At 43.1% G+C, this 57,671-nt stretch carries 50 protein-coding genes and 1 other RNA gene; 26 read left to right on the top strand and 25 right to left on the bottom strand.

Annotated features, from left to right (window positions below; genetic code table 11):
* Positions 1–94 precede the first annotated feature (94 nt).
* From JMY02_RS10395 to mrdA, 8 genes are all read right to left on the bottom strand, one after another.
* A complete protein-coding gene (locus JMY02_RS10395; protein ID WP_201597821.1) occupies positions 95–931 on the bottom strand; it encodes a segregation and condensation protein A in 837 nt (278 codons plus the stop codon).
* A gap of 5 nt (positions 932–936) precedes the next feature.
* Positions 937–1,548: an O-methyltransferase gene (locus JMY02_RS10390; RefSeq protein ID WP_201597819.1), complete on the bottom strand. Its 612-nt coding sequence runs from the start codon at positions 1,546–1,548 to the stop codon at positions 937–939.
* Between the two features lie 27 nt (positions 1,549–1,575).
* On the bottom strand, positions 1,576–2,661 hold the full coding sequence (locus tag JMY02_RS10385; protein ID WP_201597817.1) for a tryptophan--tRNA ligase: 1,086 nt from the start codon (positions 2,659–2,661) through the stop codon (positions 1,576–1,578).
* A gap of 109 nt (positions 2,662–2,770) precedes the next feature.
* On the bottom strand, positions 2,771–3,871 hold the full coding sequence (locus JMY02_RS10380; protein ID WP_201597815.1) for an LpxL/LpxP family acyltransferase: 1,101 nt from the start codon (positions 3,869–3,871) through the stop codon (positions 2,771–2,773).
* Between the two features lie 502 nt (positions 3,872–4,373).
* Entirely contained in the window at positions 4,374–4,760 is a 387-nt protein-coding gene (rpsI, locus tag JMY02_RS10375) for a 30S ribosomal protein S9 (RefSeq protein WP_021813618.1), read from the bottom strand.
* A 10-nt stretch (positions 4,761–4,770) separates the two neighbouring features.
* Positions 4,771–5,199, bottom strand: a complete 429-nt coding sequence (gene rplM, locus JMY02_RS10370; RefSeq protein WP_021813619.1) for a 50S ribosomal protein L13 — start codon at positions 5,197–5,199, stop codon at positions 4,771–4,773.
* Between the two features lie 210 nt (positions 5,200–5,409).
* Positions 5,410–6,096 carry a 16S rRNA (guanine(966)-N(2))-methyltransferase RsmD gene (gene rsmD / locus JMY02_RS10365; RefSeq protein ID WP_201597813.1) on the bottom strand — a complete coding sequence of 229 codons (687 nt, stop codon included), beginning with the start codon at positions 6,094–6,096 and terminating at the stop codon, positions 5,410–5,412.
* Between the two features lie 23 nt (positions 6,097–6,119).
* The gene (gene mrdA, locus JMY02_RS10360) at positions 6,120–8,093 is read right to left on the bottom strand and encodes a penicillin-binding protein 2 (RefSeq protein ID WP_201597809.1); all 1,974 of its coding nucleotides are present in this window, start codon (positions 8,091–8,093) and stop codon (positions 6,120–6,122) included.
* 494 nt (positions 8,094–8,587) lie between these two features.
* Between mrdA and JMY02_RS10355 the strand changes: the two genes are divergently transcribed.
* The 6 genes from JMY02_RS10355 (at position 8,588) to adk (ending at position 15,544) form a co-directional block, all read left to right on the top strand.
* Positions 8,588–9,922: a hypothetical protein gene (locus JMY02_RS10355; RefSeq protein ID WP_201597808.1), complete on the top strand. Its 1,335-nt coding sequence runs from the start codon at positions 8,588–8,590 to the stop codon at positions 9,920–9,922.
* 216 nt (positions 9,923–10,138) lie between these two features.
* Positions 10,139–12,169: a heme lyase CcmF/NrfE family subunit gene (locus JMY02_RS10350; protein ID WP_201597807.1), complete on the top strand. Its 2,031-nt coding sequence runs from the start codon at positions 10,139–10,141 to the stop codon at positions 12,167–12,169.
* Between the two features lies 1 nt (position 12,170).
* Positions 12,171–12,830 carry a DsbE family thiol:disulfide interchange protein gene (locus JMY02_RS10345; protein ID WP_201597806.1) on the top strand — a complete coding sequence of 220 codons (660 nt, stop codon included), beginning with the start codon at positions 12,171–12,173 and terminating at the stop codon, positions 12,828–12,830.
* A gap of 47 nt (positions 12,831–12,877) precedes the next feature.
* Positions 12,878–13,390, top strand: a complete 513-nt coding sequence (locus tag JMY02_RS10340; protein WP_227678475.1) for a cytochrome c-type biogenesis protein — start codon at positions 12,878–12,880, stop codon at positions 13,388–13,390.
* Positions 13,387–14,667 carry a c-type cytochrome biogenesis protein CcmI gene (ccmI, locus tag JMY02_RS10335; protein ID WP_201597805.1) on the top strand — a complete coding sequence of 427 codons (1,281 nt, stop codon included), beginning with the start codon at positions 13,387–13,389 and terminating at the stop codon, positions 14,665–14,667. Before JMY02_RS10340 ends, ccmI begins: the two co-directional genes overlap by 4 nt.
* A 223-nt stretch (positions 14,668–14,890) precedes the next feature.
* Positions 14,891–15,544, top strand: coding sequence for an adenylate kinase (adk, locus tag JMY02_RS10330; protein ID WP_201597877.1), 654 nt, complete (start codon positions 14,891–14,893; stop codon positions 15,542–15,544).
* Between the two features lie 206 nt (positions 15,545–15,750).
* Here the strand turns inward: adk and secB are convergent, their stop codons facing one another.
* The 4 genes from secB to rsgA all read right to left on the bottom strand — a co-directional run bounded on the left by secB (position 15,751) and on the right by rsgA (position 18,630).
* Complete coding sequence (secB, locus tag JMY02_RS10325; RefSeq protein ID WP_201597876.1) at positions 15,751–16,206, bottom strand: protein-export chaperone SecB; 456 nt, start codon at positions 16,204–16,206, stop codon at positions 15,751–15,753.
* A 165-nt stretch (positions 16,207–16,371) separates the two neighbouring features.
* The gene (gene grxC / locus JMY02_RS10320; protein ID WP_021813631.1) at positions 16,372–16,635 is read right to left on the bottom strand and encodes a glutaredoxin 3; all 264 of its coding nucleotides are present in this window, start codon (positions 16,633–16,635) and stop codon (positions 16,372–16,374) included.
* Between the two features lie 292 nt (positions 16,636–16,927).
* Positions 16,928–17,383 carry a rhodanese-like domain-containing protein gene (locus JMY02_RS10315; protein WP_021813633.1) on the bottom strand — a complete coding sequence of 152 codons (456 nt, stop codon included), beginning with the start codon at positions 17,381–17,383 and terminating at the stop codon, positions 16,928–16,930.
* Between the two features lie 143 nt (positions 17,384–17,526).
* Positions 17,527–18,630: a ribosome small subunit-dependent GTPase A gene (rsgA, locus tag JMY02_RS10310; RefSeq protein WP_021813634.1), complete on the bottom strand. Its 1,104-nt coding sequence runs from the start codon at positions 18,628–18,630 to the stop codon at positions 17,527–17,529.
* 323 nt (positions 18,631–18,953) lie between these two features.
* On the opposite strand from rsgA, the gene orn reads away from it, so the two are divergent.
* Positions 18,954–19,541, top strand: a complete 588-nt coding sequence (gene orn / locus JMY02_RS10305; RefSeq protein ID WP_021813635.1) for an oligoribonuclease — start codon at positions 18,954–18,956, stop codon at positions 19,539–19,541.
* A gap of 74 nt (positions 19,542–19,615) precedes the next feature.
* Here the strand turns inward: orn and JMY02_RS10300 are convergent, their stop codons facing one another.
* On the bottom strand, positions 19,616–20,470 hold the full coding sequence (locus JMY02_RS10300; RefSeq protein ID WP_201597800.1) for a UDP-2,3-diacylglucosamine diphosphatase: 855 nt from the start codon (positions 20,468–20,470) through the stop codon (positions 19,616–19,618).
* Between the two features lie 78 nt (positions 20,471–20,548).
* Positions 20,549–21,064: a peptidylprolyl isomerase gene (locus JMY02_RS10295; RefSeq protein WP_131656968.1), complete on the bottom strand. Its 516-nt coding sequence runs from the start codon at positions 21,062–21,064 to the stop codon at positions 20,549–20,551.
* 282 nt (positions 21,065–21,346) lie between these two features.
* Here JMY02_RS10295 and JMY02_RS10290 point away from each other — a divergent pair, with 282 nt between their 5' ends.
* The 5 genes from JMY02_RS10290 (at position 21,347) to JMY02_RS10270 (ending at position 26,937) form a co-directional block, all read left to right on the top strand.
* On the top strand, positions 21,347–23,074 hold the full coding sequence (locus JMY02_RS10290) for a glutamine--tRNA ligase/YqeY domain fusion protein (protein WP_201597799.1): 1,728 nt from the start codon (positions 21,347–21,349) through the stop codon (positions 23,072–23,074).
* 392 nt (positions 23,075–23,466) lie between these two features.
* Complete coding sequence (locus JMY02_RS10285; protein WP_021813640.1) at positions 23,467–24,057, top strand: TFIIB-type zinc ribbon-containing protein; 591 nt, start codon at positions 23,467–23,469, stop codon at positions 24,055–24,057.
* Positions 24,058–24,246: 189 nt separating this feature from the next.
* Entirely contained in the window at positions 24,247–24,885 is a 639-nt protein-coding gene (locus tag JMY02_RS10280) for a peroxiredoxin (protein ID WP_201597798.1), read from the top strand.
* 248 nt (positions 24,886–25,133) lie between these two features.
* Positions 25,134–25,796 carry a glutathione S-transferase family protein gene (locus JMY02_RS10275; RefSeq protein ID WP_201597797.1) on the top strand — a complete coding sequence of 221 codons (663 nt, stop codon included), beginning with the start codon at positions 25,134–25,136 and terminating at the stop codon, positions 25,794–25,796.
* Positions 25,797–25,989: 193 nt separating this feature from the next.
* Positions 25,990–26,937 carry an META domain-containing protein gene (locus JMY02_RS10270; RefSeq protein WP_201597795.1) on the top strand — a complete coding sequence of 316 codons (948 nt, stop codon included), beginning with the start codon at positions 25,990–25,992 and terminating at the stop codon, positions 26,935–26,937.
* Positions 26,938–27,029: 92 nt separating this feature from the next.
* Here JMY02_RS10270 and ruvC read toward each other — a convergent pair whose 3' ends face one another.
* Complete coding sequence (ruvC, locus tag JMY02_RS10265) at positions 27,030–27,614, bottom strand: crossover junction endodeoxyribonuclease RuvC (protein WP_021813644.1); 585 nt, start codon at positions 27,612–27,614, stop codon at positions 27,030–27,032.
* A gap of 153 nt (positions 27,615–27,767) precedes the next feature.
* Here ruvC and JMY02_RS10260 point away from each other — a divergent pair, with 153 nt between their 5' ends.
* A complete protein-coding gene (locus JMY02_RS10260; protein WP_201597793.1) occupies positions 27,768–28,400 on the top strand; it encodes an FxsA family protein in 633 nt (210 codons plus the stop codon).
* Positions 28,401–28,543: 143 nt separating this feature from the next.
* On the opposite strand, the gene ssrS is transcribed toward JMY02_RS10260, so the two are convergent.
* A non-coding RNA gene (gene ssrS, locus JMY02_RS10255) (6S RNA) lies at positions 28,544–28,739 on the bottom strand.
* A gap of 245 nt (positions 28,740–28,984) precedes the next feature.
* On the opposite strand from ssrS, the gene gpmI reads away from it, so the two are divergent.
* A complete protein-coding gene (gene gpmI / locus JMY02_RS10250) occupies positions 28,985–30,643 on the top strand; it encodes a 2,3-bisphosphoglycerate-independent phosphoglycerate mutase (RefSeq protein WP_201597791.1) in 1,659 nt (552 codons plus the stop codon).
* A 108-nt stretch (positions 30,644–30,751) separates the two neighbouring features.
* Positions 30,752–32,191, top strand: a complete 1,440-nt coding sequence (locus JMY02_RS10245; RefSeq protein WP_227678473.1) for a S41 family peptidase — start codon at positions 30,752–30,754, stop codon at positions 32,189–32,191.
* Between the two features lie 217 nt (positions 32,192–32,408).
* Here the strand turns inward: JMY02_RS10245 and JMY02_RS10240 are convergent, their stop codons facing one another.
* From JMY02_RS10240 to JMY02_RS10230, 3 genes are all read right to left on the bottom strand, one after another.
* Positions 32,409–34,121, bottom strand: a complete 1,713-nt coding sequence (locus tag JMY02_RS10240) for a sigma-54-dependent transcriptional regulator (RefSeq protein ID WP_201597788.1) — start codon at positions 34,119–34,121, stop codon at positions 32,409–32,411.
* Between the two features lie 90 nt (positions 34,122–34,211).
* Positions 34,212–36,002, bottom strand: coding sequence for a sensor histidine kinase (locus JMY02_RS10235; RefSeq protein WP_201597786.1), 1,791 nt, complete (start codon positions 36,000–36,002; stop codon positions 34,212–34,214).
* Positions 36,003–36,038: 36 nt separating this feature from the next.
* Positions 36,039–36,674 carry a response regulator gene (locus tag JMY02_RS10230; RefSeq protein ID WP_021813651.1) on the bottom strand — a complete coding sequence of 212 codons (636 nt, stop codon included), beginning with the start codon at positions 36,672–36,674 and terminating at the stop codon, positions 36,039–36,041.
* A 413-nt stretch (positions 36,675–37,087) separates the two neighbouring features.
* Between JMY02_RS10230 and JMY02_RS10225 the strand changes: the two genes are divergently transcribed.
* Together JMY02_RS10225 and JMY02_RS10220 are read left to right on the top strand one after the other, a co-directional pair.
* A complete protein-coding gene (locus tag JMY02_RS10225) occupies positions 37,088–38,170 on the top strand; it encodes a serine hydrolase (RefSeq protein WP_021813652.1) in 1,083 nt (360 codons plus the stop codon).
* 115 nt (positions 38,171–38,285) lie between these two features.
* Entirely contained in the window at positions 38,286–38,954 is a 669-nt protein-coding gene (locus JMY02_RS10220) for a thiamine phosphate synthase (RefSeq protein WP_201597784.1), read from the top strand.
* Positions 38,955–39,005: 51 nt separating this feature from the next.
* On the opposite strand, the gene JMY02_RS10215 is transcribed toward JMY02_RS10220, so the two are convergent.
* Positions 39,006–39,335, bottom strand: coding sequence for a TraR/DksA C4-type zinc finger protein (locus JMY02_RS10215; protein WP_201597782.1), 330 nt, complete (start codon positions 39,333–39,335; stop codon positions 39,006–39,008).
* A gap of 696 nt (positions 39,336–40,031) precedes the next feature.
* Here JMY02_RS10215 and JMY02_RS10210 point away from each other — a divergent pair.
* From JMY02_RS10210 to ruvB, 5 genes are all read left to right on the top strand, one after another.
* Positions 40,032–41,246 carry a phosphoglycerate kinase gene (locus JMY02_RS10210; protein ID WP_201597780.1) on the top strand — a complete coding sequence of 405 codons (1,215 nt, stop codon included), beginning with the start codon at positions 40,032–40,034 and terminating at the stop codon, positions 41,244–41,246.
* A gap of 259 nt (positions 41,247–41,505) precedes the next feature.
* Complete coding sequence (locus tag JMY02_RS10205) at positions 41,506–41,892, top strand: hypothetical protein (protein WP_201597779.1); 387 nt, start codon at positions 41,506–41,508, stop codon at positions 41,890–41,892.
* Between the two features lie 437 nt (positions 41,893–42,329).
* Entirely contained in the window at positions 42,330–43,367 is a 1,038-nt protein-coding gene (fba, locus tag JMY02_RS10200; RefSeq protein WP_201597778.1) for a class II fructose-bisphosphate aldolase, read from the top strand.
* Between the two features lie 241 nt (positions 43,368–43,608).
* Positions 43,609–44,232: a Holliday junction branch migration protein RuvA gene (ruvA, locus tag JMY02_RS10195; protein WP_201597775.1), complete on the top strand. Its 624-nt coding sequence runs from the start codon at positions 43,609–43,611 to the stop codon at positions 44,230–44,232.
* Between the two features lie 158 nt (positions 44,233–44,390).
* Entirely contained in the window at positions 44,391–45,371 is a 981-nt protein-coding gene (ruvB, locus tag JMY02_RS10190; RefSeq protein WP_201597875.1) for a Holliday junction branch migration DNA helicase RuvB, read from the top strand.
* A 205-nt stretch (positions 45,372–45,576) separates the two neighbouring features.
* Here the strand turns inward: ruvB and JMY02_RS10185 are convergent, their stop codons facing one another.
* From JMY02_RS10185 to JMY02_RS10170, 4 genes are all read right to left on the bottom strand, one after another.
* Complete coding sequence (locus JMY02_RS10185) at positions 45,577–47,238, bottom strand: ABC1 kinase family protein (RefSeq protein ID WP_201597773.1); 1,662 nt, start codon at positions 47,236–47,238, stop codon at positions 45,577–45,579.
* A gap of 91 nt (positions 47,239–47,329) precedes the next feature.
* A complete protein-coding gene (locus JMY02_RS10180) occupies positions 47,330–48,025 on the bottom strand; it encodes a ubiquinone biosynthesis accessory factor UbiJ (protein WP_201597771.1) in 696 nt (231 codons plus the stop codon).
* A gap of 133 nt (positions 48,026–48,158) precedes the next feature.
* Positions 48,159–49,316 (bottom strand): bifunctional demethylmenaquinone methyltransferase/2-methoxy-6-polyprenyl-1,4-benzoquinol methylase UbiE, encoded by a 1,158-nt coding sequence (gene ubiE / locus JMY02_RS10175; protein ID WP_227678472.1) that lies wholly within the window; start codon positions 49,314–49,316, stop codon positions 48,159–48,161.
* Between the two features lie 84 nt (positions 49,317–49,400).
* Positions 49,401–50,114, bottom strand: a complete 714-nt coding sequence (locus tag JMY02_RS10170) for an FFLEELY motif protein (RefSeq protein ID WP_201597769.1) — start codon at positions 50,112–50,114, stop codon at positions 49,401–49,403.
* 250 nt (positions 50,115–50,364) lie between these two features.
* Here JMY02_RS10170 and JMY02_RS10165 point away from each other — a divergent pair, with 250 nt between their 5' ends.
* Entirely contained in the window at positions 50,365–52,059 is a 1,695-nt protein-coding gene (locus JMY02_RS10165; protein ID WP_201597857.1) for an ATPase, read from the top strand.
* Positions 52,060–52,673: 614 nt separating this feature from the next.
* The gene (locus tag JMY02_RS10160) at positions 52,674–54,281 is read left to right on the top strand and encodes an inorganic phosphate transporter (protein WP_201597767.1); all 1,608 of its coding nucleotides are present in this window, start codon (positions 52,674–52,676) and stop codon (positions 54,279–54,281) included.
* 119 nt (positions 54,282–54,400) lie between these two features.
* On the opposite strand, the gene JMY02_RS10155 is transcribed toward JMY02_RS10160, so the two are convergent.
* Entirely contained in the window at positions 54,401–56,080 is a 1,680-nt protein-coding gene (locus JMY02_RS10155; protein WP_201597765.1) for an aminotransferase class I/II-fold pyridoxal phosphate-dependent enzyme, read from the bottom strand.
* Positions 56,081–56,400: 320 nt separating this feature from the next.
* Here JMY02_RS10155 and msrB point away from each other — a divergent pair, with 320 nt between their 5' ends.
* Entirely contained in the window at positions 56,401–56,826 is a 426-nt protein-coding gene (gene msrB, locus JMY02_RS10150; protein ID WP_201597761.1) for a peptide-methionine (R)-S-oxide reductase MsrB, read from the top strand.
* Between the two features lie 163 nt (positions 56,827–56,989).
* On the top strand, positions 56,990–57,475 hold the full coding sequence (locus tag JMY02_RS10145) for a glutathione peroxidase (protein WP_201597760.1): 486 nt from the start codon (positions 56,990–56,992) through the stop codon (positions 57,473–57,475).
* The last annotated feature ends 196 nt before the right edge of the window (positions 57,476–57,671 follow it).

Below are 57,671 nucleotides of genomic sequence, written 5' to 3'. Positions count from 1 at the left end.
TCTTGTGTCATCAACATCTACCATGAGAAATGTGCTCTTTTTTAAATATTACGTTTGCAATAACGCCTAAGTTATTGAACTTATTTGGTCGTTGTTAAACCAGCCATTGTAATGTCAATGGTGGAATGTCATAGTTTGAACTGAGTTGATCTGTACCATTAGTGTCAGATGTGGTGCTGCTGTCTGCTTCAGTAGGTACCACACCAATCAGATGCCGCTTCATCAACTCAAGCACAGCAACGAAACTGACCACCACACCGATTTTGCCTTGCGCTTTGTCCAGTAGCTGATAAAAAGAGCGCGAACCAGCAGTGCTGAGCTGCCGACTGATGCTGGCGATACGATCAGCAAGTGGTACGGCATCGACGTTAATGGTATGCATCTGATAGTCTGGCTGCAGCTGCATTTTAAACAAGCTATCAAGCAATAAGTTTGGAGAGTAACTGGGCATTTCAGCACTCATAGCGTCTTGATTAGGTATACTCACCATCGCCAAAAACACATCGCGCTCTAGACGTACCAAATTGTTTAAACGTTGGCTGGCCGCTTTGATTTGTGCATATTCTTCCAAACGTTCAATTAACTCTGCCTTTGGATCGCGTTCATCGGTAGGTGTTTCTGGCTTAGGTAATAACAACTCAGTTTTGATCGCAATCAACGTTGATGCCATCAGTAAGTAATCACCTGCCAATTCAAAATGCTCTGTGTCCAGCTCGCCAATATAAGACAAGTATTGCTCAGTGATCGGCAATATCGGCATCTGTGTCAAATCAACGTTGTTTTTTTTGACCAAATACAATAAAAAATCCAATGGCCCAGCAAATTGTTCTAACCAAATCGCAAACGCTTGCGGCGGCACATAAAGATCTTCTGGCAAATGCTGTACGGGGGTTTGGTAAATGCGGATGGCAGCAGTATCAAATATATCCATAGTACTTAAGGTTCCTGACATACTGCCATAAATAAGCCTGCACCAATATCTAAAGTACGACAGATATAACGGGAATTATTTTTAAATGCTGCTAAGAACTCACGAACCTCATCATCATGAGAGAGGACATTATCTACGATAAGAACACTACCAAGGCTTAAGGCTTTATGTAACTGTTCGATATAATCGCAATAAAACTGACGCTCTGCATCTAAGAAAATCAAATCAAAAATCTCACTATTTTGATTTAAAAAATCGAATGCATCTTGTACTTTTACGTCGACCAAACTCGATAAACCCACAGCTTTTAGATGCTTCTTAGCAGTATCACTTCGACTTTTATCTATATCTAATGAGATAAAATTAATGTCAGACTGGTAACGTAAACCATAAGCAAGCCATAAGGTAGAAAATCCCGTTGAAGTACCAATTTCTAGTACTTTATTAGCGTTTCTCATTATAGCAATGCCGGCCAGAAACTCAGCAGAATCTGGCTCTACATGACGATGACGATCAAATCGATTCGTTTGTTCAGTATCGTACACTTTGTCAGTATCATACAAAGATTGACAGTAGGACAGAAAATAATCAGGTTCGAAGCTTTTGTGCGTTGTCATTAACAATATCCGCCAATACTCTTTCTATTATTTAAGTTTAGCAAGTGGACGGATACCAATAGCGCGGCGGGTCTTATCCAACTGTTTACGGCTATGGCGACGGGCTTTTTCTGCTCCCATTTGTAAGATTTCTTCCAGCTCTTTTGGATTGGCCATCAGTTCTTCATAACGTGCACGGAATGGGGCAATCTCATCATTGATTTTATCAAACAAGGCTTGCTTGGCATCTCCCCAGCCAATTCCTGACGCATATCGCGCACGCATATCCGCGATCTCTTCGGGAGTGGCAAAGGCTTTATAAATCTCAAAGAGTGCAGAGTCATCAGGATCTTTTGGCTCATCAGGCAACTGAGAGTTGGTGACAATCTTCATGATAGCTTTATGCATCTGTTTTTCAGGACTGACTTGTGGATTAGGTTCACCAAATAACGGAATGGTGTTGCTGTAGCTTTTACTCATTTTGCGACCATCAAGCCCTGTCAACAGCGGTATGTCAGTATCCACGACAGCTGATGGGAGCGTGAACAGCGTTTTATAACGATGGTTAAACGTACCAGCAATATCACGCGCCATCTCAATGTGCTGTACTTGATCGCGGCCAACAGGCACGTGAGTTGCATTAAACATCAAGATATCAGCCGCCATCAGTACAGGATAGCCAAACAGACCCATCGTGACACCTTGGTCAGGATCGACATCGGTTTTTTCTGTATTGATATCAACTGCGGCCTTATAAGCATGGGCGCGGTTCATTAACCCTTTGGCGCATGAGCAATTCAAAATCCATGCCAATTCTGGAATTTCAGGTACATCAGACTGGCGATAGAACGTTACCCGCTCAGGATCGAGACCGCACGCAATCCAAGTAGCGGCAATGGCCTTAGTTGACTCATGAATGATAGCAGGATCATAGCAGCCAATAATGCCATGATAATCTGCCAAAAAGAAAAACGCTTCATGATCACTATTTTGAATAGACTCAATCGCTGGACGAATCGCACCAACGTAATTGCCCAAATGTGGAATGCCTGTAGGTTTTATACCCGTTAAGATACGCTTGGCTTCGGTTGAGTTGTCAGGAGTCTGGTTGTTAGAAGTGCTGTTATTACTCATGAAAAATCCGTTATTTTGTGTATCAAATTATTATAAATACATGATAAAAGGGGCAAAATACTAATCGTAAAGTATAGCAAACTTTATCAGTATTTTTGAGAATAAAGGCCTACTTATAGATATCGGTACGTCCGCTTGGCCCATGTTTAAAACGGCGATGAAACCACATCCACTGAGTAGGATCAATACGAATGAGTCCTTCTAGTACTTCATTGACACGGATAGCATCAGCGACTTCATCATGGCTTGGATAGTTCTCTAGCTCTGGCGTAATCGTTAAATGGTAGTGCGGGCGCTTACCGCGCGGTAGATTGTCTGGTGTCTGCCGATAAGTATGTAGTGCCATAACAACGGGTGGGTGATTTTTATTGCCCAATTTTGCCATGCGCCGTGAGGCGGTAATCGTGGCAGCCTGCACACCAAAAAATGGTGCCATGACGCCTTGCTTTAGCCCATAGTCTTGATCAGGTGAGTACCAAATGACGTGTCCAGCTTTGATGGAGCTAACTAGGCTACGCATATCGCGGCTAGAAATTTGCTTGCCAAAAATGTTGGTGCGACCGTTATAAATAAACCAGTCGAGCAGTGGATTATTCTGTGTGCGATACATACAATCTAAAGGGAAGAATTGGGTACAAAATAAACCACCCAGATCAAGCATTGTGTAATGTGCCCCCAACAAAATAACGGGACGGTTGTCATTTTGAGCATTAATGAGATGCTGTAACCCTGAGATCGAAACCGTACGGGTAAATACATTGGGGCGAAACCAAGCACACAAAGTTTCGAACACGCCAATCCCTTGATTGACAAAAACTTGTTTTGCCATCAACTCTCGCTCGGCTTCTGCTTTTTCTGGAAAGGCTAGCTTGAGGTTGATTAAGGTATCACGGCGACGTGAGCCTGCAATATTGTAGATCAATATACCGAGTTTACGCCCGAGCCAAAACTGCCAACGTAGTGGCAGATATATCATGGGTAAAAACATCAGAAACGTCAGCCAGATCCCCCAATATTTTGGCAATAAAAAATGCCACTGAAAAGGTTTCTTATCCGCTCGTGCTGTGCGTTTATGGGTTTGCGTAATCGTGGGTGTGCCCTCAGGTATTGCAGGCGATTTAACGGCATTGCTATGCTGCGTGTGAGTCGGTGCTGGCATATCAATCTTTGAGGAGGGTTTACTGGGATCGTATTGTTCGGGCGCTTTCATAATATCCTTTTGCAGCACTATAGATGGCATCGAGTTGCAGCTACCTTATAGCATGGAGGCTAATGATTTAAACCGTTATACCATTGGCAAAAATTTGCGTAGCAAGGAAAACAAATGTCAGTACTACCCTCAATGGGCTAAATGAGCCTGACACAGCAAGTCATATTTTTTGGTGTTGGGGTTGGTATTATGATGGGGTAGAGGCAGTCTGTTTGCAAGCTTGTTTTTGAAAAATCCAGCCTACAGTCAATTCACTATAAAATAAATATATTGCGTTATCATTGTTGTACCTTTTTTATTTAGGATCAACTATATATAGATTCCATGAAGTTACAGTCGTTGAGAAGTGTCTAATGATGAGAGGCTTAATAAATAACCACAAAAAAACCTTACAAGCTGTGACCAGCTTATAAGGTTTTGCAAATCTACACGCTTATTTAAGGCTGATACTGCGGCTCCGAGAAAAAGCCAACAGCAGCAAAAAAATAAGAGAGAGCTTTGATTAACGTTTTGAGAACTGTGGACGTTTACGTGCTTTACGTAGACCCAGTTTCTTACGTTCAACTTGACGTGAATCACGAGTAACGAAGCCAGCTGCTTTTAGAGCAGGTTTTAGCGTTTCGTCAGCTTCGATTAATGCACGTGTAATACCGTGGCGGATTGCGCCCGCTTGACCACTAATACCACCGCCTGCAACCGTCACATACAAATCATATGCGTTAGCAGAGTCTAGTAGTTCTAGAGGCTGACGAACAACCATGCGTGACGTTTCGCGGCTGAAGTATTCATCAAGTGGCTTGCCGTTTACAACGATACTACCAGTACCTTTTGATAAAAAGACACGAGCAGTAGAAGTCTTACGACGACCAGTTCCGTAATTGCGTTCCATAAGTGTATCCTTAGATGTCTAGTGCTTTAGGTTGCTGTGCTTCATGTGGATGTTCAGTACCCGCATAAAGTTTTAGCTTCTTGATCATCGCATAGCCAAGAGGGCCTTTTGGAAGCATACCCTTAACTGCTTTGTGTAGAACATCTTCAGGCTTATGTGCAAGCAGTTTACTGAAGTTAGTTTCTTTAATACCACCTGGGTAGCCACTGTGACGATAGTACTTTTTGTCTTGTGCTTTTTTACCCGTTACCGTGATTTTGTCAGCATTAATGACGACAATAAAATCACCAGTGTCTACGTGCGGCGTAAAAGAAGGCTTATGCTTGCCACGTAAGCGACTAGCGATTTGAGTGGCTAAGCGACCAAGGGTTTTGCCGTCAGCATCTACGACATACCAGTCATGGGTCACTTCAGCTGGTTTTGCACTAAGTGTTTTCATGATAAAACCTTAAAATTAGAATTCGTTGAGAGTTTAGCTGGGAACGGGGCTCTCAAAAAACAGACTGCACATTATAAGCAGTAGCGCCTACGCTTGCAAGCTGCATTGGGGTTTATTTTCGCCTTATATACATTAAACTGCAGCGTCGGCCAGTTTTTAGCGGTTCTAAACATTTGTAAAAGTCGTTAATAGCTTTCATTAACCCGACAATTATGACGATGATAGCCGATAAAGTCCAGCGACAACTTGACCGACTTTGGTTTGTTTTAGACATTCAAAGCGGATTATTTGCTGAACATTACCTAATTGAGTTTCTAGATTTTTATTAAGCGTCTCTTCCAACTGCTTAAGTTGTGGTGCCAAATCTTTATCCGCTTCCAAATAAATCAGCGTGTTTGTGTCAATCAATGACTGGGTAATCAATGCGGTTAAAATAGGTTGCCATAAGTCTTCGGCATAAGGTGGATCGATGAATACAACATCAAAATGACGCTGAGTCAGCTGATTTTGAATTAGTACTTGCTCGGCTGTACCTTGAACAATTTGGTAAGTAGTTGAACTGATACGTAACTGCTCTGCGCTTTGGTGTAGCATGGTGCTTTGTGCAGGGTTCAATTCGATAAAAGTCGCGTGCGCCGCGCCGCGTGACAATGCTTCAAACCCTAACACACCACTACCTGCACAGCTATCGAGTACGTGAGCACCATGGATATCAGCCAATAACCAGTTAAATAACGTTTCTCGTAAGCGATCTGGTGTGGGGCGTAAACCCTCTGCATCGACAAATTTGACAATACGGCGTTTAAACTGGCCGCCGATAATGCGCACATCACCAGCGGCTACATTTTTGAGCTGATTATTGTTTTTAGACTGGCGACCATTCGGTGATTTTTTCATGGTATGTCTCGTTAACGGTATGTTTATTCAGATGTCGCTGTAGTGGCGGCGTCTTGAGCTTCCAACGCCTTTTCCTCTTTTTCACGTAAGGCATCACGCATGAGCTTTTCAAAAGCTTTTTGGCGTTTGATGACTTTTAATTGATCAGCAGAGGGTGGCAAAATAGGGTCTTTTTTGCGTTGTACTACCCAGTAATCAAATAAAGCGCGGCCAATCGGAGCAGCAACAGCACTACCACCGCCTCCGTTTTCGACCAATACGGCAAGGGCGATTTGAGGATCTTCTACTGGCGCAAAACCGTTGAACCAAGCATGATCCCAGTGACGCTGGTCTATCGCTGATTTATCATAGCGTTTGCCTTGTGCAATAGACTTGACCTGCGCAGTACCTGTTTTACCAGCGATGCGATAGTTTGGCGTATAAATGCCGCGTCCAGTACCATTTTCTACCGTTTCTTCCATGGCATTGTGCATGCGAGTCCAGTCAGATGCTTTGCCATTATAGTCAATTTTACCGTCGGGCTTGGTGATGACTTTTACTGCTGCTGCGCCATCGCTGCTTTTTAACAAATGCGGAGTAATATGATGACCTTTGTTAGCGGTCATGGCTGTAGCGTTGGCAATCTGTAGTGGTGTGGCCAAGAAATAGCCTTGACCAATACTGACCGAAATGGTTTCGCCGGGTAGCCAATCTTTATCGTAAGTGTCTTTTTTCCATTTCGGTGACGGCATGATGCCTGATTTTTCGTTCGGTAAGTCAATGCCTGTCGCTTCACCAAAACCAAAACGTATCATCCAATCATGCAGGCGCTGAATGCCCATCTCATAAGCCAATTTATAATAGTAAGTATCAACTGACATCACGATGGATTTTTTTAAGTCTACCGTACCGTGCCCGCCGCGCTTCCAGTCGCGGAACCGATGTGTGTCTCCCGGTAAGCTAAAATAGCCAGGGTCATAGATGGTGGTGTCCCAGTTGCGCAAACCATAATGAATGGCACCTAAACCTTCAAATGGTTTGATGGTAGAGCCAGGCGGATAGGTTCCTTGTAACGCTCTATTATATAATGGCTGATCGAGATCTTCTCGTAGCGCCCCATAGTCTTTAAAAGAGATGCCTGAGATAAAAGGGTTGGGGTCATAGCTTGGGTTGCTGACGAATGCCAGCACATCACCGTTTCTAGGATCGATTGCGACAATCGCGCCGCGGCGTCCATCAAGCTGCTGTTGGGCTATCGTTTGTAAGCCGTAATCCAAGCTCAACGTAATGTCATTGCCTGAGATCGGGGGTTTGGTATCTAATTGCCGCAAAATATTGCCATGAGCATCGGTTTCTACCGATTGGTAACCCGGTTGTCCCAATAGTATGTCTTCGTAGTAGTCTTCGATACCAATCTTACCGATGAGATCGGTTCCAGCGTAGCGATCTTTATCAATGCGTTTGGTTTCTTTGTCATTGATACGGCCGACATAACCAATGACGTGTGCAAATAGCTCGTCATAAGGGTAAGCACGCGTCAGTTTGCTTTGAATGGTCACACCGCGAAAGAAAGGTTTGCGCTCACTAAACTGCGCCAATTGCGCTTCCGTTAAATCAATCTTGACAGTCACAGGATCGTTTTTACTTTTACTCAGACGCGCCAAGATATCTGTGATGTCTTCGTCTGTTAGCTCAAAAATAGGTGCAAGCAAACGTAATGTGCGTTCGGGATTTTCAACTTCGTCAGGACTTAACATCGCTGTAAAGACAGGCTGATTGTCTGCCAATATGATGCCATTGCGATCGTAAATATAGCCACGACTTGGTGGGGCAGAGATCAGTTTGATACGATTGTTGTCTGCCTGTGTCGTGTATTTATCGTGGGCGTAGACTTGCAAGTAACCATAACGCATTATCAAGCCACCCAAACCAATGAATATTAAAATCCCAAAGATAATAATACGATTGGTAAAAACACTGTTGACCTGTTCGGTATCGGGAGTTAGCGGTTTATTCATATAAAGTCAGAGCCCAAACGGTCAGTGAGTCAATAAAAAAGGATAAATGGGCGGGTTCGTTCAAAGCGCGGTGAGCATAAAGGATAATACAAAGGATTTCAATCACATAGGTTGATACGATTTAAAATGACACTGCATTTACTTGCATACCAATACTTGCTGGAATTTTATCGTAAATTATAACAGAACAAATGAGAGGACGCAGTAGTCAGCCATTTATTTTGCCGCTGTCATTCGCCATGGGGCTGGTAGGTCATATTAAGGTTTTTATCAATGAAGATGCATGCCAAAACGTGTCATCTCTAGTCACAACTTGCCTAGGGTCTACGTGTGCTAATGACCATCAAGTATGCTAAAATCAGGCGATTTATTCTACAGTCATTTTTTTATTTTATAGACACAATTATGGGCAGAGCGTGTTCTATGATGCGTTTTCATTTGCTAAGGGCCGTGCATTAGCAACAACAATCAATCTGGCAGGGACAAGATAAGTGATGGATGCAACTTCATTGTGGCAGACGATAGCTGAGCACCCAGAATTTTTTGCCATGCTGACCATTCCACCGGTGACAGCATTTGTCACATGGATACACGTGTGGATGGCGCTCAAAATGCTGTTTTATCCGATTAAGTTTCGGGGTATTCGTATTCCGAATTTCCCGTTTTTTGGATTACCGGGTATAGGCTGGCAAGGTATCGTCCCACGTAAGGCTGGTAAAATATCCGGCGTTATCGTTGATCAGACGCTATCAAAGCTCGGCTCGCTTGATGAGTTTTTTAAGGCGATGGAGCCTGAGCAAATGGCGATATTCATCACTGATACGGTGGACAAAAACCTTGAGCCACTGATCGATGAAATCATGCTGGATCATTCGCCCGCGCTGTGGGGCAATTTGCCTTATGCGCTAAAACGCCGTATCTACGCCCAAGCACACCAAGAATTACCCAATATTATGCAGTCTTTGGTGACTGACTTGACTCATAATGTCGAAAATTTGGTTGATATGCGTAAAATGATTGTCAATACGATGGAAAGTGATCGTCGTTTGATGGTTAATATGTTTTTAAAAGTAGGGCAAAAAGAGATCGATTTTATTTGGCATATCAGTGCTTTGATTGGTTTGATCTTTGGTATTATCCAAATGTTTATATTTTTGCTGGTGCCGCAGCATTGGACAGTGCCATTTTTTGCAGCGATTTGGGGGTTTCTCACCAATTGGATTGCTATTTGGATGGTGTTTAACCCAGTAGAGCCGCGTTTTATACCGTATTTGAAGTTTTTTACGGTACAAAGTGGCTTTCCTTTTATCAAATTACAGCTACCCCATATCGCACAATATCGCCTGCAAGGGGGCTTTATGAAGCGTCAAGAGGAAGTGTCTGAGGTGTTCGCTGAGATTGTCGTAAAAGATTTGGTAACGCTTGAAAATATCATGAATGAGATGATGTATGGCGACCGTGCTGCACAAACGCGTGAGTTGATGAAATCACATCTGTATAAAGTGCTAGAGTCGCCAGTGATTAGCACCACATTGCGTGTAGGCTTGGGTCGCCGTGAGTATGGTCAACTGAAGAACACTATTATTGATAAGTCAATTGTCGCAACGATGGTGCCATTACGTGATCCTGAACTCAATGAAAGTCGCGCCAGTAAAATATTTGGTCTGTTCCGGGATCGGATTCGGGCGCTGACGCCAAATGAGTTTCAAAACCTGTTACGTCCTGCTTTCCGCGAAGATGAAATGACCTTGATTGTTTTGGGTGGTTTAACGGGATTTTTGGCAGGCTGGTTGCATTTGGTTTTGGTGTTTTTTCCAGCAATTCAATAATAAAGACGATTTTGCGCGCTTTATACATACCGCATACAGAGTAGATACAAAAATGTGACAAGTTGACGCTAATGTACCATGCTGTAAGCGTTACCGACTGAGATCGATACTAGTGTGAATCGTAGTAATTACGAATACTGGACTCTTTTGAACATCCTAAAAGTTCAACGTATAAAATAAACAATGACCGTATCAAGGTAAACAAGGTTAGACCGTATGTTAATCACAGAATTGGGTTATTTTGCCTTGCTAGCCGCCTTTATGTTGGCGATTTTGCAGGTAGTATTACCGACCATTGGTGTTATGCGCGATCACGTTGCTTGGCAGCGTCTGGCACCAAGTCTGGCATGGGCACAGTTTGCAGCAATGAGTATATCGTTTGCGGCATTGATGGCGGGCTTTTACTATAATGACTTTAGCCTCGTCTATGTCTCGCAGCACTCCAACACCTTGCTGCCTTGGTATTATAAGTTGTCGGCGACTTGGGGCGGTCATGAAGGGTCATTGTTGCTTTGGATGACCATTATGGCGACTTGGTGTGCGCTGGTTTCTTATTTCAGCCGTGGTTTACCCTTGTCTATGCGTGCACGGGTACTGGTGATTTTAGCTGGCGTGCAAATGATGATGCTGGCGATGCTTATCTTTACCTCATCGCCATTTGATCGTACCTTACCTAATTTGCCTGTAGATGGTGCGGATCTAAACCCTGTTCTACAAGATTTCGGTTTGATTATTCATCCGCCCATGCTCTATATGGGTTATGTGGGCTTGGTTGTGCCCTTTGCTTTTTGTATGGCCGCACTATGGGAAGGTCGTTTAGATGCCGTGTGGACACGTTGGTCGCGTCCATGGGCGTTGGCTGCTTGGGGATTCTTAACGGTTGGTATCGCGCTTGGCTCTTGGTGGGCTTATTATGAGCTTGGCTGGGGCGGTTGGTGGTTTTGGGATCCAGTAGAGAACGCTTCATTGATGCCATGGTTGGCTGGTACGGCGTTGCTACATTCGCTTGCGGTCACTGAAAAACGCGGGGTCTTTAAAGCGTGGACGATCATGCTAGCGATTTTTGCTTTTGCTCTTAGTCTATTAGGCACGTTCTTAGTACGTTCAGGTGTTATTACCTCAGTACATTCGTTTGCTGCTGACCCAACGCGTGGTCTTGTCATCCTCATCATTTTGGGTGTGATTATTGGTGGTGGGCTATTGATGTTTGCTGTACGTGGCTGGCGTTTGACGGTCGAGAGTCAGTATCAATTGATCTCACGCGAGTCGTTTTTAGTCATTAATAACGTTATTATTTTGATTTCAACGTTGGTCGTATTACTCGGCACGCTCTATCCTGTTATTGCAGATGCCTTTAATTTGGGTCAGGTGTCCGTCGGCCCTCCTTATTTCAATGCATTGTTTGTCCCATTGACGTGGTTGCTATTAATAGCGATGGGTATGGGTTCCAATATTCGCTGGAAAAAAGACAGTCGTCCGCTATTGGGTGTTGGTATGGTCATTGCTGTAAGCAGCCTTGTATTAGCAGCAATTATCACGTATTTCGTTAGTCCGTCTGCGATGCTCAATATTGGTGTGACTCTGGCGGTCAGTTTTTGGGTGCTCTTATGGATGGTTGTTGATTTTACTGACAAAACCAAAAATGCACCGAGTCGCCTGAAAGGTTTACGTCAGTTACGTCTGAGCTATTGGGGTCAGCAAACCGCCCATATCGGCGTGATTATTGCGGTTATTGGTGTTGCATTTACCACTACGTTGAGCATTGAGCGTGATGTGGCACTGGGCCCCAATGACAGTGTCAATGTCCAAGGTTATGACTTTGTTGTTAAAGACTTTCGTGAAGTTAAAGGCAGTAATTTTGATGCCACACAAGCGGAAGTAGAAATAAGCAAAGACGGTCAAGTTGTGACTACCTTGTACCCTGAAAAACGTAATTATATTATCAGCATGATGCCGATGACAGAAGCGGCGATTGATGCCAGTCTCATGCGTGATGTGTACGTCGCGCTTGGTGAGCCGATTGCCGAAGACAGCAATGAATGGGCGTTTCGTATCTATGTCAAACCGCTGATTCGCTGGATATGGCTTGGCGCGCTTATTATGGCGTTCGGTGCACTGCTGAGCATACTTGATAATCGGTATCGTATTAAAAAGACTAAGACGCTTGCACAAGTTGTCCCTAAAAAGTCAGGCATTAGCGCGGCTACCGATTTGGATATGCCAGCATCAAAGATAGGGGGCAAATGATATGAGTACATCAAACAATGGCCCTGATCAGAATGACAAGCAAGATAAAATAAGCGGCACTAAAACCATGAAAAAAAAGCAGCTTAAGTTGTGGTTTTTAATTCCGCTGATTGTTTTTATTGGCTTGATCATCATGCTATATATGCGGTTGGGTAAGCCAACGGACATCGTGACCAATACGGCGCTTGAGCGTCCAGTGCCAGCTTTTGAGCTCCCTTTGTTGTCAGACACTAGCCGTATCATGACTAATGATAATTTGCCTGATAAGCCTTTTTTGATGAACATCTGGGGTTCTTGGTGTCCGACTTGTATCATTGAGCATCCTTTTTTGATGCAGTTAGAAGAGCGCGGTGTCAATTTGGTGGGTGTCAATTACAAAGACGAGATTGGTGATGCCTTGGGATATTTGAACCGAGGCGGTGATCCCTTTTCCATGTCTATTCAGGATTTATCTGGCCAGTTTGCTCTAGACTTAGGTCTAACGGGCGCACCTGAAACCTTCGTTGTTGATGGTGACGGGGTTATTCGTCAGCATATTATTGGTGAGGTTAACGAAAGTAACTGGCAAAGTCGTATTGCGCCTTGCTTGATGGTACTTAATGAGGCCAGTAACAACAACGTCAGTCCAGATACGAGTCAAGTTGCGGAGGCGTGCCAATGATAGCCAATCAAATAAAGACCTTTACCATACAGCTAGCAGGCTTAATTATGGCCTGTCTATTAAGTGCGGCAAGCTATGCTGCAATTGATGTCTATGATTTTGACTCTGTACAACAAGAAGCTCAGTATCGTGGTCTCATTGAAGAGCTGCGCTGCCCAAAATGTCAAAATCAGAATCTAGCTGGATCTGATGCTCCAATTGCACAAGATTTAAAGCAAAAAACCTATGATTTGGTAAAAGATGGCCGTAGTGATGGCGAGATTCGTGCTTATATGCAAGAGCGTTATGGCGACTTTATTAGTTATAAGCCACCTGTGCGTCCATCCACGTGGATTTTATGGTTTTTCCCACCATTGCTGCTCATTGTCTTGCTGATAGGATGGTTTTGGCAAAGCAAACGGCGTCAGCTTGTGGCCAGTGGTGAGAGTGGGGTAAAAGTAGACAATAACACTGCTGCCCTGTCTGTTGCCGAACAAGCGGAACTTGATCGTCTCTTATCACGCGCTGATAATGACAAAAAAAACGATCATGAAATCACAAGCCTTGAGGACAAAAAATGACCCTATTTTCTACTGCTGGCTTATTTATTGCTCTAAGCTTACTTGTGGCTTTAATACTTGCTGTTATTACTATCATGCCATGGCTGCGAGCCTCGCGCTCGCAACATAAACCCGTTGACAATCAACTATTAGATATCAATGTTGCTGTGTTCCGTGAGCGTCTAGCAGAGCTAAAAACGGATAAAGACAGTGGCACTATTGATGACAGTCACTACCAAAATCAAAAGCTTGAGCTTGAGCGTCAGCTTTTAGATGCGCAGCGTGAAGTCACGCCTATGGTCACGCCTGGTATTAAAAGTCGATTGATTATTATGGTTTGGGTACCTGTATTGACGGCGATGGCGTATCTGATGGTTGGTGATCGCACACCAGTGTTTGAGCTTTGGGCAAGCGAAGACAAAGTGGGTCAAGTTGCCGATGATTTATTGACAGGCAAAATTGATCAGCCGCCAGCGTGGGCGATCGAAGATGGTACGCAACTGATTAGTGCGATGCAGACCAATGTGTATCGTCACGCCGATGACCCCAATCGCTGGATGCGTCTATCGGAGCTGTTTTTATCGTTAGAAGCGACCGATTCGGCACTAGAAGCCTTATCACGTGCCTATCGTTTATCGCCGGATAACGAAGAAATTGCGACTACCTATGCACAGATTAGCTTCTTTGCTAATAAAGGTCAGTTAGATGACAGTAGCCGCCGAGTGCTACAGGATGTCTTGGCCAAGAACCCACAGCATGAAGGCGCGCAAATGCTCATGGCAATGGGTGAGGCACGCAGTAATAATTTTGAGCAAGCACAAGGCTGGATCAAGCGCTTACGTGCCAGTATTGCTGCGAAACCTGGCGATCATTCACAAGCATTGGCGAGTTTAGATGAGTTAAGTGCCAATGTGACTGCTCAGCAGCAGCAAGCGTCTGAAGGCGTTGAGGTGACCGTAAGGATTAACGCCAGTCTATTGCCATTAGTAAAAGCCGATGATGTATTGTTTGTGGCAATACGTGATGTGAACGGTGGCCCACCATTTGCCGCCAAACGTTTACCAATTAGCATTATTAAGCAAGGCGAAGCAGTTATTAGCCTAAGTGATCTTGATGCGATGATGCCTGAGCGTACTCTAGCGTCTGCTCGAGCCGATAAAATCCAGTTGGCAGTTATTGCTCGTATCAGCCATAGTGGCACTGCAAGCGCAGAGTCGGGAGATCTGTCAGGTAACCCTGTTGTAATTAACGCTGACCAAAATCAGGTCAATGTGGAAATCAATCAGCAAATTCCATAGTATGGTTATCCGTCTCTATCAGCTCCTAAGCCTTGAGCGCTGTTGCCAGATACAGCAGCGCGCAACAGCCTTGTATGAACAGCTAAGTCATAGCAACTTAGCACAGCAATAAGGAAAATACTTGAGGTTTGCAAGGTCACAAGGTAAGGTAGCTTGGCAAACAACCAATCCCTAAGTTTTATTAATCCTAAAATCCCATTTAATTCAGGAGAGTCGTGTAATGATGCGTATTATTTTGCTAGGTCCACCAGGCGCCGGTAAAGGTACTCAAGCCCAGTTTATTTCTAAAGAGTATGATATTCCGCAGATATCAACTGGTGACATGCTACGTGCAGCTATCAAAGAAGGCAGCGAGCTTGGCAAACAAGCCAAAGACATCATGAATGCTGGTGGTTTGGTTTCTGACGACCTCATTATTAACCTAGTGAAAGAACGCATCGCTAAGCCTGACTGTGCCAATGGTTGTATTTTTGACGGTTTTCCACGTACTATTCCACAAGCCCAAGCACTAGCAGATGCCGATGTTGCCATTAACCATGTGATTGAGATCAGTGTTCCTGATGACGAAATCGTCAAGCGTTTATCTGGTCGTCGCCAGCATCCAGGCTCAGGTCGCGTTTATCATGTTGACCACAATCCCTCTAAGGTCGATGGCATCGACGATGTGACTGGCGAAGCGTTGATTCAGCGTGAAGACGACAAAGAGTCGACTATCCGTGAGCGTTTAGCCACTTATCATGAGCAAACATCAACCCTAGTCGGTTTTTATCAAGCCAAAGCCGCTGAGGGTGCTGATGCACCTAAGTATAATAAATTTGATGGCACGCAAGGTATTGATGACGTTAAGCAACAGATTTTGTCTGCGTTAAAAGGCTAATCGCTTTAATAAACCCTCTGTTCTTATAAAACTAAGACCTCGGCTTTATATAGTCGGGGTTTTTTGTGTTCTATGGTAAAAACAAACCTCTCTTATCATTCACTGCATTAAAGAAAGCGGTGCAATCGACATAAAAAAACCGTTTACTTCTCATGAAATAAACGGTTTTTAAATAAAGCCATACTGACGCTTTAGCAAGTTAACGCTTATGCATTACCTTGAGCATCAACTTGTGCTTGTTGCTGACTTTGCGCGTAAGCTTGATCAAAATTAACAGGTGCTAGCAACAATTGCGGGAAGCTACCACGTGTTACGATGTCGCTGATGACTTCACGAGCATATGGGAACAATACATTCGGGCAGTATGCGCCTAGAATTTGACCGATTTGATCTTCTGGAATGTCTTTTAATAAAAAAATACCTGCTTGATGAACTTCAGCGATAAATGCCGCTTCGTCAGCGTTTTTAGCGGTAACACTTACGGTTAAGACGATTTGGTAATGCTCATCATCCAGCTTTTCAGCGTTGCTAGATAGGTTGATATCAAGCTCTGGGTTCCACTCTTTGGTGAATACGCCAGCGCCTGGGACTTCAAGTGACATGTCTTTTACATAAATGCGTTCTAATGCCAACTGTGGTTGAGCTTGTTCTTCAGCCATGATAATTCCTCTAAAGTTAAATCAAATGATTGGGAAAACTGTTATTTTAATAAAAATGCATTGTAATATAAATCGAAACAAAATCTTGATGTTCTTATTACTCTCTTTTATCTTTATCGCTGTCTATCATTGCACAGGCAAAGACAGACAGAGACAAAAGGTAGCAGACTAACCAGCCAATAGCTCGTCTAGTTTGCCTTGTTGATTCATTTGGTTAAGCTCGTCAAAACCGCCAACAAAGGTTTCACCAACAAAGATTTGTGGCACAGTGCGGTAGTTATTGGTTTTTTTCATTAATGCTTGGCGCTCTTCGCTGCTCATGTCATGCATGCCGATTTCTTCATAATCAACGCCTTTGGTTTTAAGCAGTTGTTTGGCATTTGAGCAGTATGGGCAGATAGGGGTCGTGTAAACTTTAACAGATACAGTCATGATAAATCCTTATTTATAGGTGTAGAAGGTAACCGTTTTATTATAAAGAGTATTATAAGCAATCATTGAATAAAAATTATTATAATCCGTTACCAACCAGTAAATTGAAAGTGTATTTGATGATGCTTCCTACTAAAGTGGGGATAAGCGTTGTAAATTCAAGTTGCTTAGCGATAAAAGGTTTGACAGTGTAATAAATGCCCCACAAAAAAAGACACCTAACAAAGAGGTGTCTTTTGGTTCGCCAGTATAAATCAGACATCAATTAATATTGGCTTAACATCGCGTTGAATTACTTGTGCAGACTCGGTTTCGCTTTGCTTTTCTTTTTAGGCGTGGTGTCTTTTAACCCAACCAATGGCATGCCAGCCCCTTGCCAGCCACCAATACCGCCTTCCAAGCGATAAACACTGTCTTTACCAATCATTTGAATGGCAGCGCCTGCTTGTACGCCCATATCACAGATGATAATCACTGGCTGTTCAATCGCACGGATTTCTTCTATGCGGTCTTTGAGTTCAGTGAAAGGTATGTTGCGGCTGCCTTGAATATACCCTGATTCAAATTTCTTTTTGGCGCGAATATCGATAAGCTGCGCATTTTGCGAGTTGACCATCATACCTAAGGTATTAGGTGATATTTTTCTGCCACTACGTTTGTTTTCAATAGTAAAAAATAGCACGGCAAGTACGGCTAATATACCAAATAAAAACGGGTGGTTGCCCACAAATTCCAGCGCACGATCCAAACCATACCTCCAAAAAAATAAGTGTTCTGTTAGCCTGAGAAAACAGCCTAACGATATTGAACAAGGCGCTATTATACCGATTAGACCACCCATAGTAAACGTGCGATGGTCAACCTAGTGCGTAACGGTTAATAAGGCAGTGCTTAATAAGGTTTAGTATCAGCCTCTTCTCTTAGGATGACGAGATTTTCAACACGGCGCTGCAATACCTCACCGTCAGCAACTGCTTGCCATAATGCGCAGCCTTTACTGTTATGAGTATGGCGACAGTCGCGGAATTGGCAGTCACCTGCTAGTGGCGCAAGTTCAACGAAGCCTGAGATAATATCATCAGGAGTCAAATGCCAAATGCCATACTCACGAATACCTGGTGTATCGACGATGCCGCCTTGGGTTAAATCGGCTGGATTGAAGGGTAGCAAACGGCTAGTCGTCGTCGTGTGCTGACCAAGCTTAGAGTTCTCAGAAATGATATTCACACTTTGACCAGATGCTGGCAATAGGGCATTGATTAAACTGCTTTTGCCAACGCCAGACTGACCAGCAAAGATAACCAGCTTTTTGTCTATATAGCGTTTTAGCTCATCCAGACCTTCTTGCTCATCACTATCAGCGATATTTTCGGGACAGTCTACCGAGGTCAACACGCTCTCATAGCCAAGGGCAGCATATTGTGCCAACAGCTCGTTGGTATCAACGCCATTTTCTTGTGCTAGCAGATCGGTCTTATTGAGTACCAATAGCGGCTTTACACCAGCATGATGACAAACGACCAAGTAACGATCGATCAAGGTGGGGGCAGCGGCAGGCAACGGCGCAAACACAATAGCCAGAATATCGACATTGGCAGCCACAGGTTTGAGCTTATGATAACGATCTGGACGTGAAATGAGAGAGGTGCGCGGTTTGACTGATTCGATACGGCCAAAACCTGTGTTAGAGTCGGCGTTCCAGCGCACTTGATCGCCAGCGGCCAGCATTGGCAAGTTGGTACGCACATGACAACGCCAAATATCGCCCAGTGCCAATGTTTGCCAAAATGGTTCAGGGTCATCGGGCGCAAACTCCGGTTGCATCGGTATGACGGCTGGTAAGCTGGTGACTTGTACTTCTAGTTGCTTGCCATAATGCGCCATGACCACGCCATCCATCAAACTCTCATCGATGCTGTCTTGACTTGCCAGCTGTTGTTTGTCGATGCGACGAATCTGTTGTTTGGTCAGCTTGCGTTGCCGAATTAATGCCATGGGTTTTGACCTATTAAAAAAATATTGCTAAGTGTAGCGTGAAAATTTGCTAACATACAGCCTAAAGCGTCTGTACCAGACAGTGGTTTTGTAATAATTTGGATTTTTAAAGTAAGATAAGCAAGCAGGTGCGTAGTAATATATAGCTAAGCCAATATAAAGGGATACAGCGAGACTGGGATAAATTTTTTGTAGCCTCTGTCTGCAACGGCACAGCAAGCAAGAAAAATTTGTGCCAGTCTCGTATCATAATTTTATATATCTACTTTACTCAGTATCGTTAATTTTAAATAAAAGCAGCTCAACCATTATTAGGATATTTTATGACTACCGGCGATCATCCCAACAAGATCAAAATCAAAAATCAAGGCAAAAAAGGGCTGATATGGATTGACCTAGAAATGACCGGACTTGATACCTTAACTGATGAGATTATCGAGATTGCTACCGTGGTCACTGATGAAGATTTGAACGTACTTGCCGAAGGGCCGGTGTTTGCCATAAAAGTATCGGATCAAACGTTAAACAAAATGGATGATTGGAATACCAAGCAGCATGGACAGTCAGGGTTGGTGGATCGTGTACGCCGTAGTACCGTCACCTTGGCTGAAGCCGAAGCTGAGACCATCAAATTTTTGAATAAATGGGTCGATAGTGGCAAGTCGCCAATGTGCGGCAACTCAATCTGTCAAGATCGCCGTTTTATGGCGCGCCAAATGCCAGAACTTGAAAAATTCTTTCATTATCGCAATCTTGATGTGTCGTCAATTAAGGAGCTGTGTTTCCGCTGGCGTCCTGATATCTTGCGAAACTTTGAAAAAGGTGGCAGCCATTTAGCATTAGATGACATTCGTGATTCTATTCGTGAACTTAAGCATTATCGTCAGCATTTCTTTCAATTAATGCCTTAAAGTAAGCTTCTATATTAAAAATAAAAGGGTCTGTTGCGTATGCGACAGACCCTTTTTTAATAACACAAGCTTCATTAGATCATATTACAAGTAAACTCAACCAAACTAAATTCCGCATCATCATCGTCATCGTTTTCAGTCACCGCACCAATTACCGCACTCACTTTTGGTTGACGTTTGTTTTTATCGAGCAATCGCCAATCGCCAAGCACGTAGCGTTTTTTATCAGTGGTAGCTTGATGAATGTCTGGACGATGGGTATGTCCATGCAATAGTGCATCGCTAGCAGTGATTGCTTGACGCACCGCCACATCATTCACATCCATAATATGCGCTGCTTTATTGGCATTGTTTTTCTGGCTTTTTTGCCGCATTCTATCGGCAATAGCCAAGCGTTTTTCTAGTGGCTTATTCAGTAAATACCACTGAGTTAGAGAGTTGCGCATTATTTTACGAAAAAACTGATACTTTTTATCATCAGTACATAGTGCATCACCGTGCTCTAAACGATAGTTTTGTTGACCGACAATTAAGTTATATGGCTCATAAATAAGCTCGCCGCCAAATAGATTACAAAATGGCTGACCTAATAAAAAATCACGGTTGCCATGCATGACTAAAATCTCACAGCCAGCGACTCGCAGTTTTTTTAACTTAACGATAAGCGGTGTTAGCCAATGCGCTTGACGCTCATCTTCTAGTCTTTTCTCTTTTAATAGGGATAGATACATATCATCACCCAGCCATACCTCGAACCAATCGCCTAAGATGTATAGACGCTTGAGTGCAGGAAGAGCAAGGCAATCATCGAGCAGTGCCAAAAAAGCCTGCACTAAGGCAGGCTCTTGCGGCGATAAATGCAAATCACTAATCAATACCTGTCGCACTTCATGAGGGCGGGTCGTGATTAAATGAGTAAAACTTTGCATTTATTTTTGTCCTTGTGACTTATAGTATAGTGAACGTCGCTTAATAAATTTTATTGAGTAATGCTCACTAATTTACCATTATTCAGAAACGATAGTCGCTGAAGTGATAACAACAGGCTCTTTTGGTACATCAGCATGCATACCGAAACGACCCGTTGGTACGCCGCGCATTTTTTCGATAACGTCCATACCGCTAGTGACTTTACCAAATACGGTGTAACCCCAACCTTGCATGTTTTTGCCAGAATGGTTTAGGAAGTCATTGTCTTTTACGTTAATAAAAAACTGGCTAGTCGCTGAATGTGGATCTTGAGTACGTGCCATAGCAATCGTACCTTTGTCATTCTTTAGACCGTTGTCAGCTTCGTTCTCAACTGGAGCATTGGTTGGCTTTTCATTCATCTCAGCGTCCATTCCGCCGCCTTGAATCATAAAGCCGTCAATGATGCGATGGAAAATCGTACCGTCATATTGACCAGATTTTACGTAGTTCAAAAAGTTCTCTACGGTTTTTGGGGCTTTTTCTTCGTTAAGTTCGATAACGATTGCACCCATATTGGTGTTAAGCTCTACTACTGGTGGCATGTCTACCATGTGATGTTCCTTTTTAATTGCAGCGCCTAAAACGACGCTGTTAAGTGGTTGATAAAAAGTTGGTTGATAAAAAGTCATGGGTAGTCTAACGGCTTTTTTATCCTATGTCATGTATCAGGCTGTTAATGCGTTTGCAAAAGCTGATAGAATAACGCAACTTTACCCATTTTTGATAATGCGATCGCACTATCTTAGTTCTATTTTCATACTTTAGTTTGAATGTTTTATGATGCGTGATGGCACGCATTATGAACCGACAATTTGCGTTAGGAGCAATGCCCGATGAGTGAGCACTCAAGCAACAATGCACAAAAAAACGATTTTATTCGTAATATCATTCGTGACGATGTCAATGCGCAAAAATACCAGCAAATTGTAACGCGTTTTCCACCTGAGCCTAATGGTTACTTGCACTTAGGTCACGTAAAGTCTATCTGCCTAAACTTTGGGGTGGCAAAAGAATTCGGCGGTGTGTGTAATCTGCGTTTTGATGACACCAACCCAACCGCAGAAAAGCAAGATTTCATTGATAATATTGAAAATGATGTGAAATGGCTCGGTTTTGAGTGGGCAGGCGAGGCTTACCATGCTTCAAGTTATTTTGATCAGCTACATGCATGGGCAATACAGTTGATTGAGCAAGGCGATGCGTATGTCGATTTGCAAACGCCTGAGCAGATTAAAGAAAACCGTGGCTCGTTTAATGAGGCAGGAAAGCCGTCTCCGCAGCGTGATGCCAGTGTCGCAGAAAATCTAGCGCTCTTTAACGATATGAAAGCGGGTAAATACGCTGAAGGCAAAGCGGTGTTGCGAGCCAAGATCGATATGGCCAGCCCAAACATGAATCTGCGTGATCCTGTTATTTACCGCGTTATGCATCAAGCGCACCATCAAACGGGTGACAAATGGTGCGTCTATCCGATGTATGATTTTGCGCATCCCCTCTCTGATGCTATCGAAGGCATTACTCATTCATTGTGTACGCTTGAGTTTGAAGACCATCGTCCATTTTATGACTGGGTTATCGAAAAAATTGGCTTTGACGTGCCGCCGCATCAGTATGAGTTTAGCCGCTTAAATGTTGATCACACATTGACTAGCAAGCGTAAGCTCAAGCAGCTGGTAGATGAGGGTATCGTCAGCGGTTGGGATGATCCACGTATGCCGACCGTTGCTGGCATGCGTCGCCGCGGTTATACAGCAGAAGGTTTACGTGATTTTTGTGAGCGTGTGGGCGTGACCAAAGCAGATAGCGTGGTTGATTTTCGCTTATTAGAGTTTAGTGTCCGTCAGTCGTTAGAGACGACAACTGGGCGCGGCATGGCAGTATTAAAGCCATTAAAAGTAACCATTACTAATTTTACGGAAGCAGTAAGTAGCTGGGAGTCCCAAAAAGCTGATAGCGTCAATGCGCGTTTTGATGATACCGCGCAAACCTTGTGGTTGACTCAGCCGAACCATCCAAACGTCGATATGGGCGAGCGTGAGATTCCATTTACCGAAACTTTGTATATCGATCAAGGTGATTACGAGATTGAACCACCAGCAGGCTACAAGCGTCTATCACCAGAAAAGCCAGAAATTCGTTTGCGTAATACTTATGTGTTGGCGGTAACTGAGCATATTACTGATGACAGCGGCAATGTCGTTGAGCTAAAAGCGACAATTGATCCTGCTACTTTGGGGAACAACCCTGAAGGCCGCAAGGTTAAAGGCGTGATTCATTGGGTATCGGCGAGCCAAGGTATCCCTGCGATAGTACGCATGTATGAGCAGCTATTTAGCGTCGAAGACCCAAGTAGCGTCGCTGATGTGCATCAAGCGCTAAACCCTAACTCGTTAACTGAGCTAAACGCAGTGGTCGAGCCATCTTTAGTCAATGCAGATGCTGGCACGCGCTTCCAGTTTGAGCGTGAAGGTTATTTCATCTCTGATGCAGCAGATCATACTAGCGACAAGCCAGTGTTTAGCCAAATCGTCAGCTTGCGTGATAGCTACAAGCCGGCTTAATTCTGGTTCAATATATTAAGGACATCACTGCTAAAAATGATGTTTTGAAATAATACTGAACAATAGTAGTTTGCAAATAAGCCCGTTTCTAGTACGCTAGGGATGGGCTTTTTTGTGAACAATGTTTCGTCCTATAATAAGTTGGCACATTTAGGACGATATTATGTCAAACATAGCAAATAAAAGCGTTAATTGTAGTTAAAAATATTACACCTTAAGCTTTAAATTAGCCGTTATTGAAAGTATAGAAAAAGGAGACATGACCTACAAACAAGCACAGTTTAATCCACTTAACAAACGCATAGTCAGTCGGCTCAATATAAAAACCATAATCTGACCTGACATTTAATTACCCAACTCTACCTATTATCAAAGGCTCAAAGGAGAGCATAATGAGTTTGCATTGTTATCACTGTACAGCAGAACCCCTTTTACCTACGAAGTTAGACGACACCTTACCGGCGTTGTCTTGTAAAAAATGTCAGGGCATTTATCTTGATTTGTTGACGTACCGCTCATGGCTAGAGAGCCATGCTGCTCACAAAACAAGCGAGGACAGCGAAGCGGCAGAATCAGATAAACAATCATCAAAGACGTTTGATGCAAGCGAGTTAAAAAACACCGACAACGCACTGGTGTGTCAGCGCTGCCGCAAATTTATGCTCAAGTATCGCATCAATAATGAGCATAAGAACACTATCAACGTCTGCCACACTTGTGATGATGTATGGCTTGATCGCGGTGAATGGCCTCTACTCAAATATTTGAAGATGCAAGATAAGCTGACAGCTGTAATGAGTGAGCCATGGCAGCAGCAATTGCGTAATCAAGACCGTGAGCAAACCTTTAATAAGCTTTATCAGCAAAAACTGGGCGATGATTTTGAGACAGTAGAGCGCTTTGCTTTGTGGCTACAGAATCATCCACAAAAGAGTGAAATTCAGCATTATCTGTCGCAATATAGATCGGTATCTAATAAGTAATTTTATATAATCTCTTGGTGATCGCATTACAATCCGTCACAAGACATTCATAACCAGTTTGTTAAGATAAAGTCAGTTTTTACTGATATGCTTCATAGTGTTTTTAGTAGATAAGTATATCGATGATAATAATAGAGCGCATGAATACCTTTTATATCAGTGCTCATCAACATAGCTAAGGAATACAGCATGGCACATTTACGTTTAGGTGATACTGCACCCGATTTCAATGCCACAACCACAGAAGGCGATATCAATTTCCATGAGTGGGCAGCGGATAACTGGGTGGTTTTTTTCTCACATCCGGCAGACTTTACGCCAGTATGTACGACTGAGCTTGGTCGAGCAGCAGCACTCAATGGCGAATTTCAAAAGCGTCATGTCAAGCCAATTTGTATCTCTGTTGACGGCTTAGAAGATCATCATGCTTGGGCAAAAGACATCGGTGAGACGCAGGGAACTGAAATGAACTTCCCAATCATTGCTGATCCCAATAAAGAAGTCGCTGAACTTTATGACATGATGCATCCAAATGCAGACAGTACGCATACCGTCCGTAGTGTCTTTATTATTGATCCAAATAAGAAGATTCGTCTGACGCTCACGTATCCTGCTAGCTGTGGTCGTAACTTTGATGAAATCATCCGCGTTATTGACGCGCTACAATTGTCTGATGAATATAACGTTGCAACGCCAGTGGATTGGAAAGACGGTGATGACGTTATCATTCCACCCAGTGTGAAAAATGAAGATATCGCCGCTAAGTATCCTAAAGGCCATACAGAAATTAAACCTTATTTACGTACGACACCAGCTCCTAATAAATAATCGGAACGTATGTGATGAGTCACTAAAAATAAAAAGCCCTATAACTTAATGTTATGGGGCTTTTTACTATTCAGCTTTTTATTAGAGCGGCAAGCTCGGTAAGACTTTGCTATGATGAGTAGAGCAGGTCGAGCGATCTGACCTAGAATAAAGGTTATGGTTTGGTCAAAATCATCAATGCCTTTTAGCCATTATAAAATCTCAACAGCGCTGAGTCGCTTTTTAACCCATCTTACAAGGAGTTTATCATGAAAAAACTATATATAACCCGCACCGCCCCCAATCCACGTAAAGCCCTTATCTTATTGGCATCAAAAGGAATCGATGTCGATGATATGGATGATATCGATGTGGTAGATATCGACTTTGCGACCAATGAGCAGATGTCAGATGAATTTACCAAAATGAATCCGATGCAGACCGTGCCAGTGTTGAAATTGGGTGATGGCACGATACTTAATGACTCACAGGCAGTGTGCGAATATCTTGATCGCGTTTATGGCGAGCGTTCTGTGATGGGCAATGATGTGATACAACGTGCGCAGGTTTGTTCGATGCGACGCATTGCCGAGTTTGAAGTGCTATATAATTTTATGCTGGCATTTCAACATAGCCATCCGTCTAAAGCTCAGCGAGTTGAACAAGTACCAGAATTTGTCGCACCGTCTATCGCACGTGCTGATAAAGCCTTGGCTTATTTCGAAACTGTATTGGAAGGTCATGAGTATTTGGTGGGTGAGCAGTTAAGTTTTGCGGACATCGTGCTTTATTTGGGTCTGGATTTTGGCAAAATACTGAAAGTAAATCCTAATGAGCAAGGCAAAAATCTTGCCCGTTTTTATCAAATGATGAATGAGCGTTTTAGTATTCAAAATATGGCAAAAGCTAAGCCCGCTAGTAAAGAAGAATAAAAAAGTAGGTTTTTCAAGCATGTAAAAAATGCCGTTACTATGAATCTATAAAATTAAACATTTTGTTACAATAGCAATAAACAGCAGCGCTATAGTGGTCGATTTATTAGGCTTTATAAAAGCCTAATAAATACTTTTTGGGTGATAAAAAAAGCGGTAATTTAGAAAAGTGTAACCACAAGGCATGACTGTTATGACATTATCTTTTAGAGTGTTGTTCGTTAGATCAAGTATATATCCAAGTATGCTGTTAGCAGTGCTTGCGTTAAGCGCTTGCCAAGATTCTTTTTCCTCAAATGAGCAGAATGTACAAGAAGTCGCGAATAGTTTTAATACCGAAACAGATAATAGTGCGATGGCGTCTGGTACGGATGCTATCGTTGATAGGGAAAGAGCAGATGATGTCAGTCCTGAAAAAGCAAGGATCAACGCGCTTTCGCGTTACCGTTGGACGCTGAACTCTGTAACGGGTGATAAAGCTCAGTCATTAAATAAGCTTATGGCAATTAAAGATCAAGTAACTTTGACGTTCAATGAGTATCAAGGTCAAAACACCTTAAATTATAGTGTTGGCTGCAATATTATAAGTGCTTCTTATCAATTACAAGAGGCGACTTTGACGATTGAAGACAGCATGAGCACTAAGATGTCGTGTGGCGATCTGGATATGGCCGAAAATAGTCTAAGCAAGCTAATGCAAGGTGACAGTCAGTTGGCGTTAGTGGAAAGTGACCCATCTAAAGATGATAGGCCAATATTGACGCAAGTGACTAATGATAGTATTACCTTAGTGTGGGAAGGTAGGATTACGGCGCAAGCTAAATATAATAGCAAAGGTGAAACGGTATTTTGGGCAGTCAATGCTGAAATGATACCGTGCTTAGATGATGGACCACAGGCGTGTCTACAAGTTAAGCCTGTGACTTATGATGATCAAGGTATAAAAGTCAGCGAAGGCGACTGGGCACCATTCACAGGTATGATCGAAGGGTATCAACATGATGGTAAGCATGAAGAGGTATTACGTCTACAGCGTTACCCGTTAGACAATAAAATGATGGAAGCTGATGCTTCAGGCGAAGCGTATGCTTATGTATTAGATGCTGTGATTGAAAGCTCAATAGTAGAAGAGAGCCGTTAAGGTGGCGTCCGTCACATATGCTCTATCATAATTAAATAGTACTTCCCCTAAACACGCGCAAACAGATGCGTGTTTTTTTATGGCTGTTAAAATTAACGCAAATTACCAAGATCTTCTTCAGTCAAACGCCAACGACCTTTTTTCTTAGAAGCACCGCGTCCACGCATGGCGCTGTTCAGTATCAACTTATTCATTGAATGGCTGGAGTGCGCGTGACATATTGCGCAAGCAAGACCATCGGCAGCATCTTGTTGTGGCACAAAATCTAGTGACAATATCCGACAAACCATTTCTTGTACTTGCTCTTTAGCGGCAGCGCCATAACCACACACGGCTTGTTTGATTTGACGTGCGGTATATTCTGATACCTCCAAATCCAATGCGACCATAGCAGCAATAGCCGCGCCCCGTGCTTGCCCCAGCTTAAGTGCAGAGTCAGGGTTTTCTGCCATAAACACTTGCTCAATCGCTGTATAAATTGGCTCATCTGCATATTTTAGATGATGCTGAGTGATACGCGTTAAGCCATTAAAAATCCTCTTCAGGCGTTCTGGCATCTCTTTGGTATCCGTACGAATCGTACCCGCATCGATATAGGTCAGTTTATCGCCCGTTTGTTGAACGATGCCATAACCTGTCATACGCGAACCCGGATCAATCCCGATAATAATTGCCATAGTATTCCGTCTTGCTTACATTTTGTTTTATGGCTTAAAAATTAGCCGTAAGTTTGATAGTATAGCAATCAATCCCCATATACATCATATGTTAGCCATTTTAATTTGCATGGCGCTTCATTTTTTAGTTTTTATTTTATAGGAAGACACTTCATGGGTCAGATAGTTGGTATTGCCATCGTTTGGTTTATTATCGAGATGCTGCTGTGGTATTTGCTTGCGCAGTTCATAAGTGGCTGGCTAGTATTTATTTGGTTTATTATCGCTGCTGTCATCGGTATTTCACTCATACGTAAAGGTATGGCGGCGCTCAATCCAATGGCGCAACAAATGAAAGCTGGCGGTATGATGAACCCTGCGATGCGTCCGCAAGAATCAACCATGATAAAAAGTGTGGCAATGGCTGCCGCAGGTATTCTACTGCTTATCCCTGGCGTGCTTAGCGATTTAATCGCGCTATTGGTCGTACTGCCACCAGTACAAAAGAAACTAAAAGATGTCGCCAATAACTATGTCATGAACAATCAGCAAAAAATGATGGAAATGATGGCTAAGCAGATGGGTGGTCAAATGGGCGGTGGTCAAAATCCATTCGGCGGCGCTGGTGGTGTGGGCGGGCAAAATCCATTTGGCGGTGCAGGTGGTATGAATGGTCAAAACCCATTTGGGCAGCAGCAACGAAATCCTTTCGGTGATGTCTTCAAACAGCATACAACCGTTGATGGCACTGCCAAAAACATCCCTAAAGATGTGAAAAAGATTACAAAATCTGCCAATGATGAGTAATTACCACAGAATTGATTAGGCATAAAAAAAGCCCTTCGCGTCATCGACGAGAGGGGCTTTTTAGTGGTTATAATTAATTTTTTATAAACTAAATAGTTAGAAGTGAACCTACTGAATATAAACAAAGCAATTACTAACCGAATATAACAACCGAAGTGCCGCCGTAAGATGGTGACCCATGAACCGTGAAGTTCAGGGCGGATGCGTCACTATCTCGGCAGGTTTCCTGATACACCGCAAGCGGTGCAGGCATACACAATGAGACAGTAGGTACCACATCCTGGTAAAGCATTATCGGCTCAGGGAATAAACATCTACTAGCCAACACTTCAGAATACATTTATCTTAACCAATGACTACAACGATTGCAAGTCTGATTTAGAGATTGATACGTGGCTTTAATAGTTAGTATGAATTGTGTTGGGTCTTTACTCTACTTTTCATAAAATGAATGTATAAGAACACTTGATTACCCACTTAAAAGGTGGGTTTTTCAGCTATTTTAAGATGTGTGCTAATATAGAAGGCTTTCAACATCCTAATAAAGCATTATAAGCGTTCATTCACTTGAGGAGCGGTAATCCATGTCTAATAATAAACAGCAATCATCATCTATTGATAATAGTCAGGCTCAATCTAATAATAAGCAGGACAGCGAAAATAATAAAAAAGTGCCGCATGTCTTAATGATACTAGATGGTTTTGGACATCGCGAAGATGACAAAGACAATGCCATTGCAGCTGCCAATATGCCAAATTTGGATAAGATTTATCAACAATATCCGCATGGACTGATATCCGCTTCAGGAGAGGACGTTGGGTTACCAGATGGTCAGTTTGGTAATTCAGAAGTTGGGCACATGAATTTAGGTGCTGGTCGTGTTCTTTATCAAGATTCGACTCGTATATCAAGCGAATTGGCCAATCGTGAGTTCTATAAAAACGAAGCATTGGTCAATGCTGTAAAGGCTGCCAATGAACTTGGTGGTAATGTCCATATTATGGGGCTGCTATCAGATGGTGGCGTGCATTCGCATCAAGACCATATCGAAGCAATGTGTCACTCGGCGTTGGTACATGGTGCCAAAAACGTCTTTGTTCATTGTTTCTTAGATGGACGAGACACACCGCCTAAATCTGCTGATAAATACATCAATCGTTTGCGTGATTACATCAATAAGCTCAACGCTCATTATGAAACTGGTCGAGTGCAGATTGCTAGTATTATAGGCCGCTATTATGCGATGGATCGCGACAATCGCTGGGATCGGGTACAAAAAGCTTACGAGTTGATGACTGAAGGCAAAGCTGATCGTTTGTCGACACGAGCTGATGGTGCTGTCCAAGCTGCTTATAAAGCGCGTGAGACCGATGAGTTTGTTAGTCCAACGACTGTAATCGGACGTGATGAAGTGCCATATACCGTTGAAGACAATGACGCACTCATTTTTATGAACTTCCGTGCTGACCGTGCTCGTGAGCTTGCCCAAGCGTTTGTCTTACCAGATCATGAGTTTTCTGGGTTTGCACGTCAAAAGCAGCCAAAACTTGCCGCTTTTGTCATGTTGACGAAATATTCTGATGTATTGGCTGACAGCCCCAAAACCAGCATTGCTTATTATCCAACATCATTGACCAACACCCTTGGTGAATATCTGCAGAATAAAGGTAAAACCCAACTGCGTATCGCTGAAACTGAAAAATATGCCCATGTGACGTTTTTCTTTAGTGGTGGTCGTGAAGCAGAGTATGAGGGCGAGACACGCATTTTGGTGCCATCTCCAGATGTCGCAACTTATGATCTACAGCCTGAAATGAGCGCTCCTGAAGTGACTGATAAATTGGTCGCCGCTATTGAGTCAGGTAAATACGATGTGCTAGTGGTAAACTATGCCAATGGTGATATGGTTGGACATACAGGTATATTTGATGCCGCTGTGCAAGCCGTAGAAGCGTTAGATGTGTGTGTTGGTCGCGTAGAGTCAGCGGTACGAGCCGCTGGTGGTCATATGCTCATTACAGCCGATCATGGCAATTGTGAGCAGATGCAAGACTATGAAAGTGGGCAAGTACATACTCAGCATACCACTGAACACGTTCCCTTAATTTATATTGGTGAGCAAAAACCAAACGTACGCAGTGGCGGTAAATTGAGCGATATCGCTCCGACTATTTTGGCATTGATGAATATTGAAGCGCCCACTGAAATGACAGGCGAAAGTTTATTAGTGCCAGCACCATAAGTCAGCTATAACCTTATCCATCTTACTATTTGAATGAGTTCTCTTATGCCTCCTATCTATTTTACGCGCTCGTCTGTGTCTAAGCGATTTAGCAACAGAGCGATAAAGGTGTCCACAGCGCCTAATTTTTTTAGGTGTGCATTGACGACGCTAGGTTTGTTTGGATTGAGTGCGGTTCTTATTCATGCACAAGCAGCAGAAGTATCTACCAATCGTACTAGCGATAGCCCTACGGCAAGTCTCCAACTTATCAGTCTAAATGCCGATAATATAGCAGCAAACGATATGGATGGTTTAGCGGATGTTGCTGATATGTTAGATGCGGCAGACGAAGCTGATGACTCAATAGACAGCGTTGCAGATGCCAGCGCATTAACTGACGATCCAAGTGAGTTTGATACCAGCATTCCACCTGAGGTCGCTCAAGTCTCATTGAATGCTATCTCTCCAGAGACTCTCAAGACATTTGTCGCCGCCGTGGATTTGGTTCGCCGTGAATATGTTGATACGGTCAATGATGAAGAGCTATTCAATAATGCCATGAGCGGTATGTTGACCAAGCTCGACAGTCATGCTGAATTTTTAGATGCAGATGCCTATGAAAACCTGCGCGCTTTTACGGAAGGTGATGTCGGTGATGTCGGTATCAAGGTCACTTATCAGCCAGAAGCTGGATATTGGGTGATCACAGAAGTCAAGAATGACTCACCTGCGGACAGAAAAGGCATCGATGTGGGAGATTACCTTCATCAGGTTGGTGATTTCAAATTAAGTGAAGAGGAAGGCCGCAATGATATCGAACAACTATTGACTGGCATTGCTGGTACGCAAGTGGATATTGTGACTTCTACAGCGGGTCGCCGCAAACATACCACCACTTTACAGCGTAATAATAGCCACCCTCAAATCGTCGAGACAAAGCTTGTTAATGGTATGGCTATTATCAAGTTACCCGCTTTTCAAAACAACAGTCGTGAAAAGCTCTTAGACGGTTTGATTAACCTCAATGCACCTGTGTCAGGTATTTTGTTGGACATGCGTGATAATCCAGGTGGCGTATTAACATCGGCGGTGAGCGTCGCCAGTTTATTCATGAGCGATACCGATGTGGTACAAGTACAAGCGCGTCAAAATGAATCACGTGTATTGCAAACTCATGGTAATGCGATACTCAAATCCTTACCTATAGTTGTTCTACAAAATCGTTATTCGGCATCAGCGGCAGAGGTTTTGGCCAGCAGCTTGCAAGCACAAAAACGGGCTCTTATCGTGGGTGAAGTCAGCTACGGTAAGGGATCTGTACAGTCGGTTATACCGCTGAACGATGAGCAAGCAGTCAAGCTAACCGTGGCTCACTATATGACCGCATCAGGTAAAAAAATAGATGGCATTGGTGTAAAGCCAAATGTGACTTTATCTGGTAGTGAAAGTACATGGGAGCAGCAGGCGCTCGATTTACTACAAAAGCGAGCGCTTGATTCGGGCATTCGTTTTGTCCGAAAATCTGTTAAAGAAGATAAGATGATAGACAGCAAGGCGATTAAGTAGCGGCGGCTTAACCGCATAATATCGCGTATTTATTTTATATTATATTAACGATAGTTAGGTCAATCTAAAAGAGATACAGCAGAACTGGTACAAATTTTTGTAGCCTTTGTCTGGGCAGGCACAGCAAGCAAGAAAAATTTTTACCAGTCCCACGTTATGATATTGCGCGTCCATTTTATTTGGTATCTGCCATATAAAGCAAAATAACTTTTTGATATTACGGTTCAGATTGATCTTCATCGATTTCTAATTTTTTCATACGATAGCGTAAAGAGCGAAAAGTTGTTCCTAACAGTTTGGCTGCATGAGTTTTATTCCAGCCAGTTTGTTTCAGCGCGGTAATAATCAGCTGTCGCTCTTGTTCTTGTAAATAGTGCTCTAACCCTCGAAGTGGCAATTCACTGTCGGTTAAATTGCTATGATTTACCTTTTCGTTTGCCAGTTGCTGATTAGTCTCACTAGTTCCTGAGCCGTCATGAGCGTTTAGGTTGACTGAGTCTTCTATACTATTGGCTGCTGGTCGCTGTGTCATTGACGGATAGTGCTGAGTATGAGTGCGATACGGATGTAAGTTAGTCGTCACCTGCTTAGGTTTTTCAGGCGTTATTTCATTCGTAGGCTGGATAGTCGTTGCTTGACTTCCTATCGATTGAGGGAGGATTTGATCTTCTGTTTTTTGGTCAGATTGTTGCGTATTATTAATGGCGGTAGGTTTACTCTGATCTTTAAAAATATTAATTTCATGATTCACATCCTCTTCAATATCAGGAAGGCCTAAGTGGTTCACGTCGATGAGTGACGTTTCCGCTAAAGTCACGGCGCGCTCCAGTACATTGCGTAGCTCACGGACGTTACCAGCGAAGTTATGGTTTTGCAAGCGCTCATAAGCCTCTATGGTCAAGGATGGGGGCGTTTCTAATTGCCATTCACTCGTAATCATGGCCAAAAAATGCTCAGCCAAAACGGGTATGTCGTCACGGCGCGCATTAAGCGTTGGCAGCTTTAATTCAATCACATTGATACGGTAATACAAATCTTGTCTGAACGCACCATCTTCCACCAACTGATTCAGGTTTTTATGGGTGGCGGATAAGATCCGAATATCAACAGGAGTTTCTTTGGTATCACCAATGGCTCTCACCGTTTTTTCTTGGATAGCACGTAGTAATTTAACTTGCATCGCCAAAGGTAGGTCTGCCACTTCATCCAAAAACAACGTCCCGCCATTGGCCTGTTGAAACAAGCCTTGTTTATCAGCCACAGCACCGGTAAAGCTGCCTTTTTTATGACCAAAAAACTCTGACTCCATCAGCTCCGAGGGTATCGCCCCACAGTTGACTGGCACAAAGCTGCCATCTCTGCGTGGGCTTAAATCATGAATCAACCTAGAAACCACTTCCTTACCCGTACCTGAAGCACCTGATAAAAACACAGGTGCTTGTGAGCGTGCCAATTTTAAAATCGTATGTTTGAGCGGGTGCATCACGGCCGAGTCACCAATCAATCGGCTGTCTAACAGTTTTTGCTCAGGGGAGCATTCAGGTGTGGTTTTTGCTTCATTGTCTTGATGAATGACCTTTAAGGCGTTCTCTACCAACTGACGCAGACGTGGTAACTCAAGTGGTTTGTTGACGAAATCAAAAGCCCCGAGCTTTAGCGCCTCAATAGCCAAATCCATACTACCATGCGCTGTAATCACAGCTATGGGAGTATGAGAGCTATTGCTCACTTCTTTTACCAACTCCAATCCTGATCCATCAGGTAACTTCAAATCAGTTAAGCAAAAGTCATAATCATTTTTTTGCCAGAATGATCTTGCTTGTGCCAACGTATAAGCCACATCACTTTTGATGCCCATTTTGGTCAAGGTAATTTGCATCAATCGGCATAGATCCACTTCGTCATCAACGACTAGCGCGGTTGTTGTCATACATCATCTCATCGAATTCAATAGCTGTAAAATATCAAAAAATCAGCAGAATTTATTAGCAGAAGATTTAATATAGGGCGGACGTGTTATTTACAAAAAGCGTTCATTAAAGTTGCTTTCTGCTATATTTATACTTGTGTCAGAGTTGACAGCAGGTGCTATCAAGCGAAAGCAAGTTTTTGTATGCTCAGGTATATAGAGCAGACGTGCTTGATTGGCTTCACAAAAGGCTTGCGATAAATACAATCCTAACCCTGTGCCTGATTGATCCGTTGTAAAAAACGGATTGAACAAATGTTGTAAATCCTCGAAGCCAACACCAGTACCACCGTCTAGAATATCAATTATAACATCGTTATCAGCACAATAAATCTCGATTTCCACATAAGCATGAGGGTGGGCGTAGCTACTATAACGCAAGCCATTGTTAATTAAATTGATTAAGACTTGCTCTAATTGGTGAGTATCGAATGATATGGTCGGTTGTGTTTTTACGTGTAGAAAAACGTCGTGTTCTCTAAAGTAGTTTTCTAAAAACGTTGGCATCCATTCAGCCAAGACAATTGACTGCTGATTTGCGGTTTGCTGGCGAGACAGTTTTAAAACGTCTTCAATAATACGGTTTACACGCTTCGTTTGTGAAAATATCATTTTATAAAGTTCATGATTGCCTGTCTCATCATTATTTGCAGTGTTCGCCACCATGCTGTCATCCGCCGACTTCTCTATATTGCTTTCTACTACATCTTCCATCAGTAGTTGACTGGCTTGTGAGATGGCTGCCAATGGGTTTCTTATTTCATGAGCGATACTGGCTGTCAATTGCCCCAAAGACGCCAATTTTAATTGTTGCGCATTGGCTTGCTCACGGCGTAAATCTTCTAGCAGTATTAATTTACTGTTGTCTTTTAATGGAATGATTTGTACACGTAATTTACCAAATATTGAGGCGTTTGCTACCGCAGGTAAGTCATAAATAAAGGCGCGCGATTGACCAGCCGCCACTGACAAGCAAGCTTTGAATAGCTGGGCGTGCTGTTTGCTGAGCTGCTGCTGAAAGTGAGATAAGAGCGCGTTGCGGTGAGTATTCTGCGCATCTTCTATATCTATAAAGGTAGGATGCAACGATACCGATGGGTTAGCTGAAACGCTGAGTAATTGATGCGCCGCAAGGTTTGCTAAGACGATACGTTGCTCATCGATGACGATGACGCCATTAATCATTTGCGTAATGACTTCTTGATTGATGACATTCAGTCGTTCAACTTCTTTGGCATGACTGGCTGCCACCTTTTCAAGTTGTACCAACCGCTGTGAAATAGACCAACTCAAGCAACCAATTGCCAAAAAGCTGGCTGACATGAGCAGTGCATCCCCCAAATTGGCCAAGCTCATACTATTGGCAATGGCATAAAAAAATTGCTGGTAAATAACGAAAATGATAGCAAGTAGGGTGATGATTAATGCTTGTGAACCATGCAAAAGCATAAAGCTGGCTGCTACCACGACCATATATAGCATGGTCAACTGTAAGTCAGGAGCGCCCGCTGTATAAAGCAGTAAACTGAGAATAATGACGTCTAATGCCAAGCCAAAAGCCAGCTGCCGGCGCATCTGTTTAGAGACGACGTAAAACAATCCGAGTAAAATTAAGCTCAGTAATACATAAAAACTCAGAACCGTTTGTTGCAAAAAGCTCGGTAACGTCGGACTAATATCAGAGCGCGCGCTAATATAGACTATCAGCATAGAGAATAAGCTGACGATGAAGCGGTAGCTGCTGTAAATCAGTCCTAAGCGACGCAATTGCGGCAGGGCTAAGGTATCATCGCGGTGTAAATAATGAGAAAGGATAGCGAGAATTCGAGGAGCAGGCTTCATAAGTTGACCGTAATACAAGGAGAGTTGCTAAAAAAATTACGGTTGAATCAGACCATGACGAATCGCCAGATGGGTCAATTTGACATCACTATCCACACCGACCTTTTCATAAATACGGTAGCGATAAGTATTGATGGTTTTGACACTGACAAATAACTGGTCTGCGATTTGCTGCGGGCTTTGACAATTAACCACCATCATGGCTACTTGTTTTTCGCGATCACTTAATAAATTAAAAGGTGAGCTGGCATTATCTGATAACAAAACATCAGCCAACTGTTCGGCGACATCTTGACTAAAATAACGACTGCCTTGATAGACTTTTTTGACAGCTATGATCATCTCATCAAGCGGAGTCCCTTTAGTGATATAGCCGTTAACACCTGCTTTTATAAGCATTGAAGGATAAGGCTGCGCTGACATACTGCTGACTGCTAATATCTTGATACCCATATCTAATTGAACCAAGCGTTTGGTGGCTTCAAGTCCGCCAATATTAGGCATATTAACATCCAGTAAAACTACATCAGGGCGCAATTGTTTGGCCAGCTTAATGGCCATATCACCGCTGTCTGCTTCGCCAATCACTTCGATGTCAGCACTGTCTGATAACATACGGCTAATACCCATTCGTACCAAATCATGATCATCTACTACCAATACTTTAATCATAACTAAACTCTTTATTATTTGTCAGAATGAAGGTTTTGCCAACAGGATAGGGAAAATACGTCTACATCGCTTGAGTTTTTAATTTTTATCAATGTAAAATATTGCTACTATATTATACAGATATCATGACTTTATATAACAAAAAGCGGATGATGAGTGCTCATAGAGTTAAGATATATTGCTAAAATGTGAATTAATGTTTCTGTAATATAAAGTGGTTGTAGCAAAATTTGAATGAGTCCAAAATAAACCATTAAATCAGCTTGATACCTTAGACTTAAATCTAAACCATGATACACTAAAAATATAAAAACTCTATACGAGTACTTACAAACACATCCATAAACGCTACGTACGTTCATGGCGTCAGACAGTAGGTCATTGGCGTGATAACGACAGCAGGAGGCATAATGATGAAGCAACTACCATTAACCAAACAGCAATTGATCGCTGCTATGATTTCATTGAGTTTGGGCAGTGTTGCACAAGCCGCACTTACTATTAATGGTAGCACTGATACTGGCTCTAGTGCCCGTATGAGTTGGGGCGGTGCTGATAGTTTGTCTGAAGCCCGCAATATTATGTACAAATCCAATGGCTCTGCTATCAAAAAAGTGGATAGCGGCTATGGTACGACCACCATCACTAATGCCAATAATTTCGGTAGTAGCAGTAACAATAGTAGTAATCGCTATAATACGACTTACCGCGGCGCATTCGGTAGTAGTGACATGATTCCAATCAGTGTGGATTCGCGTAGTGTCGCGGTTATTGATGCCGAAACGGGTGAATCTATTTACGAAAAAGACGCTGATATTGCCCGTCCTATGGCCAGTATTAGCAAAGTAATGACGGCGATGGTTGTGTTGGATGCTGGTCTCGATATGCGTGAAGAGCTTACACTTGATCCAGAGGATTTTGTCGGCCCTAAGCGTGCCAGCTCAAACCTCAAATCAGGCGACCGTCTCAATCGTGCTGAAATGCTGTTAATGGCATTAATGAAGTCAGAAAACCCAGCAGCGAAGAGTCTTGCCCGTAACTATCCAGGTGGCTATAGCGCCTTTATGCGTGCGATGAACCGCAAAGCTCAAGATTTGGGTATGACCACGGCTTTCTTTGGTGATCCAACGGGTCTTGATAAGCGTAACGTGGCTTCATCGAAAGACTTGGTAAAAATGGTACGTGCTGCTGGTAATTACGATGTGATTCGTCGTTTTTCTACCACCAAAAATTATGACTTTTATGTTTCTAATTACTCTAGTGGTAATCGTACTTATAAAGCCAATAATACCAGTAGCCTAGTTCGTGATGGTGCTTATCCAATTGGTATTTCAAAAACAGGCTTCATCAATGAAGCAGGCCGTTGTGTGGTAATGGAAACGCGTGTGAATAATCGCCCAGCTATTATTGTCATATTAGGAGCGAACAGCTCAGCCACGCGTTGGGGCGATGCAAAAAACATTCTCAACAGTTTGGCGACTCGCCGCACAGTGTAAGCTTATTGCTCAAATTTTTATAAAAAGTAGTATTTATAAAAAAGTAAGCATTTATAAAGAGGCTGTTATGTTATATAACAGCCTTTTTATTTTGTTGAAATCAAGGATGCATAACATGATTCAATCATTGACTTCTCCTATGCCGCGACTATATTTACTGACCAATGACGATGAATTTGCACTTCTTTATCAGAAATTGGAGGCAGCATTGGCAACAGGGTTGATCGCGTTATTACAAGTTAGGCGCAAACAAACACTGACATTGCCTGATGGTGAAGCAAGACTTTATGAAGAAGCGCTAAAAATAGTTACTTTGGCCAAAGCTCATAACGTGGCAGTTGTCATAAATGATGGCATTGATTTGGCAAAAAAGCTTGGCGTTGGTGTGCATTTGGGTCAAACCGATGGCGATATTAGTGACGCTAAACAGCAATTAGCCTCAGATCAGATCATCGGCCGCACTTGTCACGGTGATATGGATTTGGTTGCTGAGGCGAAAAATGATGGGGCAAGTTACGCGGCAATGGGTGCTGTTTTTACTTCTACAACTAAGCCAAACGCTGATATTGTTTCTCGGTCGCAGCTGATGCAAGGTTGTCAGCAGGGTATAGCGATGTGCGTGATAGGGGGACTGACGGCAGAAAACGTCTCAGAGCTGGTAGGTTTGCCCATTACGTATGTGGCGGTCGTTGGCGATATTATGGATTTGCCAGTAGAGCGCATCGCAAATCGCTGTCAGCAATGGCAGCAGGCATTTTCCAATTGGAATAAGCCTGCTTTATAATAGCAAACCTGAATAATGACTACCCTAAAAGTAGTAGGACTGACCGCCATACTATGCCGCATGATCCATACATAAGGTCGCATAAGGAAGTGCTTCTAGGCGTTGCTCTTCGATTTTTTCGCCGCATACTTCACACGCACCATAAGTGCCATTTTCAATGCGGCTTAAGGCATTCTCGACGTGAACTAAGCTTTGACGTGCTTCACCCATAAGGTTCTTGCGCATGTCGTTCTGACGATAAGAAATCGCTTGATCCTCCCAATGCTCATTCAGATCGTCTTGTGGGTTTTGAATATGATCTTCGATTTTGTCGATTCGAGTTTCGTATTCATCTTTCAGTTTTAATAAACTTTGCTTAGCAGCATTTAGATCGATACTCATTGTATTCTCCTAATGAATTTTTATTGTTAACGGTTCTATTTTAAAGAGGCTAACTGATGAGTACCACCACAAAGTGTTACTGATATTTAGGGCGTGTTTGATATTCACAAATAGGCACTGCTGATTGCTAAAATTGTTCCAGACAAGGCGCAAGTCGATGATAATGTTAATACCTTAGCGAGGCTTGCAACACCGTATGGGGCAGTTTTAGCATCAGCCCCAATCATAAAAACAGGGGACAGGACTCTTTTTTGCCGCTTCATTGTTAAAAATAGCCGTATAGAATAACTATACTTACTATTTTTACCTTCGAATTGCCTAAAAAAATAGTCTCTGTCAGTGCCATGGTCGAATGCTCAACACGCCCTAATTTGTCTTCGAATCGGTCCGAAAGTTTTTCGCTTGCAATGTGGTGTTAATCTGTTGCGTTCATTAAATTATGCTGTTGCGTTCATTAAATTATGATAGTCAAATCCAGAGAGGTTCTCTATGAGCAACTGCCAAAAAGCTGGTAGAATACACCGCCGTTAATTTTTGCTTACTACGCCTATTGAATACAGTGGATTTAACGTGCAGCAAGACAAATCGATAAAACACAGCCAATAAATAGCAATTGATCGCCATCTTTTTATAACAATTCTTCAGTAATAATAGTAACCGTAAATTAACCAACAGATTGATCCATAGGAGCAGGTAATGAATTTTTTGCGTATGAGTGAGCTGAACTTAACGGATAAAGTAGTATTGATTCGAGAAGATTTAAACGTGCCTATCAAAAACAGTAAGGTTACGAGCGATGCTCGCTTGCAAGCAAGTTTGCCTACCATTAAGCTAGCACTAGAAAAAGGTGCTGCCGTCATCGTTTGCTCGCATTTAGGACGTCCCACTGAGGGAGCGCCTGAAGCCGTATATTCGTTGGCACCTGTGGCTGACTATTTGACTGATAAGCTCGGCTCACAACTGTCTACTCCAGTCAATCTCAATCGTGACTATTTGACGCAAGGCGTGTCGATTAAAGCTGGTGAAGTTGTCTTGTTAGAGAACGTACGTTTCAACATCGGTGAAAAGAAAAATGATGCCACTTTATCGAAACTATATGCAGATTTGTGCGATGTGTTTGTAATGGATGCTTTTGGTACAGCACACCGTGCGCAAGCGTCAACTGAAGGCGTCACTCAAGCCATGCGTCAAGCAGGTAAAACGGTATGCGCCGGACCTTTGCTAGCCGCCGAATTGGATGCTTTGAGTTTGGCGCTTGAAACGCCAGCACAGCCCATGTTGGCTATCGTTGGTGGATCGAAAGTATCGACAAAGTTAGAAGTACTTCATAGTTTGGCAGAAGTATGCAGCCAAATTATCGTTGGCGGTGGCATTGCCAATACTTTTTTAGCCGCACAAGGTCATAGTGTGGGTGCTTCCTTATATGAAGCGGATTTGCTTGATACTGCTCGTGAGATTATGAGCAAAACTGAGATTTTATTGCCTGAATATGTTGTCGTAGCAGATAAAAATGACATCAATTTTGATGATTTTATTGGTTCACTACAGCAAGCCACTGCTACCATCAAATCTGTTGATGCGATTGGCGACAATGACATGATATTAGACATCGCGCCTGAAAGTGCACAGCAGCTTGCCGATGCAGTGAGCCATGCAAAAACCATCTTGTGGAATGGGCCGGTAGGTGTTTTTGAAGTAGATGCTTTTGGCAGTGGTACGCAAATATTGGCGGAGGCTGTCAAAGACAGTGAAGGTTTTTCGATTGCGGGTGGCGGTGATACCTTGGCGGCAATTGATAAATATCAAGTTGCGGATGGGGTAAGCTATATGTCAACAGGTGGCGGTGCATTCTTAGAATTTGTAGAAGGTAAGGTGCTACCAGCGGTTGCAGCCCTACAGATTGATGCGTGATAGTTTCATGATACTTAGACATTTGGTAACATTAGAAATACAACCACCATTTAATATCTAAGGTAGGCTACAAAAACGAGGTCATGACTGCTGAGATTAAAATCAACAAGTTTATGAGTATATAAGCTCACCTCGTGATGGACTCTTAAGTAGTAATTATTTGTTTCTAAACTGAAAATTGTTATTGCATGTCTTATTTGCACTCTATAAAATAGCGCAACCATGTATTTTGACATGCTTTATTTACGAGAGGTTTATTATGTTAAAACGTCATTTATTACTTGCTAGCGTACTTGCTGGCACTTTTGCAGTTACTGCATGTAGCCAACAGACAGAAGAGAACACTGAAGCTGCTGTTGAATCTGCAGGCGATGATGCTGCTGCCAATACTGAAGCCGCTGCTGCTGAAACCGAAGCTGCCGCTGCTGAAGCAGAAGTTGCTGCTCAAAATGCTGGCACTGAAGTTGCCGAAGGCGCTGAAACTGCCGGTGCTAATGCTACTGATGCACTAGCAAATACTGGTGAAGCGGTTGTGGTAGGCGCAAATGAAGCCGTTGCCAATACTGCTGAAGTGGTTGCCGATGGCGCATCTGCTGTTGAGAATAAAGCCAGTGAAAATGCAGTAGAAGCAGAGCAACAGTACTAATTAGCAGTTTTAATTTTAGGCATTGGTTATAAATACTAATTGCTTTATAAGCCCTCAAAATATTTAAAAAGCTTTGGTAATAGCCAAGGCTTTTTTGTATTTAAAACATTCATCTAGCACAGGCAAATCAAAGACAATAAGGTATTTGGTTTATGGGTATTTATAATAAACCTGTATATGCGATAAGTCCTACCAAATAGATTGATAAAAACCGACCATATTTTTTATAAATTAAGCAAAGAAATAAATAGTCGGCTAAGCGCTACGAAGCGGTGACAATTTTTGCTATAATCACGGCGTAATAATTACGATAAAAAACACCGGTTTTTCGCTGGTCTGGCTATATAAGGCTAGGATTTTAGGGCAATTGTTGCAACATCGTATTTTTAAGAATGATTTCTTAATATCATATTCAAAATTTAATCAGAGAGCGTCTTATGGCTTTAATATCGTTACGTCAACTTCTAGATCATGCCGCCGAGCACAGCTACGGTGTCCCTGCCTTTAACGTCAATAACTTAGAGCAGATGCGTGCAATCATGATGGCGGCCGACGCCTGTGACTCACCTGTCATTGTTCAAGCCAGTGCTGGCGCGCGTAGTTATGCAGGGTCAGCATTTTTGCGTCATCTGATTATTGCTGCCATCGAAGAATGGCCACATATTCCAGTAGTGATGCATCAAGACCATGGTATGTCACCAGCTATTTGCCAGCGCTCCATTCAGCTGGGTTTTTCATCAGTCATGATGGATGGCTCACTTGGTGAAGATGGTAAAACACCAATGGACTATGATTATAATGCCAGCGTTACTCGCGAAGTTGTCAAAATGGCACATGCGTGCGGTGTTTCTGTAGAAGGTGAAATCGGTTGTTTGGGTAGTCTTGAAACAGGAATGGCAGGCGAAGAAGACGGTTCTGGTGCAGAAGGTGTATTGGATCATGAGCAATTATTGACCAGCGCTGACGAAGCCGAACAATTCGTAAAAGACACCAACGTCGATGCGTTGGCCATTGCGATTGGCACAAGCCACGGCGCTTATAAATTTACGCGTCCACCAACGGGTGATATTTTATCTATTGAGCGGGTAAAAGAGATTCATGCGCGTATTCCGAACACCCACCTTGTAATGCATGGCTCGTCATCAGTACCGCAAGAATGGCTAAAAGTCATCAATGAGAATGGCGGTGATATTGGTGAGACTTATGGTGTGCCAGTTGAGCAAATCGTTGAAGCGATCAAACACGGCGTACGTAAAGTCAATATCGACACTGATCTGCGTCTAGCGTCGACAGGTGCTATCCGTGAGTTTCTTACAAAGAACCCAAGTGAGTTTGATCCACGTAAATATTTCAAAGCGTCTATGGTCGCGATGTCTGATATCTGTACCAATCGTTTTGAAGCCTTTGGTTCTGCTGGTCAAGCGCATAAGATTCGCCCAATCAGCCTCGAAGGTATGGTTGCATTTTATCAGTAAATGACACTGGTAAAAAATAGCCGTTAATATAGTGGGTTCACTATAAAGAATGATACAGCGGGACTGGAATAAATTTTTTGTAGTCTCTGTCTGCGAAGGCACAGCAAGCGAGAAAAATGTATTCCAGTTCAGCATTGCAATATAATGTATCTGTTTTATTTAGCATCGACTATACGGTCATGAATCCTGAAGTGACAGTGGATTGTATTTCTATAATAGCCCTTATAAGAGGTAGTAAGTGATGATTGGATTGATTACCGGACAGGTGCAGTATTTGATGGTGCCGACAGCCTGTATCATGACTACTTCTGGTGTGGGTTATGATGTTGAGCTGCCATTGCCTTCATTTTGCCAACTCCACCTGAATGAGCAAGCCAGCATTTGGACGCATTTTCATGTTCGTGAAGATGCGCAGTTGCTCTATGGTTTTATCGATCGTAAAGAGCGTGATGTCTTTCGTCAATTGATAAAAATCAACGGCGTAGGGGCAAAAATGGCACTAGCGATGCTGTCAGCGATGTCAGGGGCCGAGCTTAAGATGCATGTTGAGCAGGAGTCAGAAACCGCTTTGACCCGTATTCCGGGTATTGGTAAAAAAACAGCCCAACGTTTATTGATTGAACTAAAAGACAAGCTTAAAAATATCGACGTTGATAATACGTCTTTAGAATTGACGCATCAGTCCGTAGCCGTATCAGACGAAGGCAATATTATCGCTGAGGTAGAGGGTGCATTGATTAGCTTGGGTTATAAAGAAAAAGAAGCACAGCAAGCCATCAAAGCGGCGAAAAGTAATGGCGAAGTCTTTGCCGATACGCAAGGCTTGTTAAAAGCCACTTTGCAACAGTTTCAAAGTTTTAAGTAGCAGTATTTTTATACAATAACAGCGATTAAAAACAAGCGACATTATATGTCGCTTGTTTTTGTTTCGCCGCAAGCTTTATGATGTTTTGCATGACTTATGCGTAGCGTTTGGTTATGCTATTTAGTACTCAATTTTTTAATATAATGATAAAACTTATGATGCAAGATCGTTTAATTAATCCGCTAGAAGGAGCAAGTGATGCGCCAGATGCCAATATCCGACCAGCATTACTAGCGGAATATATTGGCCAGCCAGTAGTACGTGAGCAGATGGAAGTGTTTATTGGGGCTGCACGGGGTCGTAATGAACCGTTGGATCATACGCTTATTTTTGGGCCGCCGGGTTTGGGTAAGACGACACTTGCCAATATTATCGCTCGTGAAATGGGTGGCAATCTGCGTTCAACGTCGGGTCCTGTCCTTGAGCGTCCGGGCGATTTGGCAGCGATGCTAACCAATTTAGAAGCAGGTGATGTGCTATTTATCGACGAGATTCATCGTTTAAGCTCGGTTATTGAAGAGATACTTTATCCAGCCATGGAAGATTTTCAGCTGGATATTATGATTGGTGAAGGGCCTGCCGCGCGCTCTATCAAGCTTGATCTACCACCATTTACTTTGGTGGCGGCAACGACGAGAGCAGGGCTATTGACCTCCCCATTACGCGATCGTTTTGGTATTGTTCAGCGCCTTGAGTTTTATAATATTGCTGATTTGACGACGATCGTCAGCCGCGCTGCACGCTTGATGCGTGTACCGATGAGTGAGGATGGGGCGGTTGAGATTGCCCGCCGTGCTCGTGGTACACCAAGGATTGCCAATCGTTTATTACGCCGTGTGCGTGATTATGCCGAAGTCAGAGGTGACGGCAGTATCAACGGTGCAATTGCTGGTAGTGCGCTAGACATGCTAGCCGTTGACAGACGTGGTCTCGATCACTTGGATAGACGCTACATTGAAATTTTACAAGAGCGTTTTGATGGTGGTCCTGCAGGCGTTGAAGCGGTCGCCGCTGCGATGGCCGAAGATCGCGGTACACTTGAGGACGTGATTGAGCCGTATCTTATTCAGCAAGGTTATGTGCTTCGTACGGCTCGTGGGCGTGTATTGACACAGATGGCAATCGATCAAATGCTTTGACTATAAGTGATGGTAGGTTTTCATAAAGATCTGATATTTATAGTTGATTCTAAATAAAAAAGGCACAGCCATTATAACGTGCTGCTCAGATGACTTTTTCTTGCTTGTTATGCCTGCACATATACAAGTTACGAAAATTTATCCTAGTAGCACTGCACGTGTTTTATAGTTGATTGGCTATAGAACAATAAATGACGTTAGCCGTTTAAGCTAAAATCCGCCAAATGACAACCAAAATAGCCAATACATAAAAGATAGGCGAGAGCCAGCCGACAACCTGTGTTGCAATAGCGATGAAAACGGCAAAGCCTGCAAGTGCCAGCCAATCGCGGCGACGGTCGTTAAGCATATCAGCACGTATTTGCTGTATCTCACGCAGTTGACTGTCTTGTCTTGATCCTTGTGAGGCAAGGCTTTGTAACCCTTGATCTAGCAGTTTGGGAATATCCGTGGTTGATAACAGAATTTCTGGTAACTGCTGACGTAACTGTTGCAAGTTACGCATCGGGTCTAGTTGTTCTTTGATCCAACTGCTTAAGATGGGTTTGGCCAGTGACCAAATGTCTAGATCGGGATATAAATCGCGTCCGAGTCCTTCAACATGCACCAAAGTTTTAAGGAGTAGCATTAATTGCGGGGGAATGCTCATGTGATGGCGACGCGCAATATCTAAAATCTGCATCAAGACACCCGCAAAATCGATGTCGTTAATGGATTTTTGTAGCATTGGACCGACCGTGCGTTTCATATCACGCATCAGCGCGTGCTTGTCGGTATTGGGTGGTATCCATCCCGCACGGCTCACAATATCAACCATCGCGGTGAAGTTATTATTCATAACAGCCAAGAGCATACGCGCTACGATAAGTTGATCGTCTTTGGATAGTGTACCCATGATGGCGCAGTCAAGACCGATATAGCGGGGTTCATGACCTAAATCTGTCGCTGCAATGTCAGCACTTAATGTTTTGACGGGCGGGGTCTCTACAAAGACATTACCCGGATGCATATCCGCATGAAAAAAGTTGTCGCGAAAGACTTGAGTAAAAAATATCGTTAGTCCTTTTTTGGCCAGTGTGGCACGGTCATAGCCAAGTTTATCGAATATCTCCACTTGTGAGATAGGCACACCTTGAATACGCTCCATAACCATCACGTTTTTGGCAGCATCATAGACCTCAGGCACATACATTAATGCAGAGCCTAAAAAGTTATTGCGCATTTGCGTGGTATTGTCCGCTTCGAGCGTCAAATCCAGCTCATTGAGCATTACTTGGCGATAATCTTCGACAATATCGATGATATAGATGGCGCGTGCTGCTTCAATACGAGCAGATGCCCAATTGGCCAACTCACGTAATAGCTCAAAGTCAGCAACGATGGTAGTGCGAATATCAGGACGTACTACTTTTATCACCACTTCACGGCCATCATGAAAGGCTGCGGTATGCACTTGCGCAATCGAGGCGGCGGCCAAAGGCTTTACATCGAAGCGTGCAAATAAAGTACCAATCGACTGACCAAGACCGTGTTTAGGATCTTGTATTTGCGCAATGGCAACATTAGAGTCAAAAGGTTTTACCTTATCTTGTAGTTGAACCAATTGGGCAATAATTTCAGGTGGCACCAAATCACGACGCGTAGAGAGCAGCTGTCCCAGTTTCAAAAACAGCGTACCCATGTCTTCGAGCGCATATTTGATGGCGTTTGGTTGATGCGCTTTGCCCCAAGCTGCTGGATGTAAACGGATCATGCGCGCTAAAGGTTGCAGCTGCGGCGCTTCTTCGATAGAGAGATGCGTGTCAATTCGGTAGGTTGCGGCGATACGCCAAAGCTCAAGTAAACGGGCGCGATGAGATAATAGCATAAGGTCTAGGTACTCTAAATAAAGTCGGACATAGGACAGGGCAGTGCGTATTTATAGATGATTTTACTCAATAACCGTTAAAAATTGTTGATTAACGGTTATTGAGTAAGTGAGCTTGCTCATCTTTGATAGCGGCCAGTCTGGCTTCTTCACGTTCGATATCAGTGCGAAGTTTTAGCAGTTGCTGTTTAAGATCATTAACTTCCGCTGCTTCCACAGGATCAGGAATACCGTTACCGGTTACCTCATTGGCCCAGTCACTGACGTCATCAAATGCACGTTTGGCACTGTGTCGCCAGCTGCCTTTGAGCTGTGATATGAGCAGATGTAACTGGCTCGCCATGGGCTTACCAATCAGTGGTTCAAGCTGACCTGCGACATCCGGATCAAAGCCTGCTATCAGTTGTTTAAGCTGCATTAATACTTTGTAGTCACCAGCAATCGGTAAATTACCAGCGCCGCCGCGCATCAGATTGAGTAGTTGGGCGGGATTATCCACGGTGATGACACAGTCGGGACGGCTATGACCAAGTCGTGCGCGTTCCATACTGGCTTTTTGGCGCTCATCCATGTGGCCGCTTGGCTCAAATACGCTATCGGTAGTCACTGGCTCAAACCGCAAATGCTCATGGGTGAACAGAATATCCAAATTCACCTCAGGCATAGCCATATTCAGTCGTAACACTTTGCCCGCGAGCGGTGCAAGACCAGCTTTGGTAATCTCATCACTAGCAATAGCAAAGTTAATCAGTTTTTCGGCACCAGCCAAAAGTAAGACAGTTAGCATAAGGCTCTCGCATATATAGTTGAGCGCCTTTAACAAGCGCATCGTTTATTAGGGACAAATTTGTACCAGTCCCGCGCCACAATGTCGTGTATCCATTTTATTTAATATCGACTATATCCATATTATCGTAGCTTTAAGCTTTAAAACCACGATGTACGGCGACGATACCAGCAGTCAGGTTATGATAATCACAGTTTTCAAAGCCCGCTTGTTGCATCATTTGTTTTAGCGTTTGCTGATCTGGATGCATACGAATCGATTCAGCCAGATATTGATAACTTTCGGAATCATTGGCAATCAGCTTACCCATAATCGGTAACGCGGTAAATGAGTATAAATCATAGGCTTTTGATAATGGCTCAAAGACGGGTTTTGAAAATTCCAAAATCAACAGACGACCACCTGGCTTAAGCACACGGTACATGGCTTTTAGAGCCGCATCTTTGTCGGTGACATTACGTAAACCAAAGCTAATGGTGACCAAATCGAAGCTTTCATCATCAAAAGGCGCTAAAGTCTCAGCGTTTGCCAATACAAAATCTACATTGTTACAGCCAGCATTGATAAGGCGCTCACGGCCCACTTCTAGCATTGCTGCGTTGATATCTGATAGTACTACGTGACCGTTTCTGCCAACTTCACGGCTAAAGACTTTGGCCAAATCACCCGTGCCACCAGCGATGTCGAGCACATGCTGACCAGTACGTACGCCTGATAGACTAATGGCATAGCGTTTCCACAGACGATGAATACCAAAAGACATCAAGTCATTCATGATGTCGTATTTTTTGGCGACGGACGTAAAAACGTCAGCCACGCGTGCTTGTTTTTCAGCTTTGTTGACCGTTTTGTAGCCAAAATGCGTTTCTTCATTACCATCGGTATCAGGCGTATGCGGGTTATTAATATCGTCACGCTGATTAAAGAGGGTTGTCTTTTTGGTCTGTGTAGAGGCATGGTTTGCGCTGCTGCTGTTACCATTGTCTACATTGCTATCTACAGTATGATTGGCAGTGCTGTGACTCGTGCTGTTAACTGGCATGGTGTTTTGTTGACCTTGTGGCGCTCCAGTGGGTAGGTCTTGGACTTGCGTAAAATCGTTAGTGCGGTTACTACTATTTTTTGTTACGGTCTCGGACACAACTGTATTGGGTATTTGGCTTTGGCGCACTTGGGCACTGATATTTTGGCTGTGGGCAATACTGTCTTTGACCAATTTATCCTGTAAATGACCGTTGCTAGTAGGCTGTTGGTTAAGATGAGCGTTATTATTATTTGCAGTATCGGTCATAGTATTATCCTATTATTTATTTTTGCGGTTGTCTTTTTGCGACACATAAAGTGGCCGTTATAGTAGCTAAGCACGTCATTAGTCCTATGATACACCAAACGCTACTGGCTTACCGCCATTATCCGTCTCATGAACTTGGTCAATAATCTCAAGCTCACGCTCACAAAACGGTTCAATAAAGCTGCTCACACTTTTCAGGGGCTTCATGGCTTTAAAGCCTGTATCAATAAAGTCATAAAGGGGTTTGAAGTCATAACGGTAGGCGGTGCCTTTAGCCAAGGCAAATGCTTTTTTGAGCATAAAGGAATTTAGGTGTTTGTCGGTGCGATAGCAGACTTCTTTTAGGTTGCCAATCTGTACGCGGCGCTCATCTGCTTCATCGACCGCGCGATACGCCGCCAGCATATTGTCTTCGTTTACTGGCAAATCTTGAGCTAACAGCCATCTTGCCAAATGTAAATCCAACTCAATCGCTAAAATTGCTGCTTGAATCCCCATACTCCCGGCCTCTAACGCTGATTCCTTAGCAAGCCGTTCAAGCTTTTTGGCTTTTGGAAGAATGCGTTCTAATTGTTTGGCCAACAATTTAAACTCTTCACCACCATACAGTTTTGTTAAAAAGTAATCTGCCATCAGCTGATTCTTTGGTTGTTCAAACAGCTCACTATGAGTACGCTGGAGTCGCGATTGTTGCCATGCTTGTACTTCATTGAGCTTGGTGTTTAGTGCAGCATCTTGATGATGTGGTAGTGCCCAAAAACGTATCAAATGCTGTTGTAAATCGGCTAAAGCAGACATGGTAAAAATCCTCTATAAAAGTAAAAGTTATAACTGAAGCAAGAGTCAGACGAGCAAAGTAGTGCTGAGCGTTAGGCTTCTATTGATGCTTAATAATATGTCTCAAAGCGTGCCTCTCAGATTGTGAATACCTTAAAAGAAAATAAAGCAGAATACAAACGTCAAACTGTTACATAGCAGCGTTATTTACTCAATGAGGCCAATGCTATGATTGAGCTGGTGAGTTTTCAATTATAAGAGGAGTCCAATGATGAGTAAAAAGAACAATACGACGGAACCAGCCGCACCGCAGTCAGTCAGTGCCCAGTTTAGCCAGCACATCATAGAGGAGCGATTAACGCCCAATCCTATCAGTCAGTTTTCTATGGACAAGGATGCACTGAGATTGGCATTGGTCACTGCCCAATATGCACTACGCGCCACGCGCCAACAGACGCCGCCCACTACCAACAAACCCACAGGGCTGTTGGTGCTCGTCAATGGTATGGAGCAGGCAGGTAAGGGCACAGCCGTTAAACAATTGCGCCAATGGGTAGATCCTCGGCTTTTAAAAGTTGAGGCGATCATTGGTGATTGTCCATTGGATTATCAGCCAATTTGGCAAGCACATACCAAGGTTATGCCGCGTCATGGTGATGTGATGGTGTACTTTGGCAACTGGTATGCCGATTTGCTTTATAACGTCATGCGTATGGCAACGTTAGACAATGAAGAGGGCAATAATCAGGTAAAAGGTAAACAGTCAAAAAATGATAGTGATGAAAACATCAATCAACTTACTATCACAACATGGCAAGATTATTTGCAGCAGCAACTTATTAGGCTAAAAGAGTTCGAAAAAGATCTGGTCGCCAATCAAACCAGATTACTAAAATGTTGGTTTCATGTCGATATTGATACACTACAAGCGCGGCTAAATGACAGCGAAGCAGATCCACAGTTCTTGTATCAAATTGATTGGAATAGCAAAAAAGTCATCGAGACATTTAATGACGTGGCAGTGACTCTGCTAAGACAGCAGGAAGATTGGATCATCATTGATGGCGAAGACAAGTCGCAAGCTGCCGAACAGTTTTGTCACGAAGTACTGCACGCCATGCAAACCGCGTTAGTGAGTAGTAAAACAACTGTTGATAACTCTGCCAAAAATGAGCCACAGTCTGCGAAATCTGCCGTTGATAAGTCGCCGGATCAAGCAATCGAACCCGAAAAATTCGAAGCTGTCAAAATACCTAAGCGCCTAAAAAATATCGATGATTCAGAGCTAGATAAGTCTGACTATCGTGCCGCGTTGGCAGAAAAACAAACTCGCCTCGCTGAACTCCTACGTGCCCGCCAAGGTCGTCATATTGTTTTTGCATTTGAAGGAATGGATGCTGCTGGCAAGGGCGGCGCGATTAAAAGATTGGTTGCGCCTCTCGACCCACGAGAATATCAAATTTATAATATTGGTGCGCCGATGCTATACGAATCACAGCACCCTTATCTGTGGCGTTTTTGGACAAAATTACCCAGTGAACAAAGAAATCGCGTCAGCCGTATCGCCATTTTTGATCGTACGTGGTATGGGCGGGTTTTGGTTGAGCGTGTTGAAGGATTTGCTGACGATGAGGCATGGCAACGTGCTTATGATGAAATCAATCGCTTTGAAGCGGATCTCACAGCAGCTGGTACAATCGTCATCAAATACTGGCTGGCCATCGATAAAAAAGAACAGCTGAAACGTTTCAAAGCGCGCGAAGAGACCCCGCATAAGCAATTTAAGTTAACTGACGATGATTGGCGCAACCGCGATAAGTGGTCAGATTACGTACAGTCAGCTGCTGACATGCTGGCACGTACTGATACAAAAGCTGCGCCTTGGTGTGTTATAGCGACCAATGAAAAGCGTCAAGCGCGATTGGCTATTTTGGATCATGCGATTGAGCAATTGTCAGAAGTATAGGGAAACTAGCATATATTGCGCGTTATAATTTTGGCGCTGTTTAAATTTTTAAAATGAGGACACGCCCTAGAAAAGTGATGAAAAAAGGCTATAATTGCCAGTTGAATAATGACATTGCCTGAGTCATACACTGGCAGTTACAAATCTCGTAATATCATCATGCATTATGTGCTTATATTTAATATAATAGCGCGTCATAGACTCTGCTGTGCATTTGGCTGTACCCAGCAAGCAGAGTATTTTGGTTGTTTGATGCAGATGTCTTAACCGTTTCGACCAAGATTTTGACAGTGCTCATTATTTATATCAAAGATATCACTATAAAAATCTAAGCCGCAAGATGCTGTAATCAGATGATTTGGCAATATTACTTGCGGCTTTGTGATCTATGGAATGATGTTTTACCTTATTTAATATCGTCAAGTAAAGCCAAACGTCAAAGCGATAGGGTAGTGCATCAAAACAGTCATTAGAAAACACGCTATTTATAGAGCACGTTGCGCGTTTTATTCACGTTATCTTAATGTCAAATGCCATAACAAACATTATCGATAGCGACGCAATGCCATCAACCGCATATAATTTCAATCAGCTTACGCAGGACGTATCAACGTATGGGTATTAGCAGCAGTTCTACAGAGTCAACCAAAACAGTCGGCTCTATGAGAATAAATTTATTTTTTGCCATTTTACTGATTGCGATGACCGCCTACTTTTTGTGGTGGGGTCTAGACTACACAATGCGTCAACAGACGACGCTATTTATTGTGGCAACCGCATTTGGTGTCTTTATGGCATTCAATATTGGTGGTAACGATGTCGCCAACTCTTTTGGTACGTCAGTGGGTGCGGGCACATTGACTATCCCGCAAGCGCTGGGTATCGCGGCGATATTTGAAGTATCTGGCGCAGTGCTGGCAGGTGGTGAAGTGACAGACACCATTCGAAGTGGTATTGTCGATTTAGATGGCCTATCGGTGACACCCAACCAGTTTATTTATGTCATGCTTTCAGCGCTTATTGCGGCCGCATTTTGGTTGCTAATTGCCACTCGTAAGGGTTTACCAGTATCGACCACGCATTCTATTATCGGTGGGGTCGTCGGCAGTTCTATCGTATTGGGTATCACGTTAGGTGGTACTGAAATGGCGTTATCTACCGTCAATTGGGGCACGATTGGCACTATCGTCATTTCTTGGGTATTGTCACCATTATTAGGTGGTGTATTGGCCTATTTACTGTATGGACAAATTAAAAAGAATATCATTGAGTATAATGATAGGACAGAGGCGCATCTTGCAAACCTGAAAGGCGACAAAAAAACCCTAAAGCAAAACCACAAAGAGTTTTTGGACGCTATGACCGAGTCAGAACAATTGGCTTATACGTCGGCGATGTTACGCGATCAAGAAATCTATAAGGATGATGATTGCGTCGTTGAAGATTTAGAGACTGATTATTACAAACAGCTTTATGAAATCGAGAACGAGCGTAGTAACCTTGATACGCTAAAAGCACTCAAGCAATGGGTACCTATTATTGCTGCTGCAGGCGGCGCGGTGATGACCTCTTTGGTCGTATTTAAAGGCCTTAAAAACGTTAATGGTGGCATGACGACGTTACAAGGCTTTTTAATCATGGGCATGATAGCGGCGCTGGTGTGGTTGGCGACGTTTATTTATACCAAAAGTATCCGCGGGAAACATAAAGAAGACTTGACCAAAGCGACGTTTATTATGTTTAGCTGGATGCAAGTATTTACTGCGTCAGCGTTTGCTTTTAGTCATGGTGCAAATGATATTGCCAACGCTGTCGGTCCTTTTGCTGCGATTATGGATGTGATTCGTACCAATAGTATTGCGTCAGAAGCTGCGGTACCTCCTGCTGTGATGTTGACTTTTGGTGTGGCGCTGATCGTCGGTCTTTGGTTCATTGGTAAAGAGGTGATTCAAACCGTCGGTACCAATTTGGCAAAAATGCATCCCGCTTCTGGATTTTCAGCTGAATTGGCTGCTGCTGCTGTCGTAATGGGCGCATCGACTTTGGGTCTGCCAGTATCGAGTACGCATACTTTAGTAGGCGCAGTACTGGGCATTGGTATTGTCAATAGAGATACCAATTGGGCACTTATGAAGCCGATCGGTTTGGCATGGGTTATTACTCTTCCTGCGGCTGCAACAATGTCAGCAATCAGCTATGTCATATTGAGCAATATTTTTTAGGACCGTTTAATTTTTAATACAGCTCAAACAGTCAAATAGACTGTGTTGTATCATTAAAAACAATAAAAAGCGCTTATCGGTATCATGCCGATCAGCGCTTTTTTCTATCAAATTACGGTTTAATTTGTGCCAAATTGCTGACGTTTTTTGGCAAAGAAGCGGTCTAAGCGATCCATCGCATTTTCTAAGTCATGCAGGTTTGGTAAGAACACCAAGCGAAAGTGATCTGGTTTATCCCAATTGAACCCTGTGCCTTGCACCATTAACACGTTCTCTTCAATCAGCAAATCCATCATAAAGCTCATATCATCTTCGATAGGGTATACCTCAGGATCCATTTTGGGGAAGCAGTAAAACGCGCCTTGCGGCATGGTGCAAGAAATGCCTTTAATCGCATTGAGTCGTGATACCGCCATTTCACGCTGCTTATACAGACGACCTTTTTGCGACGTCAAATCTTTCATACTTTGGTAGCCACCCATCGCTGTTTGAATGGCATACTGACCTTGAACATTAGAACACAAACGCATGGATGCCAGCATATCCAAGCCTTCAATAAAGTCCGCTGCATGTTGCTTGCGACCAGATACCATCATCCAACCTGCGCGAAATCCCGCAATACGGTGCGATTTTGACAAGCCGTTGTATGAAAGCACAAGGACATCGTCGGTTAAGGTGCTCATTGGCGTGTGTACGGTATCATCATAAAGAATGCGATCATAAATCTCATCAGCCATGATGATTAAATCATGCTCTTTAGCGACATCAATAATTTGTCGTAGCAAGTCATCGCTATAAAGTGCGCCTGTCGGGTTATTGGGATTAATTACCACAATGCCCTTGGTTTTACTGGTAATTTTAGACTTTATGTCTTCGATATCAGGATGCCAGTTATCTGCTTCATTACAGCGATAATGGACAGCCGTACCACCAGATAGATTGGCTGCTGCCGTCCAAAGCGGGTAGTCTGGCATTGGAATCAGAACTTCATCACCATCGTTCATCAACGCCTGCATGGTCATGACAATCAACTCAGAGACACCATTACCAAGATAGACATCACGGACATCGACTGCCGATAGCAAACCTTTTGATTGGTAATATTGCAATACTGCCTTGCGCGCCGAAAAAATCCCTTGCGAATCCGAATATCCTGTGGCCTCAGGCAAATTCATGGCCACGTCACGCAAAATTTCATGAGGAGCTTCTAGACCAAAAGGTGCGGGATTACCGACGTTAAGCTTTAATATGCGTTTGCCTTCGGCCTCCATTCTATTAGCGGTCTGTAATAGAGGGCCACGAATGTCGTAGCAGACATTTTGCAATTTATCAGATTTTTTTAATGCATTCATAGAGTGACCGCTCATCGGGTTGTCTTGTGAGTTTTTGCGACTATCAGAAGCTGTCTTTGTAGAGGCTGTAATGGATGTTTTTGGTTGAAGCGAATTTTCATCATGCGGTAGTATATGAATAACCGAATCTGCACTTAAACTTTCGTTCTTATGTGCAGTGTCGTTTATTGAAGTGCTATTTGTTGAAGGGGTATGGTCATTGACATCGTTTTTTAGCTCGCCTCGCAATAGATAGCCTTCGCTACAGCCCAAAATACGCGCTAGTGTGGGTAGTTTGGATGAAACAATGCCGTTTGTTCCACGCTCCCAATTAGAAATCGCCCCGCGACTAACCTTTGCACCTGCTGCTGTCATCGCTTGAGCCAGTTGTTCAGCAGTAAAGCCTTTATCGCGGCGTAACTGTACCAACCGTTCCGCTTGTGTGTCTTTACTATTGTCATCGACCATGTTTATCCAAGCCTTTTTTAATCAATTATTTCGTATTAGATAAAGTGCTAATGCAAGATATTATTGCATATATCAGTTTAATACAAGGTACAATACAAGATTTTTTAAATTATAATTAATTGCAAGAATATCTTGCATTATATAAGTAATAACCTACTCCTGATAATGTGCATCAGTACCATTCTTGTAATATATGGCTTGAATAGTGAACAGCTAGCCAACAGATACAGCACATCGTTTTTACATTAATATGACGATAAATTTTGCTAGCTGCTCAAACATTGCCGCTTAGATAATACATAATTAAATAAGGATAAGTCATGCAAGACAATCAACTAAGTCAAGAAGAAATCAGCCAACTTACCGAAGCTGATTGGAAAGAACGCCTAAGCGCGGATGAATACCATGTGATGCGTGAGAAGGGCACAGAGCGTCCATTTACAGGTGTTTATAACGATGCGACCGATGACGGCGTTTATCGCTGTAAAGGCTGCGGCGCCAGTTTGTTCGATTCAAGCAGTAAATTCGATGCCAGCTGTGGTTGGCCAAGTTTCGATCAAGGAATCGATAACAGTGCTATAGAAGAGCATGTCGATAATTCACTTGGCATGACTCGAACAGAAGTCACCTGTAGCAACTGCGGCGCGCATCTAGGCCATGTTTTCCCTGATGGACCACGTGAAACGACAGGCATGCGCTATTGCATCAACTCCGTATCTATCGATTTGGATAAATCTGAAAAATAGTTTTGAGCGTGGTTCTTAGCTTAGACATAGACAGTTTTAGAAGTAGAGAAGGGAAGCACATGTGGCTTCCTTTTTTATTATTGGCGCTGTATATTAATATTATTAAAAAAAGTAGCGTTGCCAATCAAACAACATAAGACATCAATCAATTTAAGGATAAATGATGAGCATTATTTATGATTTTACCGCTGAGCGCATGGACGGCAACACGCAAGAATTTTCTGAATATGAAGGGAAGGTGTTGCTAATCGTCAATACCGCAAGCAAATGTGGGTTTACGCCACAGTTTGAAGGACTAGAAGCGCTGCATAAACAATATGAGAGTCAAGGGTTGGTTGTCATTGGCTTTCCTTGCAATCAGTTCGGTAGCCAAGATCCGGGTAGCAATGATGAGATTGGTGCATTTTGCCAAAAGAACTATGGTGTCAGCTTCCCAATGATGGCAAAAGTTGATGTGAACGGGGCAGAGGCTCACCCAATTTTTAAATGGCTCAAAGACCAAAAGGGTGGTTTGCTAACCGACGGTATTAAATGGAATTTCACCAAATTTTTAATTGGCAGTGATGGGCAAGTTATCGATCGTTATGCACCAACCACCAAACCTGAAGCAATCAAAGCGGATATCGAAAAAGCATTAGCCAGTAAGTAAGTAGCTAAGTTAAGAGTTGTTGTTAAAAAATATTGGTTTTTTATAAAGTATAAAACCAATAAAAACATATGGTTGTCAGCATAGCTCATAAAAATATTCAAAATACGTTAAAAAACAGTAAATACTATTTGACAGCCATGTGTAAATCTATATAATACACACCCACAGCAAGGGGACTTAATTAAGTTAGCTTCTG

The organism is Psychrobacter vallis (assembly GCF_904846715.1).
GTDB lineage: Bacteria > Pseudomonadota > Gammaproteobacteria > Pseudomonadales > Moraxellaceae > Psychrobacter > Psychrobacter vallis.
The sequence above is the reverse complement of the archived record's forward strand: the minus strand, read 5'-3'. Positions and strand labels throughout refer to the sequence as shown.

Coding starts and splice junctions, on each gene's coding strand:
- JMY02_RS10230 (WP_021813651.1), bottom strand. CDS start 36,674: ATGATTAAAGTATTGGTAGTAGATGATCATGATTTGGTACGAATGGGT.
- JMY02_RS10215 (WP_201597782.1), bottom strand. CDS start 39,335: ATGAGTATCGATCTAAATGCTGCTAAGCAAAGTTTATTAAAACTGAAA.
- adk (WP_201597877.1), top strand. CDS start 14,891: ATGCGTATTATTTTGCTAGGTCCACCAGGCGCCGGTAAAGGTACTCAA.
- ccmI (WP_201597805.1), top strand. CDS start 13,387: ATGACCCTATTTTCTACTGCTGGCTTATTTATTGCTCTAAGCTTACTT.
- JMY02_RS10345 (WP_201597806.1), top strand. CDS start 12,171: ATGAGTACATCAAACAATGGCCCTGATCAGAATGACAAGCAAGATAAA.
- ruvA (WP_201597775.1), top strand. CDS start 43,609: ATGATTGGATTGATTACCGGACAGGTGCAGTATTTGATGGTGCCGACA.
- JMY02_RS10380 (WP_201597815.1), bottom strand. CDS start 3,871: ATGAAAGCGCCCGAACAATACGATCCCAGTAAACCCTCCTCAAAGATT.
- rpsI (WP_021813618.1), bottom strand. CDS start 4,760: ATGGAACGCAATTACGGAACTGGTCGTCGTAAGACTTCTACTGCTCGT.
- JMY02_RS10220 (WP_201597784.1), top strand. CDS start 38,286: ATGATTCAATCATTGACTTCTCCTATGCCGCGACTATATTTACTGACC.
- rplM (WP_021813619.1), bottom strand. CDS start 5,199: ATGAAAACACTTAGTGCAAAACCAGCTGAAGTGACCCATGACTGGTAT.
- grxC (WP_021813631.1), bottom strand. CDS start 16,635: ATGACTGTATCTGTTAAAGTTTACACGACCCCTATCTGCCCATACTGC.
- JMY02_RS10235 (WP_201597786.1), bottom strand. CDS start 36,002: ATGAAGCCTGCTCCTCGAATTCTCGCTATCCTTTCTCATTATTTACAC.
- JMY02_RS10295 (WP_131656968.1), bottom strand. CDS start 21,064: ATGGTAGACATGCCACCAGTAGTAGAGCTTAACACCAATATGGGTGCA.
- mrdA (WP_201597809.1), bottom strand. CDS start 8,093: ATGAATAAACCGCTAACTCCCGATACCGAACAGGTCAACAGTGTTTTT.
- JMY02_RS10240 (WP_201597788.1), bottom strand. CDS start 34,121: ATGACAACAACCGCGCTAGTCGTTGATGACGAAGTGGATCTATGCCGA.
- JMY02_RS10340 (WP_227678475.1), top strand. CDS start 12,878: ATGGCCTGTCTATTAAGTGCGGCAAGCTATGCTGCAATTGATGTCTAT.
- msrB (WP_201597761.1), top strand. CDS start 56,401: ATGCAAGACAATCAACTAAGTCAAGAAGAAATCAGCCAACTTACCGAA.
- JMY02_RS10350 (WP_201597807.1), top strand. CDS start 10,139: ATGTTAATCACAGAATTGGGTTATTTTGCCTTGCTAGCCGCCTTTATG.
- ruvC (WP_021813644.1), bottom strand. CDS start 27,614: ATGGCAATTATTATCGGGATTGATCCGGGTTCGCGTATGACAGGTTAT.
- JMY02_RS10160 (WP_201597767.1), top strand. CDS start 52,674: ATGGGTATTAGCAGCAGTTCTACAGAGTCAACCAAAACAGTCGGCTCT.
- fba (WP_201597778.1), top strand. CDS start 42,330: ATGGCTTTAATATCGTTACGTCAACTTCTAGATCATGCCGCCGAGCAC.
- JMY02_RS10290 (WP_201597799.1), top strand. CDS start 21,347: ATGAGTGAGCACTCAAGCAACAATGCACAAAAAAACGATTTTATTCGT.
- JMY02_RS10170 (WP_201597769.1), bottom strand. CDS start 50,114: ATGTCTGCTTTAGCCGATTTACAACAGCATTTGATACGTTTTTGGGCA.
- JMY02_RS10390 (WP_201597819.1), bottom strand. CDS start 1,548: ATGACAACGCACAAAAGCTTCGAACCTGATTATTTTCTGTCCTACTGT.
- JMY02_RS10205 (WP_201597779.1), top strand. CDS start 41,506: ATGTTAAAACGTCATTTATTACTTGCTAGCGTACTTGCTGGCACTTTT.
- JMY02_RS10280 (WP_201597798.1), top strand. CDS start 24,247: ATGGCACATTTACGTTTAGGTGATACTGCACCCGATTTCAATGCCACA.
- JMY02_RS10275 (WP_201597797.1), top strand. CDS start 25,134: ATGAAAAAACTATATATAACCCGCACCGCCCCCAATCCACGTAAAGCC.
- ubiE (WP_227678472.1), bottom strand. CDS start 49,316: ATGACCGATACTGCAAATAATAATAACGCTCATCTTAACCAACAGCCT.
- JMY02_RS10165 (WP_201597857.1), top strand. CDS start 50,365: ATGAGTAAAAAGAACAATACGACGGAACCAGCCGCACCGCAGTCAGTC.
- gpmI (WP_201597791.1), top strand. CDS start 28,985: ATGTCTAATAATAAACAGCAATCATCATCTATTGATAATAGTCAGGCT.
- rsgA (WP_021813634.1), bottom strand. CDS start 18,630: ATGGCATTAATTCGGCAACGCAAGCTGACCAAACAACAGATTCGTCGC.
- JMY02_RS10225 (WP_021813652.1), top strand. CDS start 37,088: ATGAAGCAACTACCATTAACCAAACAGCAATTGATCGCTGCTATGATT.
- JMY02_RS10385 (WP_201597817.1), bottom strand. CDS start 2,661: ATGAGTAATAACAGCACTTCTAACAACCAGACTCCTGACAACTCAACC.
- JMY02_RS10210 (WP_201597780.1), top strand. CDS start 40,032: ATGAATTTTTTGCGTATGAGTGAGCTGAACTTAACGGATAAAGTAGTA.
- JMY02_RS10395 (WP_201597821.1), bottom strand. CDS start 931: ATGGATATATTTGATACTGCTGCCATCCGCATTTACCAAACCCCCGTA.
- rsmD (WP_201597813.1), bottom strand. CDS start 6,096: ATGAAAAAATCACCGAATGGTCGCCAGTCTAAAAACAATAATCAGCTC.
- JMY02_RS10355 (WP_201597808.1), top strand. CDS start 8,588: ATGGATGCAACTTCATTGTGGCAGACGATAGCTGAGCACCCAGAATTT.
- JMY02_RS10155 (WP_201597765.1), bottom strand. CDS start 56,080: ATGGTCGATGACAATAGTAAAGACACACAAGCGGAACGGTTGGTACAG.
- JMY02_RS10300 (WP_201597800.1), bottom strand. CDS start 20,470: ATGCAAAGTTTTACTCATTTAATCACGACCCGCCCTCATGAAGTGCGA.
- orn (WP_021813635.1), top strand. CDS start 18,954: ATGACTACCGGCGATCATCCCAACAAGATCAAAATCAAAAATCAAGGC.
- JMY02_RS10180 (WP_201597771.1), bottom strand. CDS start 48,025: ATGCTAACTGTCTTACTTTTGGCTGGTGCCGAAAAACTGATTAACTTT.
- JMY02_RS10260 (WP_201597793.1), top strand. CDS start 27,768: ATGGGTCAGATAGTTGGTATTGCCATCGTTTGGTTTATTATCGAGATG.
- ruvB (WP_201597875.1), top strand. CDS start 44,391: ATGCAAGATCGTTTAATTAATCCGCTAGAAGGAGCAAGTGATGCGCCA.
- JMY02_RS10270 (WP_201597795.1), top strand. CDS start 25,990: ATGACATTATCTTTTAGAGTGTTGTTCGTTAGATCAAGTATATATCCA.
- JMY02_RS10145 (WP_201597760.1), top strand. CDS start 56,990: ATGAGCATTATTTATGATTTTACCGCTGAGCGCATGGACGGCAACACG.
- JMY02_RS10285 (WP_021813640.1), top strand. CDS start 23,467: ATGAGTTTGCATTGTTATCACTGTACAGCAGAACCCCTTTTACCTACG.
- JMY02_RS10185 (WP_201597773.1), bottom strand. CDS start 47,238: ATGCTATTATCTCATCGCGCCCGTTTACTTGAGCTTTGGCGTATCGCC.